Genomic DNA, 54476 nt, shown 5'->3' with positions numbered 1-54476 from the left:
GCCACGACGGCCGCGTTGTTGTTGCGGGCCGTCTGCCGCAGGTAGGCGAAGCGGCCGGTCGTGTTCTGCACGTTCGGCAGCAGCTGCCGCAGCGACAGGACCGGCACGTCCATACGGACCGGCTCCGGGGTGATCGGCACGTTCACCGCCACCGTGCCGTTCGCCAGCAGGCCTTTGTAGCCGGTCGGCCCGGACACCTGGCTGAGCATCGTCTCCGCCCAGTCGGTACCGCCCGACGCCTTCACCCGCGGGTGCACGGTGCTCTTCGTGTCGTGGCCCGCGGGGACGCCTTCGCCCAGGGCCTTCAGCGCGTCGTGCATCGTCTCCGCCGCCTTCGTGCGGTCGGCTTCCTTCTTCAGCTCGTGACCCTTGGCGATGAGCTCGTCCAGCTGCTTCGCCTCGTCCGGGGTGAACTCGCGGTCTTCGGCCTCCGCCTTCTGCTGGATGGCCCGGGCCGCGTCGATCGTCTTCCGCAGCTCGTCGCGCAGCTCGTGGAACTTCATGGGCATGATTCGTCCTTCGGGAAGTCATGGGTGTCTTCCCGGCGGGCTGGAGACTGGCCGCTCGACGACGGGCCCCGAAGGGCGGGCCGGAGCTGGCGGGACTCGACAGCAGGAGCCGGAGGCGCCGAACTCAGCGGGCCTGCGGCTGGCGAGACCCGGCCGGCTGACTCGGGGGAGACGGACGAACGGCTGGCGGCGGAATGAGGAGAAATCCGCGGGCCGGTCGCTGGCCTCTCACGAGCCCTTCACTCACGGCTGGTGTCTCGCGGACCGATGACGGGCCGTCGATCAACCTGCGGACATTTTAGCTGGCAACGGTCACAGTGCGGAAGATCTCCGCTCCGTCCAGAAACGTCGTCAACTCGGCGTGCTGGCACGGACAGGCCAGCGTCACCAGCCGGTCCACGCCGTCCTCGCCGACGAACCAGACGACGCCCTCGCCGTCCACCACGGCCGCCATGCCCAGATCGGCCGTCCACGGGCCCTCAGGGAGCCTAGGAGCGTGCTGGACGACCGCCAACACCAGCTGAAGCCCCGCGGCCTCCGTACCGTCCAGCGTCCTCACCACCATGCCGGCCCCCAGATCCGCTCATCCCAGTGCGACGCCGACTCCAGCGGCGCCTCGACGTAGCCCGGATGCCGGCCCTCGTCACGCACCTCCGCCGGATGCACCGGCACCCGAACCACCGGGCCGCGCACCGGCTCCTCCCGCTGCTCTTCCTGATCCATCGCTCCTCCTATGCGAACGGGTTGTCGTCGTCGCGGGTCTTGTCGTCGCCAGCCTCCGTCAGGCCGATGCGCACCCGGGCATCCGTCGTCAGGCCCAACTCGCGGGCCCAGTAGCGCAGCTGCTGAGAGGCTTCCCGCATGGCCACTAGTGCCGGGTTCTTCACCAGCCGGCCACGGTCCATGTCGGAACGGCCTTCGACGACCGTCCCCCGTTCCGCCACGTCCTTACGGGCCGCCTCGAACGCCGACCAGTAGGCGCAGTAAGCCGTCACTGCGGCACGCTCGCCCTCCCGGAAGCGGGTCGCATCGTGGGCGTACACCTCGGCCAGCCGGTCCCACTCCGCCAGGCCCACCGCGTCCATCCCGGCCGGCCGCACCGACCAGTCCAGGCCCAGACCGCCGATCTCGGCCTCCCGGGCGATCCTCAGCGCAGGCTCGGCCGTCTTGATCTTCAGTCCCTTCGGGATGCGGGGGTCTGCTCGTCGTGCAGGCACGTGATCACTCTCCAAAAGTGGTTCTGAAGCCCGTAGAGATGTCCCTGGTTGACCGCGGCGGCGCCCCAGCGGCGACCTCCAGCGATTTTTCCCCCTATCCCCCCTGCTGCCTGGCCCGGCGGCGCTGGTTGCCGCGTAGGGCCTCGCGCTTGCTCTTGTCGGCGTGGCACGGGTCGGCGTGGATGAGGCCGAGGTTGTCCAGGTCGGTGATGGAGCCGCCTTCGGCGACGGGCACTTTGTGGTCGAGCTGCAGCGTCTCGCCTTCGGCCGGCTCGCCGCCGCAGACGTAGCAGCAGCCGTTGTCCCGGCGGGCGACGCGCCGTTTCAGGGCTCGCCAGGCGCCGCTGCTGACGCCGTAACGCTCGCGCATGGTGCCGCGGTTGGCCCAGGCCTGCGGCTGGTGCTCGTCGCAGCGTCCACGGTTCGTGGCCAGCTCGTGACACTCAGGGTCTGTGCACCTGCTCGGCGGTGAGGTGGGCACGCTGCCTCCTCACGCGGCCGGCGGAACAGGCGAGCGGGTCATGCTGCTGCTCGCCTGTCGTACCGGGCAGTTGGGCAAGTGCTGGTTTCCGCACTGCGGCTTGCTGCGACACACGACGACTCCGCAGCCGAGGGGACAGCGGTAGTACGTGCCTCGTCGTTGCCGCCGTGCGCACGTGGCGCAGTGGAGTCTGCGATTGGTCATGCTGCCTTCCTGCAGTCGGGGCAGCGCGGGTTGCCCTGCGCGCCGTATCGGATGGTCGGCTTCCTGCACTGGATACAGGGACCGATGCTCTGACCGAGGGTGGCGACATTAGAGAGGGGCTGCATTTCAGCGTCCCCAGCGGTCCCAGCGTCCCCCTCGCCGTATCCGTGCAGGTCAGAGGGTGTCTCCTGGGGGGACGCTGCGAAGAGTCCAGCGTCCCCCTCAGCGTTCCCTAGCGTCCCCCCGCTGCCGTGGGGGGTCGCTAGCGTCCCCCCTGCAGCGTCCCCCCTGTTTCCGCTGGTCACAGCGCTACCAGAGCTGTTGGGGGACGCTGGGGACGCTGTTTCGTACCTTCTCTCTGCTTCCGCCTTCTGACGCTCCTCTGCCTGCGCGCTGCGGCGTTCCTCGGTGGCCGTCAGCATGTACAGCCGCTGCTTCTTCGGCTTCGGCCCGCGCTTGCTGTCGTCCACCTCAATCCCGATAGTGCGCAGGGCGGGGGCAAGCCGCTTGAGCTGACCACCTGCGCGCGTCGAATCCTTCGGCCATTTCTTCGGCAGCCGCTCCGGGGTCGGCACCCGCTCCAGAAGCTCCGTAGCCGTGAGGGTGAGTCCTTCTGCGCCGGCCCGGTCGACGAGCTCGACAACGGCCTGAGCGAACGGCTCGCCGTCGAGGACGTCCGCCACCGCATCGCGGGCGCTGGCCTTGTAGCTGTCCAGGGTCTTCCATCCCTTGACCTGGTCGACGGCCGCGAGGACACGGGCGAAGTCGGCCATGCGGGGGCGTTCAGTGAGCCGCACGTCCGGCAGCACCTTGAGCACCTGGGCGAGCAGGTCGAACAGGGACGCCAGGATGGACGCGTGCGCTTCGGCGTAGGCCGCGTCGAGCTCGGCTTCCTCGCGTCGCTTGTGGTCGGGGATCAGGTGCAGCTCGATGGTCAGCAGCCGCTCGGCGAGGTCGCCGGCCAGGGCACCGGCGTCGATGGTCGTCATGGCCAGCACGCGCCGGAACTCCAGGACCACGACGTCGTCGTCGGTGTACAGGGCGCGGTCCACGATGCCGTCGCCGGTCACCGCACGACACAGCGCGTCCGACAGCCAATCGGAGATGACGGACACGTTGTCGAGGCACAGCGCCCACGAGTTGAACGCCTGCGTAGCCCACGCCTTCACGTCCCGCGGAGCGGTGCGCTTCGGTGCCCCGGACGGGTCCACGATGCCGATGACCATCGCGGCGCCCTTGGACTTGCCGGTGCCCTGCTCACCACGGAAGGTGAGGATCGGGTGCGGCAGGTCCGGGATGAACGCGGCGACCAGCCACGCGACGAGCAGGTGGAATCCCTCTTCGCTCATGTTCATGAGGTCGCGCAGCTTGGCCAAGCCATCCCCATCGGACACCGGCTCAGGAAGCGGCTTCATGGCGCCCGACCGGCGGAACAGCACGGGAGAGCGCGCGGCCCGCTCCCAGCCGTCCGGAGTGACGACGACGCAACGTCCCTCGGCCGTCGCCAGGTCGACGACGACGCCGTGCCCGTGCCGTGCGACGCGAACGTGCGGCACGCGGGGGTCGGCCGATGCTGCGACGCCTTCGAGTACCGTCATGGCGTCGGCAAGGGCCGATTGAGACGGGACGGAGCCGCCGTTGGCGTCGGTGTAGATGTGCGCCAGCTGGGAGCGCAGGCCGGCCTTTCCGCGCAGCGGCAGGGCGATGTTGGCCCCGTTCTTTTTGACGCCGTAGGGGCGGCCGTCCTCGGACATGAACAGCTCGTAGCGTTCGCGGGCGAGGGCGACCAGCTGGGAGGCCTGCGACGGCCCCCGCTCCTTCGGGTCGGCGCCGGCATCCTTCACGATCTGCTCGGCGCGCTTCTTGCTGGTCTTCTCGTCGTCGCTCACCGTGCGGCTCCCAGTACATCGCCGCGGGCCGACTTCAGCGTGGCCTCGGCTTCCTTGTCGGGCAGGCCGATTTCGGCGGCGGCCTGCATGAGTGCGTGTTCGGCCTGGTCGGCGTCGAGGCGGCCGGCGGCGGCGTGCTCGAACGCCTTGCAGGCTGCCCAGAACAGGCGGTTGTTGCGCTGCCCTTGGGGGGCGTCGAGGACGCAGCGCACCAGGCCGACCAGGGACCGGCCGCCGCCCATCAGCGACAGGTTCACGGGTGCACCGCCCGTGCGCCGTGGCCGCTCCTTGTCGGCCGTCATGAGCTGCAACAGCTGTTCGGGGATGGGCCGCACGGTGACGTCGCTCGGGTCGGAGGCGAGGGTGTACAGGCCGCGGGCGCCCCGGCTGCCGGGGCCGACCAGGTAGCCACCGAAGCCGCGCACGTCGATGCCGGGTCCGAGCTGTCCGGCTCGGTTGGGCACCTTCACATCGGCCGGTCCGGTCCACCACGCGTGATAGCCGCCGCGGGGGGTGCGGATGATGACCGTGCGAGGGACGGCGATGCCCTGGCGGGCGCAAAGCCTGCGCAGCTCCCAGACGCCGTCGACGTCCTTCTCGGCGTCGCGGTCGAGGTCGAGGCCGATCAGGTGGTGCGGCGGCCGGCCGCAGGCGATGCCGTATCCAGTAGCGTGCCGCGCGGCCTCGAACATCTCGCGGATGCGGGCCGGGTCGCGGGAGGCGTCGTGGATGCCGTGCCCCAGCTGCCCGCACCCTCCCCTGCAGCTGTGCCCCTTGTCGTGGGGCGACTTGAGGGCGGGCAGCTTCGTCAGGGACAGCGGGATCACCTCGAAACCGAACCGTTCCGCGGCCTGCTGGGCGTTGTCGTGGGCGTTCTGCCAGTCGCTCATGCCGCCCCCTTGGCCCGGCGAGACTGCAGCTCGTATTCGGTGCCGCAAGGGCCGGTGACGGTGCCGAGGTGGACGTGCCGGTGCCAGTCGGCGCACTTAGGGCAATGGGCCAGGTACTCGACACGTCCACGGGTGATGAGCACCAGGGGGCGGGCCGTCAGCGGCACGGGGCCGACGGGGAACAGGCCGTCGCTCTGCAGCGCGGCCTGCTGTACGGTGACAGCAGACGAACCGCCCGCCGCGGAGTCTTCGTGAGAACCGCCCGCCAGCCACGGGCGGTTCTCTGCGTTATGGGTCATGCCGCGGATTCCTCCTCCAGTGCCCGCTCCCAGCGCTGCACTTCGGTCTCGTCGTAGAGGGCGCGGCGGCCCACCTTGATGCTCTTGGGTCCGTATCCGATGTGGCGCCAGTACCGGACGGTGCTCTCGGGCGCCCGGAACCGTTCTGCCACTTCAGCGGTCGTGAGGTAGCGCTTGGACATAGCTCACCTTCATTGAGAGAAGCCATCTTCGCTTCACCTGGCGATGGCTTGACGGTAGCAGCGTTGACGCCGTTCGTGAAGCTTCCTATGCTTCACCACGTGAAGACTGATGAGATTGGGGCGACCTTCGGCGCCCAGGTGAAGCAGGCACGGGAGTCCCTGCAGTGGTCTCAGGCCGAGCTGGCGAAGCAGCTCGGGCACGCCCTGGGCAAGGAAGTGAACGCCCTGGTCATTACACGAATCGAGGGTGGGAAGCGTCCCGTCTCGATCGTGGAACTGGTCGCGTTGGCCTCCGTGTTCAAGACGACTCCCGGCAAACTGCTGGAGGGTGTGGAGGTCGACACCGACCACATCGAGGCGGACCGCGCCGTGGGCCGCTGGGTCATGCGGGAGGCTGCAGCCCGGCGAGCCCTCGGCGACCTGGCCGGCTTCCTGCGCGACCACCCGCACACACGGGAGACGATCCGCGCGTCCCTATTCCGAACGGTCGGCGAGGAAGTCGACGAGATCATGCGGCGCCTCGATTCAGCAGAGTTTCCAGAGCCATCAGGAACCTGACTCCGCCCTCAGGGAGGGAGTCAGAGGTAGGACCAGGAAGGGGCGTTACCGGGCTTCCGGGCGCCCCTTCAGTGCTGCCTCCCTTGCCTCCCTGGGCTCCCATCTGCGCAGGTCACCGCCAGGGAGGCCGTCCAGGGAGCCGGGTAGGGAGAACTCCCTCAGATCTCGTCGTCTCCCTGCTCTTCGTCGTCCTCGGCGAGCCGCTCAAGGACGGCGTCCTGGACGCGCTCGCGGGCGACGACCATGCGGCCGTCAGACTTGTACTGCTGGGCACCGAACGGCTCCAGAGCCTTCTTCAGATCCGCCGGCCCCCAGCTGCGGTACACCTCCGGGTTCTTCGCGGCCAGCAGGTGCAGCACCTCCTGCACCAGCACCCGCGGCTCGTCGCCGATGACGGCGGCGACGTCGGCCAGCGGGTCCGGCGGCTCGAACGTCGGCTCGTCGACCGGGCCGGTGCCCTCCCGCAGGCCCATCGCCCGCTCGACGACCGGCGTCACGTTGTCGATGCCCTTCTCGGCGTCCCGCTCGACGTAGTACGCGCGGATCACCTCGAACGGCTTCGCGGTGAAGCCGTAGGTCACGGCGGTGCCGATGTCCTGGCCGGGCACCAGCTCGGTCGCCCGGATGCCGGCCTTGTACTTGCCGGAGCCGAGCAGGCCGTCGTTGGCGACCTGGTCGCCGACCGCGAACGCCACACGGTGCGACGTGTTGCGGGTGACGTCCCGCGGCAGGCTGTCGGCGGTCGGGGACACCGTGGTCCAGATAAGGGTGATGCCCACCTTCCGCGCCTTCTTCATGACGCGAATGGCCAGCTCAGCGGCCTCTTTCCCGTAGTCCTTGTCCATGAACAGCTCGTGGCACTCGTCGAACACGACGACCCGCGGCCGCATCCGAGCGTCCTTCAGCGCCATCTCGCGGGTGAGCTTCGGCGAGTCGCCGCCGAGCTCCTCCAGCAGCTTGCCCCGCTCGGTGACCTCCTGCGTCAGGGTGCGCAGCCGGTCCAGGGCGGCCTTGAGCTGCTCCTTGTCGTCGCCCTTGACCAGCGTCTTCAGCCGGGGCTTGAGCGGGTCGTAGTCGACGTTCGCGGCCATCACGTACACCTCGGCCTCGACCAGCGGGTCCAGGATGGCGCCGAGCAGCAGGGAGACGACGATGGACGTCTTACCGGAGCCCATGATGCCGCCGACGATCCAGTTGGACGCCATCAGCTTGCCGATGATGGGTTCGCCCCGCTGGGATACGGCGACGGGCACGCCCTTGAAGTAGTCGGTGGAGCCCTCCTTCAGCAGCGGCCACGGCGGCACAGGCCCGGACAGGGAGCCCTGGTCAGCCACCCACAGGTCCAGAACGCCCGGCTCCTTCGGCGGCTCGGTCGGCCACACCTCGACCGGCTTCCTGAGCAGGTTGTGGGCCAGCACGTTCTTCTTGACGTTGACCATCTCGACGGTGACGCCCAGCGGCAGCTGCAGCTTGGTGTGCCAGCCGTTCCCGGAGCGGGTCGACGGCTGCACCCAACGCGGCTGCCAGCCTTCCTTGATGGCCTTGTTCAGCGGGGCGATGCCCAGGTTGCCCAGCGCGCGGATGATGGCGCTCTCGTCGGGCACCACGCCCTGTTCCTGCTGCTCGGCGGGCAGCGCCCACACGGGTGCGGTGCGCTGGTGCCGGCCGACCGCCCACACGCTGAGCAGGGCCAGCCACGGCAGCGCGAACAGCAGCGGGCCCCAGATCACACCGGCGACGAACGCGACCAGGCCGACGAAGTCGACGACCGTGTTGATCGGGGCGAGGACGTCGTGGACGTCGTGGCTGTTCCAGGCGAGCAGGATGCCCAGCAGCAGGAGCGCACCCGTCCCGGCCACGGTGCCCGTGAGCAGGGCCTTCGGCGCGTTGATGGCCATCTGCAGCATCTCCATGCGCCGCTTCTGCCGGGCGGCCCGGTAGGAGCTGAGCCGCTGCTCCCACTCACGCACGAGCTCTTCGTTCCCGCCGGCCTCGGCGACGCGCATCATGCGCTGGTAGCGGGCGGCGGTGCGGCCGTCCCAGGCCCGGCGGGCGAGGATGCGGGTTCCGCCCCACACGTAGGCGCCGTGGCGGACGGCGAGCCGGTACCCGGGGTTCTCGCGGGTCTCGACGACGACCCGGCGCAGGTGGTCGATACGGACCCGGCGGCGCCGCGGGGCGGCCGGCTCCTTCACCGGCTCGGCGGCCGGGGCCGGCGGCTGCTCGGGGGCGAACTTCAGCAGGGACACCTGCGGGCTGACGTGCCCGTTTACCCGCTCCGGGACTGTCTCGGTCATGCTGGTCATCTCCGGTTGCTAGATGGCGATCAGGGGACACGGGGCGGCCGACGATCCTTGCCTGGGTGACGGCCGCCCCGTGGCGGATCTACTTCTTCTGGCCCTTGGCGCGGGCGTCCTCGCGCTCCTGCGCCTTCTCCCGGATGCGCTCGGCTCGACGCTCGAGGGCCGCCGTGGGCTTGCCCTGCTCCTGCCGGCGGGCGACGCGGATACCGATCACGACCGTTGCGGCCAGCTCACGCAGGTTGTGCGGGTCATGCTTCGAAGCGGGCATCGGTCAGTCCTCCGTGGTGTCGGCGATGGCGGTGTGGGTGCGGGCGATGTCGGCCCACAGGGCGCCGACGGCGGCGAGCGGTGCGGCCTCGTGCCGGGTGTCCTCGTGCCGGGCGCGCGTCTCGGCGTCCCGGGCGAGGGCGGCGGCCCGCTGCAGGGCGGCGTCCGCCATGGTCAGGCGCTGGGTGCGGGTCATGGTCACTTCCCCTTCAGGTAGTCGGCCCACAGTCCGCGCAGGACCAGGGCGAGGATGGCGACGGACACGGCGCCGATGGCGACCGCGACGGCGAACAGGGAGGCGACCAGGCCGGCGGCGATGCCGAGGCCGCCGAGGGTCACCCACTTGCGGGTGTCGAACGGCTCCTTGGCCGGGGCCGCGGGCGCGGGCGCCTGCTGCTGGGCGGCAGCGACCTTGGCGAGCTCGACGGCGGCGAGCGCCAGCTGCACAGCGACGGTGTCCGTCTGTGCTTCCTCGACGGCGGCCTCCGCCTTCTCCAGGGCGCTCACGGCCGGCCCCCGCCCGGCCCGGCCAGAGCCTTCTCCCGGTCGTACAGGGCGTCGATCGTCTCCCACGAGCCGGTCAGCTGCCGGGCGTTCATCTCGGTACGCATGGCCTCCCGGAACTTCCGCTTCGACGGCGGCGGGTTCGTCGCGTACAGCTGGGCGGCGAGCAGGGCCACCGCCTGGTCGTTGGCGGCCTTCGCCTCCTGTGCCGAGGGCGTGCCGCCGCCCGTGCCGGGCGGGCCGTCACCCCCCGTGCCAAGTGCGGGAACACCGTCCGGCACTCCCCCTGCCAGCAGGGCCTCCAGCTCACGGTCGGAGACCAGGCCGGGCAGCTCGGCGACGGCCTCCGGCAGGGGGTGCTGGTCGATGACGTTCGAGTACGCCTCGAACGCGTCATGGGTGACGGTGACGGCGTCCGCCTCCGCCTCCCGGGTGCCCTTCAGGATCTCCGCCGCGGCCTTCGTCTCGTCGGCCCGGGCGGCGGCCACGGCACGGGACACGGCGATCCGGTCACGGGTCGTGGCACGGGTCCGGTCGATGGCGGCCTGGGCGCGCGGGCTGATCCGGGTGCGGTCCCGGTCGATGGCCATCATCAGCGTCACCTTGGCCAGTACCGGGATGAGCGCGCCGACCACGGCGGCCAGGACGTCACCGGCGAGCAGGCCGCGGGCGCCGAGCACGGCCACGGTCAGCGGCAGGAACACCCAGCCGATGGCCTTCGGCAGGCGGGCGCTGGAGCCCTGCCGGCGGTGCGCGGTCTCCTGCGCCAGGGCGTACAGCCAGACGGCGTCGTAGAGGACGGCGACGCTGTACGCGAACGGGGCGGCGGCCTGGTCGGCGAGGATGCCGCCGATGGCGTCGATGGCCCACGCCACGGCAATGCTGGTCAGGATGGACGGCAGCACCCACGGCGCCACCTTCTTCAGCTGGTTCACTTCATGTCCTTCCAGAACGTGGCGCCCGGGGTGAGCCGGGCGCCACAGGCAGCGGGTGTCAGGCGCGCCACTTCTCCAGGTCGCGGATGGCGTTGGCGGCGTCGAGGTGCTTGTCGACGTCGGCGGTGGCGAGCCTGGCGGCGATGTGGTCGCGGGCGGCTTCCGCTTGGATCTGTGCCTCACGGGCGAGGGCTGCGGACTGCTCGTGGATCTTGATCTGCTCCTGGGGGTTGTTGCTTCGCATGACGGGCTCCTCTCTGGGCTGGGACTGTCCCGGCTCCCCTCACCGCCCGTGCAAGACGGGCGGATCGGGCAGCCGGTCAGTCGGTGGATACGGCCTGCGGGCTTGCGGCGCGCACCACGCGGTGCGACGCGAGACAAGCGCCCTCGAGGTCCCGGCGGTCGACGGCGTCGACCAGGGCGGCCATGAGGGCAGGAACAGAGGGGATCGGCCGGGCCGACCGGCACACCGCGCGCAGGGCGGCATGCTCGGTCGGCCGGCGAATCGGCCAGCGGGAGGTCACGAGATCTCGCCCCGCAGCCGGATCGCCTCGGTGGCCAGGGCCTCGATACGGGATGCGGCCACGCCCAGGGCTCCGGCGATGCGGCGGCCGTCCTCGGCCTGATAGTCGCCCTCGGCGTCCAGCACCAGCGAGATCATGGGGACCATCTCGCGGAACGGCGCCCACGAGATCCAGGCGTTCATCAGCGGCTGCAGGCCGTGCGACTCCGTGTCCACGCCGGCCTTCACCCGCACCGAGCGGTGCGTGATGTCGTTCCGGCCGATCCCGACGCCCATCTGCCAGCCGTGGCCGATGCACCACGGCGGGCAGGTGAAGGTCACCGGGCCGTGATCCATCGTGTCCAGCGTGACCGTGCGGGCCAGGAACCCGGCCACGATCGGGAAGTGCCGGTCCACGAAGCGGCGGGCGCGCTCGTCCTCGTCGCTCATGCGGCCCACCTCCGGCGGCGAGCCTTCGCGGCCAGCCGGCGGGCGTCCCGCTTCGACAGCTCCTCGACGGCGACCCGCTGCCGGGTCGTGTTCACGTTCCCGTTGCGGCGCGGCATCAGAGGGCACCGCCCTCGAGGCGGGTCGTGCTGAGCGGCGCCGGCATCTCCGGCACCGGCACGCCGAGCGCCTGGGCGAGCAGGTAGCGGGCGACGGTGTCGTACTCCAGCTCGCTGCGGTAGCGCGGCATCGTCAGTAGCAGCTCACCAGTCTTCCGCTGCACCACCGCGCCGAAGAACTCGGCGTCGGTGATGTCGGAGTCGATAAGGGTCACGCCCAGCTCGTTGATGAGCAGGGGCAGCGGGGTGTCCATCAGGTGATCGACGGACGGCTTGGCCGGCGCCGACATGTCGGCGGCCGTGGGCTGCTTCGGGATGGCGGGGAGGCTGACGGCGGTCTTCACAGTGCCACCGCCAGTTCGCTCGTCGGGATGCCGCGCTCGGTCACGTACTGCGTGAAGGCGGCCCGAGAGACGCGGATGGTGCCGCGGCCCTGGCCGACGCGGTACGACGCGAGGCGGCCCGCTTTGATCTCGGCGTAGACAGTGGCGTTGTTGACGCGCAGCGCGGCGGCGACGTCCTTCACCCGGAGCGGTTCGCCCGCGGGTGCCTGCGTCTGGGCAGGCAAGATACGCTCAGCGTGCATCTGAGACTCCGACTCTTGGATGCGAGGCCCTGGCGGGCGCGGTGCTGGAACACCGCGGGCATCCCGTCAGGGCTTTTGTCATGCCTGACTCGTCCCGATCGGCATCTGTCGTGCCGATTGGGTACACGCCTAGGATGTTCTAGAAGACCAGCAGAGTCAACAGGCATTGCAGAACGTTCTAGAAGTTAGGAGTTTTCATGGCTCGTGATCTCTCTACGCTGCCGCCCTACGCACGCATCGCGGCGCAGATCATCGCCCGCATCGAGAGCGGCGAACTCCAGCCGGGCGACCGTGTGCCGTCGGTAAGCCAGATCATGGCGACCGAGGGTGTCAGCCGGGCCACGGCCGCACGCGTGCCTGGCGTCCTCCGGGCCGAGGGGTACGCGACGGCCACGCCGGGGGTAGGAACCATCGTCACCAGGCCGAAGAAGCTCACCGCTGGTGCCGACCGCCTGTCCCTGCTCCGGGCCGGCGCATCGGGCATCGGCGACGGGGAGCGCGTGGAGATCGTGGGCGCCGAGCTGGAGCCTGCAACGCAGGAAGTCGCCGACGCCCTCGGCCTCGAAGCAGGAGACCAGGTCATCCGACGCCGACGCCGGTACATCGACGCCGCAGGGGTCGTCACCGTCTCCACTACATGGATCGCCGGACAGCTGGCCGAGCAGGCACCCGAGCTGCTGGAGACGGAGCCGCTGCCGAAGATGACGTTCGGCCTCATCGAGGAACGGACCGGCCGGCGCGCATCGAGGCGCCGGGACACGGTCGCGCTCCGCGAAGTGCCCGAGGACGTCGCCGGCCTGCTCGACGCGGAGCCGGGAACGGTCGTCCTCACCATGACGAACCACTACTGGGACCAGGACGGCGAGCCGACCGAGTACGCCGTCGACTACCTCGGCGTCGGCCGGGACCTGTCCTCGGAATACGCCCTTGACTGACCGCCTGACACGGAGCGTGGCTGCGCCCCCGTCATGCCTCAGGGCACAACGAGGGCACAACGTTTCCGAACACACCCGACACCAGTCAACGTCAGCGAACGCTATTCCCGCAGGTCACGGCGGTATTTGACAGAACCGGGCAGGTCATGCAGTGAAGGGCGGCACCCCTGGTGGGGTGCCGCCCTTCGCGTCGTGCGGCCGCGCGCCACGCGGCCCGCGGTCACTTGCGCATGACCTCCGGCTCGTGCCGCCGCAGGAAGCGGGCGACGAGGAAGCCGCAGATCACACCGAGGACGAGCAGCGCGGCCATGTCCAGGCCCCAGGCCGAGGCCGTGTGGTCCCACAGCGGGTCGGTGCTGGTCGGGTCGTCGGTGTTCGGGGCGATCTTGTTGAAGTCCAGCGTGGTGCCGGCCGCGGCCACCGCCCAGCGGGACGGCATCAGGTACGAGAACTCGTTCACGCCGAGCGTGCCGTGCAGGGTGAAGAGGCAGCCGGTGAAGACGACCTGGATGATCGCGAACATCACCAGCAGCGGCATGGTCTTCTCGGCGGTCTTCACCAGCGAGGAGATCACCAGGCCGAACATCATCGAGGTGAAGCCCAGCGCCATGATCGGCAGGCACAGCTCCAACAGCGTCGAGCCGCCGAGCACAAGACCCTGGCCGGGGATCTCCCGGCTGGAGAAGCCGATCAGGCCGACCATCAGCCCCTGCAGCACCGTGACGGCGCCCAGCACGACCACCTTGGACATCAGGTACGCCGAGCGGGACAGGCCGGTGGCGCGCTCCCGCTCGTAGATGACCCGTTCCTTGATCAGCTCACGCACGGAGTTCGCGGCGCCCGCGAAGCACGCGCCGACGGCGAGGATCAGCAGCACGGTGGTCGCCGTGCCGTTCGGGACGGGCACACCGGTGCGCGGGTTGACCGAGTTGACCAGCAGGCCCTTGTCCGAGTCGATCAGCAGGCTGACCGCGCCCAGCACGGCCGGCAGGATCACCGTGAGCGCCAGGAACCCCTTGTCGGACGCGATGACCGCCACATAGCGCCGGATCAGGGTCAGAAGCTGGGAGCCCCAGCCCTGCGGCTTGGGCGGCTTGATGGCCTGCGGCGGCGGCATGTGTACGGACTGCGGGGCGACCGCGTCGATGTCCGCGGCGTACATCTGGTAGTGCTGCGAGCCCTTCCAGCGGCCCGCCCAGTCGTAGTCGCGGTAGTTCTCGAAGGCGGAGAAGACGTCGGCCCAGCTGTCGTAGCCGAAGAAGTTCAGCGCCTCGTCCGGCGGGCCGAAGTAGGCGACCGCACCGCCCGGCGCCATCACCAGCAGCTTGTCGCAGATCGCCAGCTCGGCGACCGAGTGGGTGACCACCAGGACCGTACGGCCGTCGTCGGCGAGGCCGCGCAGGAGCTGCATCACATCGCGGTCCATGCCCGGGTCGAGGCCGGAGGTCGGCTCGTCCAGGAAGATCAGCGAGGGCTTGGTCAGCAGCTCCAGGGCGACCGAGACGCGCTTGCGCTGGCCGCCGGAGAGGGAGGTGACCTTCTTGTCCTTGTGGATGTCCAGCTTGAGCTCGCGCAGCACCTCGTCGATGCGGGCCTCGCGCTCGGCGGCCGTGGTGTCGGCCGGGAAGCGCAGCTTGGCCGCGTACTTCAGGGCCTTCTTGACGGTCAGCTCCTTGTGCAGGATGTCGTCCTGCGGGACCAGACCGATGCGCTGGCGCAGCTCGGCGAACTGCTTGTACAGGTTGCGGTTGTCGTACAGGACCTCGCCCTGGTTGGCGGGCCGGTAGCCGGTGAGCGCCTTCAGCAGCGTCGACTTGCCGGAGCCGGACGGGCCGATGACCGCGATCAGGGACTTCTCCGGGACGCCGAAGGAGACGTCCTTCAGGATCTGCTTGCCGCCGTCGACCGTGACCGTCAGATGGCGCGCCGAGAAGGACACCTCGCCGGTGTCGACGAACTCCTCGAGCCGGTCGCCGACGATGCGGAAGGTGGAGTGGCCGACGCCGACGATGTCGTTCGGGCCGAGCAGCGCCGAACCGCCCTTGGCGATCGGCTGGCCGTTCACGTAGGTGCCGTTGTGCGAGCCCAGGTCGCGGATCTCGAAGCGGCCGTCGGGCGTCGAGTGGAACTCGGCGTGGTGCCGGGACACCTGGAGGTCGGAGACGACCAGCTCGTTCTCCAGGGCACGGCCGATGCGCATCACGCGGCCGACGGCGAACTGGTGGAACGTGGTCGGGCTGCGGTCGCCGTAGACCGGTGGCGCCCCCGCCGCGCCGCCGGGCGTCTTCTGCACCGGGTTCTCGGCCGGACCGCCCTGCTGCTGCGGGAACGCCGGCCGCTGCTGAGACTGCTGCCAGTCGGCCCGCGGCGCCTGCTGGTGCGCGGCGGCCTGCTGCGGGATCCCCTGCTGGGGGGCCTGCGGCTGCGCCCAGCCGGGTCCCGCGCCCTGAGCCGCGTACGGCGCGGACTGCGCCTGCTGCTGCGGCTGGGCGGCCTCGGCCGGGGCGCCGGAGAGGTTCAGCCGCGGCCCGTCGGTCGCGTTGCCGAGGAACACCGCCGAGCCCGGGCCGAGTTCCACGTGCTGGACCCGCTGACCCTGCACGAACGTGCCGTTGGTGCTGCCGTGGTCCTCGATGACCCAACTGCGGCCGGTGAAGCTGACCGTGGCGTGACGCCAGGAGACCCTGGCGTCGTCGAAGACGATGTCACCCTGCGGATCGCGGCCGAGGGTGTAGGACCTGGACGGCTCGAGCGTCCAGGTCCGTCCGTTTGTTTCCAGTACGAGTTCCGGCACTCCATGCCCCACTGAGTTGTCCCCCGAATTTCCCCCATCACAGGGAGTCTAGGGATGTCGAACATCGTGGGGAACTATTCCAGGCTGGGACCCGTGACCGAAAGCCGGGCCTTGCGCAGCACGCCGGCACACGCTTCAACTCGCCCCGTTGACGGGGTTGAAACCCGGCCGGAGAGTGGTAATCCCCCGCGAGGGGGACAAGCGCGGCAGCGGTGCCGCGCCGCGGATCGGGGGGTCTGCCATGAGCGCTGCCACGGGTGCCGGGACCGAGCGGCCGGGTGCGCCGCTGCCGTGGGCGGACATCCTGCTGTCCGCGGTCGCCGCGGTGAGCTGGGCGTCGGTGGGGATGACGGCCACGGCGGCCTTGGGACTGCACCTGCTCAAGGCGGACGCGGCGGGCTCACTGGGCCCGATGACCGCGGCCGTAGTGGCGCTGGGGGCGGGTGGTTCGGTCTCCCCGTCCGCGGACGTGTCCGCCTTCGGGCTGAAGGGCGGTGAGGCGCACACCGCCGTCGAGATCACGCCACTGGGCGTGAGCCTGGCCGGCGCCCTGCTGCTCGCGTGGTTCTTCCTGCGGTCCCTGCGCGCGGCGGGAGTTGTGATCGCGCCGTCCGAACTCCTCGCGCGCGCGGGCACGGTGGCCGCCCTCTTCCTGGCGATGCTGGCCGGGCTCGCCTGGGCGGGGCACGACGTCGTCACCGTCGACGGCGGCTCGCTCGGCCTCGGCGGGCCGTCCGGCGGGGGCGGCGCCGGCCTTCCCGGCCTCGGTGACCTGGGCGGCCTCGGCGGCCTCCTCCCGGACCGGGTCGGCGACCTGGTCCACGCCAAGGCGGCCGTCGGCTTCTCCGTGGACACCGCGCCCACCCTCCTCGGCGGGCTCGGCTGGTGCGTCGGCGTCCTGCTGATCTCGCTGCTGGCCTCCCGCCGCACTCCCCTGCCGCCCGGCTGGGACGCCGTGCACCGGGTGGTACGGCCGGCCGTCTCGGCGCTCGTCACCGTGCTGCTGGTGGCCGTGGCCGCCGGGCTCGCCGCTGCCGCGTACGCGACGGCCGGCGACGACCACCCCGGGCGGGTCGCCGGCGCCGCCCTGCTCGGCGCGCCCAACGGGGTGTGGCTCGGCGTACCGCTCGGGCTCTTCGTCCCCTGGGACGGCAGGGCCACCGGCGCCCTGGCCGGTGTGCTCCCGCACCCGCTGAACCAGCTGCTGGGCGCGGCGCCGGACCAGCCGGTCACCGTGGGCCGGCTGGCCGGGCTGGACGGCCGGGTGTGGCTGCTCGCGGTGGCGGCCGGCGCGGCGATGCTGCTGGCGGGGGTGCTGACGGCGGTGCGCACACCGGTGCCCGGCGGGACGGGCACGGCGGGCTTCGCGGGGCGGTGCGCCCTGCGGCTCGGGGTCGCGACCGCGCTCGCCCTGCCGTTCCTCGCCTGGCTTACGGACGTCTCGGTGGACGCCTCGCTGTCCGTGCTGGGCTTCGACGCGTTCGGCGCGGGCCTCGAACTGCACGGCCGGCTGGGCACGGCGCTGCTGCTGGGCGCCGTGTGGGGTGCGGGCGCCGGCGCGGCGGGAGCCCTGCTCGCCCGGGCGCTGGGCGCGGCGGGGACCCGGATGGCCCGCCCGGCACGCGCACGGGACCACGGGACGGTCGCGGCGGGCGGCGGCGAGGCGGCGGAGTACGGGGGCGGGTTCGAGGGCGGAGCCCGCGGGGCCGGGTGGCCCCGGGCCGGGGACGGTCCCGGGCGGACCGCGCCCGGTGGCGGGCCCGGGGGCCGGGTGGGCGACGGCTTCGGGGAGGCCGGACCTGGCGGTGGCGCCGGGCCCTACTCGCCGGGCAGGCCGTACCGGCCGCCGAATCCGGGCACGAACCCCTATCTCCGGCTGCCGCGGGAGGTGCGGGCGGAGCCCGAGGACGCGCGGCCGGCCCCGGCCGTGGACGACGTGTACGGCGCGCCGACGATCTCCCGCCGGCTGGCTCCGCCCCCGCCGCGGGGCCGCCCGGCGCGGCCCGCGCGCGACCGCTCGCCGGACACCCCGGACGACGGCCCGCCACCGCCGCCACCACCTCCGCCACCGCGTCCGGGGTCCGGTAGGTGACCCGCGGACGGGTATGAGTGCGGGGACAGCACCGGGCAAGGTGCGGTACACCCACCGGACACCTGTTGTTCCGTGTCCGTCAGGCGGACCGCACGGGCGGAAGGCACTGGGTGCCGGATACGGTGGTGACACCATGAGCGCTTCGCAGACTCCCGAGGTCCCCACTCTCCTCGTCAAGATCTTCGGCAAGGACAGGCCGGGCATCACGGCCGGCCTCTTCGACACCCTTGCCGCCTTCCTCGTCGACGTGGTCGACATCGAGCAGGTCGTCACCCGGGGCCGCCTGGTGCTGTGTGCGCTGGTCACCCAGCCGCCGGCCGGTCTCGAAGGCGATCTGCGGGCCACCGTGCACAGCTGGGCCGAGTCGATGAAGATGCAGGCGGAGATCATCTCCGGGCACGGCGACAACCGGCCCCGCGGGCTCGGGCGCTCCCTGGTGACCGTGCTCGGTCATCCGCTCACGGCGGAGTCGACGGCGGCCATCGCCGCCCGCATCGCGAAGACCGGCGGCAACATCGACCGTATCTTCCGGCTCGCCAAGTACCCCGTGACAGCGGTGGAGTTCGCCGTCTCCGGAGTGGAGACCGAACCGCTGCGCACGGCCCTGGCCCAGGACGCGGCGGCACTGGGTGTCGATGTCGCCGTGGTCTCGGCCGGCCTGCACCGGCGGGCGCAGCGCCTGGTGGTCATGGACGTGGACTCCACCCTCATCCAGGACGAGGTCATCGAGCTGTTCGCCGCGCACGCGGGCTGCGAGGACAAGGTCGCCGAGGTCACGGCGGCGGCGATGCGCGGGGAGCTGGACTTCGAGCAGTCGCTGCACGCGCGGGTGGCGCTGCTGGAGGGGCTGGACGCCTCGGTCGTGGAGAAGGTGCGCGACGAGGTGCGCCTGACGCCCGGCGCCCGCACGCTCATCCGCACCCTGAAGCGGCTCGGCTACCAGGTCGGTGTCGTCTCCGGCGGCTTCACGCAGGTCACGGACGACCTCAAGGAGCGGCTGGGGCTGGACTTCGCCCAGGCCAACACGCTGGAGATCGTCGACGGCAAGCTCACCGGGCGGGTCACCGGGGAGATCGTGGACCGGGCGGGCAAGGCGCGGCTGCTGCGCCGGTTCGCCGCCGAGGCCGGGGTGCCGCTGGCGCAGACGGTGGCGATCGGCGACGGCGCCAACGACCTGGACATGCTGAACGCGGCCGGGCTGGGCGTCGCCTTCAACGCCAAGCCGGTGGTCCGCGAGGCCGCGCACACGGCGGTGAACTTCCCGTTCCTCGACACCGTGCTCTACCTGCTGGGCGTCACCCGCGAAGAGGTCGAGGCGGCCGACACGCACGACGAGGACTGAACCGCCGGCCGGGAACCGCCCGCGGCCGGGACGGCTCGGGCGGGAGGGCGGCCCGGACGCGCGGAGGGCCCGGCGCCGTGGCGGTGCCGGGCCCTGCCGTCGTCCGCCGTCACTCGGAGGGCGCCCAGTAGTCCACCGGCGTGGCCACGCCCGGCTCCAGGCTCTTCCAGCCGCCGTCGAAGGTCAGCACCACGAAGGCGGCGGCCGGGAAGCCGCGCCGCTTCATCCGCTGGCGGGCGTCGCCCCCGGACTCGCCGGCCAGCACCTCGGCCAGGCCGTGCACACCCGGGTTGTGGCCGATCAGGATCACGTTCTGCGCGTCGTCCGGTACCTCGTTCAGCACGGCGATCAACTCGCCGGGAGACGCCTCGTAGACCCGCTCCTCATAGACGGTCTTCGGCCGGTGCGCGAGTTCGTGGACGGCGAGCTTCCAGGTCTCACGGGTCCGGACGGCCGTGGAGCACAGGGCGAGGTCGAACGTGTAACCGGTGTCGGCCAGCTTGCGTCCCGCGACCGCGGCGTCCATGCGACCCCGCTCGGCGAGAGGGCGTTCGTGGTCGGACACCTGCGGCCAGTCGGCTTTCGCATGCCGGAAAATGACGATCCTGCGAGGTTCTGCGACGCTCATGAGATCCAGCTTCGCATGAAACAAGCCACCCGGCGCAGGGAGTTGACATGGGGATTCGCCACGGGCGGAGGCTCCGGGTCAGCGGGCGAGGAGCCGCTGCGCGCGTTCGAGGAGCTGGGCGACCGCCGGGTCGCCGCTCGCCGCGTGGGCCTCGGAGGGGTTGAGTATCAGCGCCAGTAGCACGGCGAAGGCGAGGGCGGGCAGGAGGAGCGCCCACCAGGGCAGCCGGATGTCGACGCCGCCCGCGGGGCCGGTGTGGGTCCGGGTGTGCGTACGGACCGGCATGGTCGCCTCCGTAAGGTCCTCGAGTGTTCCTGGCCGCCTGCCGCGGTCATGTCTCGAAGGTACGGAGTCCCAGGCCGCCGGCCCATCCGGTGACCCACCCATTCGACCCTGACCCTGCCCCCCTAGGGGATGGTGGGGGCAGCCCCACCATCGGGGCGGGCCGGGTCAGGGTGAGGCGATCGTCGCGATGACGCCGATGATCACGAAGATGGCGAGGAACGAGCCGAAGACGAGCAGCAGCTTCTTCTGGCCGTTCTTGGGATTCGGGTCGAGCACAGGCTGCATGCGCCCAGTCTGACACCCTTCGTCCGGGACGGAGCGTCCGGGGTGCCGCCGGGCGTCGCGCGCCGGGCGCCTGGTGGGCTACTGGCGCTGGGCCTCTCCCGCCTCGTCCTCCACCGTGCGGTCGCGGCCCGCGACGAAACCGACCACCATCTGGGGCACCATCAGGCCCGCCATCAGGGCGATCGGCAGTCCCCAGCCGCCGCTGTGCTGGTAGAGCACGCCGACCAGCAGCGGGCCGGGGATGGAGATGAGATAGCCGGTGCTCTGCGCGAACGCGGAGAGCTGGGCCACGCCGGCGCCGGTCCTGGCCCGCATGCCGACCATGGTCAGCGCGAGCGGGAAGGCGCAGTTGGCGATGCCGAGCAGCACGGCCCAGGCCCAGGCGCCGGCGGCCGGCGCCAGGTAGAGGCCGGCGTATCCGGCGAGGCCGCACACGCCCAGGGCCAGCACGATCGGGCCCTGGTGGGGCAGCCGGGTGGCGAGCCGCGGGATCACGAAGGCCAGGGGGACGCCCATCACCATGGTGACGGCGAGGAGCAGGCCGGCGGTGCCAGCCGGGACGCCGGAGTCCCGGAAGATCTGCGCCATCCAGCCCATCGTGATGTACGCGGCGGTGGCCTGGAGCCCGAAGAAGACCGCGAGCGCCCATGCGGTGCGGCTGCGGGTGATGCGCAGCGGGTGCGCCTCCCGGCCGTCCGGCGTCGTGCGCACCGGCTCCTGGACGGGGGGCTCGTCCCGCCGGCGCACCAGCGGCAGCCAGGGCAGTACGGCGGCGGCCGCGAGAGCCGCCCACACGGCGAGGCCGGGCTGCCAGCCGCCGCCCAGCGCGCCGGTCATGGGCACGGTGACCGCGGCGGCGACGGAGGTGCCGAGGGCGAGGGCCATCGAGTACAGCCCGGTCATGGAGCCGACCCGGTCGGGGAACCAGCGCTTGACGATGACCGGCATCAGCACGTTGCTGACGGCGATGCCCATCAGGGCGAGCGCGCTGGCGGCGAGGAAGCCGGCCGTCCCGCCGGCGTACGGGCGTATCAGCAGGCCCGCGGTGATGGCTGCCATGCCGGCGCACACCACGGCGGCCGGCCCGAAGCGGCGGGCCAGCCTGGGCGCGGTGACGCCGAAGACGGCGAAGCAGAGCGGGGGCACGGAGGTGAGCAGTCCGGCCACGCTGCCGCTCATGCCGAGTCCGTCGCGGACCTCCTCCAGCAGCGCGCCGAGGCTGGTGATGGCGGGGCGGAGGTTGAGCGCGGACAGCACGATGCCGGCGACGACGAGACGGGTCGCCCAGGCACGCGCGGGCGGGACCGCCCGGGTGCCCGGCGGTGTGCTCGTGCCGCGTCCGGTCGAAGGCATCTCCGTACGGGTGTCCGCGATCCGCGTTTCCTCACTGGCCATGCCGCACATCATAGAATCATGGGATGATTGGTTGTCCACTCCCCCGGCGGCGCAGTCCCGGGACCACGTGCGAAGGTGTGCCATGCCTCTGAGCCACCCGCGCCGTTCGGCGCTCTCCGAGCAGGTCATCGCGGAGCTGCGGGCGCAGATCGCCTCCGGCGAGTGGCCGGTGGGTTCGCGCATCCCGACCGAGCCCGAACTGGTGGAGCAGCTCGGCGTCGCCCGCAACACCGTCCGCGAGGCCGTGCGGGCGCTCGCGCACAACGGTCTGCTGGACATCCGGCAGGGCTCGGGCACGTATGTCGCGGCGACGAGCGAGCTGGCCGGCGTGATGCACCGCCGTTTCGCAGGGGCCGACCCGCGGCACATCGCGGAGCTGCGCTCGACGCTGGAGTCCGCGGCGGCGCGGCTGGCCGCCGGGCGGCGCACCGAGAAGGACCTCAAGCAGCTCGACGCGCTGCTGGTGCGGCGCGAGGAGGCCTGGGAGTCCGGCGAGGCGGAGGCCTTCGTGGCGGCCGACGCGACGTTCCACCTGGCGGTGGTGGCGGCCTCCCACAACGACGTCATGACGGCGATGTACGCCGACCTCGGCGAGGTGCTGCGGGACTGGCTGCGCGCCGACGTCGGCGGCGGCCTGACCCCCGAGACGCACATGGACCACGCCCGTCTGGTGGACGCGATCCGCGCCGGTGACGCGGCGGCGGCCGCCGAGGAGGCCGCGAGCTATCCGTTCCTGTGCCGCCCGGGCAGGTTCAGCGCGCCTTCTGGTGGCTGATCCACACCGAGCGGACCTCCTTCCAGCAGCGGCCGGTCAGCCGCACCGTCAGGGCCGCGTCGGTGTTCACGGGCGCGCTGTCGGTGTCGATGTCCCACCAGCGGGCGCACTCGATGTGGAGGCGCACGCGGTCGGTGTCGACGTAGGGGTTGTGGCAGTAGGCGACGACGCGCGAGCCGGTGACGGCCGTGCGGCAGGCGGCGCCGAACAGCTCGGGCGCGGGCGGCTTGCCGTCGCTCCCGCGCGCGTGGCAGAGCGTGGCGTACGGCAGACAGAGCACGAGCGCCGCGGCCACGGTCACCGGGGCCAGGCTGCGGGACAGGCGCACAAGGGGACCTCCTCGGCCAGGCTGCGGAGGGATGCGCGGGGTGGTGACGCTGCCTCCAGGGTGCGCCGCCGGCTCCCCGGACCGCCCGGCCGGTTACGCCGCACGAGTGACGCCCCGCTCCCCGCGCGCTGCGGGGAACGGGGCGTCGGGCGTACGGGGCTCACCCGCGCGGTACGCGGGTCACCGTGTGCCGTGCGCGGCTCAGGCGCCGATGGCGTGCAGGCCGCCGTCCACGTGGACGATCTCGCCGGTGGTCTTCGGGAACCAGTCGCTCAGCAGGGCGACGATGCCGCGGCCGGCCGGCTCGGGGTCCTTGAGGTCCCACTCCAGCGGGGAGCGGGTGTCCCACACGGCGGCGAGGTCGCTGAAGCCCGGGATGGACTTGGCGGCCATGGAGCCGAGCGGGCCCGCGGAGATGAGGTTGCAGCGGATGTTCTGCTTGCCCAGGTCGCGGGCGATGTAGCGGCTGGTGGCCTCCAGCGCGGCCTTGGCCGGGCCCATCCAGTCGTACTGCGGCCAGGCGAACTGCGCGTCGAAGGTGAGGCCGACGACCGAGCCGCCGTTCTGCATCAGCGGCAGGCAGGCCATGGTCAGCGCCTTCAGGGAGAACGCCGAGACGTGCATGGCGGTGGAGACCGACTCGAACGGCGTGTTGAGGAAGTTGCCGCCGAGCGCGTCCTGCGGCGCGAAGCCGATGGAGTGCACGACGCCGTCCAGGCCGCCCAGCTCCTCGCCGACGAGGTCGGCCAGCCGCCCGAGGTGCTCGTCGTTGGTGACGTCCAGCTCGATGACCTTCGCGGGCTTCGGCAGCTTCTTCGCGATGCGCTCGGTCAGCGTGGGCCGCGGGAAGGCGGTCAGGATGACCTCGGCGCCCTGCTCCTGGGCCAGCTTCGCTGCGTGGAAGGCGATGGAGGCCTCCGTCAGCACACCCGTGATCAGGATGCGCTTGCCCTCGAGAATTCCGCTCATGTTGATCAGTGACCCATTCCCAGTCCGCCGTCAACGGGGATGACGGCTCCAGTGATGTACGAGGCGTCGTCCGAGGCGAGGAACCGCACCGCCGCGGCGATCTCCTCCGGCTGCGCGTAGCGGCCGAGCGGCACCTGGGACACGATGTCCTTGCGCTGCTCGTCGGTGAGCACCTTGGTCATGTCGGTGTCGACGAAGCCGGGCGCGACGACGTTGAAGGTGGTGTTGCGCGAGCCCAGCTCACGGGCGAGGGAGCGCGCGAAGCCGACGAGGCCGGCCTTGGAGGCGGCGTAGTTCGCCTGCCCCGCCGAGCCGAGCAGGCCGACCACCGAGGAGATCAGCACGACGCGGCCCTTGCGGGCCCGCAGCATGCCGCGGTTGGCGCGCTTGACGACGCGGAAGGTGCCGGTGAGGTTGGTGTCGATGACCGAGGTGAAGTCCTCCTCGGACATGCGCATCAGGAGCTGGTCCCGGGTGACGCCGGCGTTGGCGACGAGGACCTCGACGGGACCGTGCTGCTCCTCGATCTCCTTGTAGGCCTGCTCCACCTGCTCGGGGTCGGTGATGTCGCACTTGACGGCGAGGAAGCCGGCCGGCGGCTCACCCGAGCGGTACGTGATCGCGACCTTGTCGCCGGTGTCGGCGAAAGCGCGGGCGATGGCGAGGCCGATGCCCCGGTTGCCTCCGGTGACGAGAACCGAGCGGCTCAACGGATCACCCTTTCGATAGCGGTCTGATGCGGTACGGCACCCGCCCGAACACCTCGATGACAGGCGGCTTCATCGAAAACCTATCGGTAGCGCCCCTTCCGTGGGCAAGCGGGCACCGACAGTGGCTGAAGTGCGTCACTGTCGGGTCCCTACAGAAAGCGGCCCGGGCGGAGCGAAACCTGTGGTCCGCCGGGCCGCTGTCAGGACATGATCGGACCGACAGGCCACGACAGCAGGGAGACCTCCGTGCCTCATTCCATCGACGAAGCCTTCACGGCGCTGCCGCTGAGGGCCCTGGCCGACGCCGCGCTGGCACGCGCGCGGGCGCTCGGGGCCGAGCATGCGGACTTCCGGTTCGAGCGGGTGCGCAGCGCGTCCTGGCGGCTGCGGGACGCCAGGCCCGCGGGATCGTCGGACACCACCGACCTCGGCTACGCGGTCCGGGTCGTGCACGGCGGCGCCTGGGGCTTCGCGTCCGGGGTGGACCTGAGCCTGGACGCGGCCGCGAAGGTCGCCTCCCAGGCGGTGGCGATGGCGAAGCTCTCCGCGCAGGTCATCAGGGCGGCCGGCGCGGACGTGGGGGCACCTCCCACGCCTTTCGGGCAGTGGGGGAGGGTGGAGCTGGCGGACGAGCCGGTGCACGCGGACCGCACGTGGATCTCGTCGTACGAGATCGACCCCTTCTCGGTGCCCGACGAGGAGAAGGCCGGGCTGCTGGCGCAGTGGAGCGCCCGGCTGCTCGCGGCGAACGGCGTGGACCACGTGGACGCCTCGCTGCTCACCGTGCACGAGAACAAGTTCTACGCGGACACGGCCGGCACCGTGACGACCCAGCAGCGGGTGCGGCTGCACCCGCAGCTCACCGCGGTGTCGGTGGACGACTCGAGCGGCGAGTTCGACTCGATGCGGACCATCGCGCCGCCGGTGGGCCGGGGCTGGGAGTACCTGACGGGCACCGGCTGGGACTGGGACGCCGAGCTGGAGCGGATCCCGGAGCTGCTGGCGGAGAAGATGCGGGCGCCGAGCGTGGAGCCGGGCCTGTACGACCTGGTGGTCGACCCGTCCAACCTGTGGCTGACCATCCACGAGTCCATCGGGCACGCCACCGAGCTGGACCGCGCCCTCGGCTACGAGGCCGCCTACGCCGGCACCTCCTTCGCCACCTTCGACCAGCTCGGCAAGCTCAGGTACGGCTCCGAGCTGATGAACGTCACCGGCGACCGCACCGCCGAGCACGGCCTCGCGACCGTCGGCTACGACGACGAGGGCGTCGAGGCGCAGTCCTGGGACCTGGTGAAGGACGGCACGCTGGTGGGCTACCAGCTCGACCGGCGGATCGCCCGGCTGACCGGGTTCGAGCGGTCCAACGGGTGCGCGTTCGCCGACTCGCCGGGTCATGTGCCGGTGCAGCGCATGGCCAACGTGTCGCTGCGGCCGGACCCCGCGGGGATGTCCACCGAGGACCTGATCGGGGGCGTCGACCGGGGCATCTACGTGGTCGGCGACCGCTCCTGGTCGATCGACATGCAGCGCTACAACTTCCAGTTCACCGGGCAGCGCTTCTTCCGGATCGAGAACGGCCGGATCACCGGGCAGCTCAAGGACGTCGCCTACCAGGCGACGACCACCGACTTCTGGGGCTCGATGGCCGCCGTGGGCGGCCCGCAGACCTATGTCCTGGGCGGCGCCTTCAACTGCGGCAAGGCCCAGCCGGGCCAGGTGGCCGCCGTGTCCCACGGGTGCCCCTCCGCGCTGTTCCGGGGCGTCAACATTCTGAACACCACCCAGGAGGCCGGCCGATGAGCGCCCGTACCAACAAGCCGCACGAGGTCGTCGAGCAGGCGCTCGCGCTGTCCCGGGCCGACGGCTGCGTGGTCATCGCCGACGAGCAGTCGACCGCGAACCTGCGCTGGGCGGGGAACGCGCTCACCACGAACGGCGTGACGCGCGGCCGTACGCTCACGGTGATCGCGACCGTGGACGGCAAGGAGGGCACCGCGTCCGGCGTCGTGTCCCGGTCCGCGGTGACGGCCGCGGAGCTGGAGCCGCTGGTGCGGGCCGCCGAGGCCGCGGCGCGCGGGGCCGGGCCCGCCGAGGACGCGCAGCCGCTGGTCGGCGACGTGCCCCCTTCCCCGGACTTCACCGACGCGCCCGCCGAGAACTCCTCCGCGGTGTTCGCCGACTTCGCCCCGGCGCTCGGCGAGGCCTTCGCCCGCGCCCGGGCCGGCGGCCGTGAGCTGTACGGCTTCGCCAACCACGAGCTGGTGTCGACGTACCTGGGCACCTCCACCGGCTTGCGGCTGCGGCACGACCAGCCCACCGGGACGCTGGAGATGAACGCCAAGTCGCCGGACCGCACCCGTTCGGCGTGGGCGGGGCGGTCGACGCGCGACTTCAAGGACGTCGACCCGGGCGCGCTCGACGCCGAGCTGGCCGTGCGCCTGGGCTGGGCCGAACGGCGCGTGGAGCTGCCCGCGGGCCGGTACGAGACGCTGCTGCCGCCGACCGCGGTCGCCGACCTGCTGATCTACCAGCTCTGGTCGGGCTCGGGCCGGGACGCGGCGGAGGGCCGCACGGTGTTCTCCAGGCCGGGCGGCGGCACCCGGGTCGGCGAGAAGCTGAGCGAGCTGCCGCTGACCCTGCGCAGCGACCCGCACGAGCCGGGCCTGGAGTGCGCGCCGTTCGTGGTCGCCCACTCCTCCGGCGGCGACCAGTCCGTGTTCGACAACGGGCTGCCGGTGCGGGCCACCGACTGGGTCGGCGAGGGCGTGCTGCGGAACCTGACCACGACCCGGCACAGCGCGGGCCTGACCGGGCTGCCGGTCGCCCCGGCGCTCGGGAACCTGATCCTCGACGGCGGTCAGGACCGCTCCCTGGAGGAGATGGTCGCGGACACCGGACGCGGGCTGCTGCTGACCTGCCTGTGGTACATCCGCGAGGTGGACCCGGCGACGCTGCTGCTCACCGGCCTCACCCGGGACGGCGTCTACCTGGTGGAGGACGGGGAGGTCACCGGGCAGGTGAACAACTTCCGGTTCAACGAGTCGCCGGTGGACCTGCTGGGCAGGGCGGCGGAGGCCGGGCGCACCGAGAAGACGCTGCCGCGCGAGTGGAGCGACTGGTTCACCCGGGCCGCGATGCCCGCGCTGCGGATCCCGGACTTCAACATGAGTTCGGTCAGCCAGGGCGTATAACCTCGTAGTCGGCTGTCACCCGACCGCCCGAAGATCTTCAAGGAGACACGAGAACCGTGACGGACATCGTCGACGAGCTGAAGTGGCGTGGGCTGTTCGCCCTGTCCACCGACGAGGACGCCTTGCGCAAGGCGCTCGCGGACGGTCCCGTCACGTTCTATTGCGGTTTCGACCCGACGGCGCCGTCGCTGCACGTGGGGCACCTGGTGCAGGTGCTGACCGTGCGCCGGCTCCAGCAGGCCGGGCACCGGCCGCTGGCGCTGGTCGGCGGCGCGACGGGGCTGATCGGCGACCCGCGCCCGACCGCCGAGCGCACGCTGAACGACCCGGAGACGGTGGCCGGCTGGGTGGGCCGGCTGCGCGGCCAGATCGAGCCGTTCCTGTCCTTCGAGGGCGAGAACGCCGCCGTCATGGTGAACAACCTCGACTGGACGGAAGGCCTGTCCGCGATCGAGTTCCTGCGGGACATCGGCAAGCACTTCCGGGTGAACAAGATGCTCACGAAGGACTCCGTGGCCCGCCGGCTGGAGTCCGACCAGGGCATCAGCTACACCGAGTTCAGCTACCAGATCCTGCAGGGCATGGACTTCCTGCAGCTCTACCGGCGGTACGGCTGCAGGCTCCAGCAGGGCGGCAGCGACCAGTGGGGCAACCTCACGGCCGGCCTGGACCTGATCCACCGGCTGGAGCCGGACGCCGACGTGCACGCCCTGGCCACCCCGCTGATGACCAAGGCGGACGGCACCAAGTTCGGCAAGACCGAGGGCGGGGCCGTCTGGCTCGACCCGGAGATGACCGCGCCGTACGCGTTCTACCAGTTCTGGCTGAACGTGGACGACCGGGACATCTCGCGGTACATGCGGATCCTGTCGTTCAGGTCCCGGGAGGAGCTGGAGGAGCTGGAGCGGCAGACCGAGGAGCGTCCGCAGGCCAGGGCCGCGCAGCGCGCCCTCGCCGAGGAGCTGACGACGCTGGTGCACGGCGCCGGTCAGACGGCCGCCGTGATCGCCGCGTCCAAGGCGCTCTTCGGTCAGGGCGAGCTGGCGGAGCTGGACGACAGGACGCTGTCGGCCGCGCTGTCCGAGGTGCCGCACATCCAGGTCACCGAGCTGGGCCCGGTGACGGACCTGTTCGCCGAGGTCGGTCTGGTGGCCAGCAAGTCGGCCGCCCGCCGGACGGTGAAGGAGGGCGGCGCCTACGTGAACAACGCGAAGGTGACCGCGGAGGACGCGGTGCCCGCCCGGGAGGACCTGCTGCACGGGCGCTGGCTGGTGCTGCGCCGGGGCAAGAAGAACCTGGCCGCGGTCGAGGTCAAGCCGGCCTGAGACATGCCGGAGGCCTGAGACACACCGGAGGGCGGCTTTCCGACGCGGGGGCCGCCCTCCGGTGTGTCCGCCGTCAGACGCGCTGCCGTTTGTGCTTGCCGACCGTCGCCATGTAGAGGGCGTCGATCACGGCGACGATGATGATCGCGGCGACGATCTGGAAGATGTGCCGGCTCCAGTCGATGCCCTTGGTCTGCGCGACGCCGAGGGCGGCCGCGATCGCGTTTCCGGCGATGGCGCCGAGGATGCCGCCGATGGTGGTCAGCCACAGGGGGCTGTGCTGCTTGCCGGGAATGACCGCCTTGGCGATGAGGCCCAGCACGAAGCCCACGATGATCGCCCACAACCAGCCCATGGCTTCCTCCTCGTACCGATTGGCGTGCGTGAGCACTACGGCAAGTCTCGGCGTGCGGGCCGTACGGCGCATGTCGGGTGCGCCCGTACGTGGTCCGGCCCACGGTGGTCGCGCGGACGGGCGGCGACCCGGTCTCGTGGGCGGCCGGGTCGCGGCGTACCGTGGAGATGTTCCGCACGGGCCGGCGCCCACGCGGACGACGGTTCTGCGGGCCATGGGAGCTCGATGCGGGCGGATGGTGGAATGTGATGCGGAAGCAGCACGGCGGCGACGTCCAGGTGTTCCGGATCACCGGCGCCCGGACGGGTCTGGCCGAGGACGTGCGGGGCCGGCAGCGGCGGTATGTCATCTCGATGACGATCCGGACCGCCTCGGTGATCCTCGCGGCGACCCTGTGGAACGTCGAACGGTACGTGGCCATCGTGGCGCTGGTGCTCGGCGCGGTGCTCCCCTACATCGCGGTGGTGATCGCGAACGCCGGCCGGGAGCGGCCGCCCGCCCTTCCGTCGACCTTCGTCACGGCTCCGACGCGGCCGATGATCACTCCGCCGCGCGCGCAGGACGGGAGCGCGCAGGCGGAATCCGTACCGGAGGACCTGTCGGCGGAGCCGGGGACGCGGGGGTCCGGCGAGCGGCAGTGACCGCCGTGCGGGGCCTGAACAAGGCGGACACGGGGCGGTGGACCGGACCCGTCGCCAAGCTCAGGAAAAGCTCAATTCATTCGTGCGGTTCGGTGCCGGACGCAGGGTGACCCATGACATACTGCGTACGCGCTCCGCATCCCCCGTCGGAGCGACGGACCGACGCCGGGCAGCTCCCCCCGTGGCTGCTCGGCGTCGCCTTGTTTACGGGGGCCCGGTGAGACGGAACCAGTGAAGAACCTGTGAGTGACGAGACCCCCATCTGCTCCGCCAAGGGCTGCCGTGCCACCGCCGTGTGGGTACTGGCCTGGAACAACCCGAAGATCCACACTCCGGAGCGGCGCAAGACGTGGCTCGCCTGCGAGGAGCACCGCGAGCACCTCTCGCAGTTCCTCGGGGTCCGGGGGTTCCTGAAGGACGTGGTGAGGTTCGAGGAGTGGCGGGCGGCCGAGGAGTCGTGAGACCCCGTCGCCGGATCACCGTCCGCCGCCCTCGCGACGGGCTCTAGCCGCCGATCGCCGACATCGGCCGGTCCGGCTGGACGAACGACGGGTCGTCGAGGCCCGCGCCGGCCTTCTTGCCCCACATCGCCACGCGCCAGAGGCGGGCGATCTCCTCGTCGGGGGCGCCGGAGCGCAGGGCCGCTCGCAGGTCGGTCTCCTCGGTGGCGAACAGGCAGGTCCGTATCTGGCCGTCGGCCGTGAGCCGGGTGCGGTCGCAGGCGGCGCAGAACGGGCGGGTGACCGACGCGATCACGCCGACGCGGTGCGGGCCGCCGTCCACCAGCCAGCGTTCGGCCGGCGCCGAACCCCGCTCGTCCGCCCCCTCGGGCGTGAGGTCGAAGCGGGTGCGCAGGGAGGCCAGGATGTCCCCGGCGGTCACCATGCCGTCGCGCTTCCAGCCGTGCTGGGCGTCGAGCGGCATCTGCTCGATGAAGCGTAGTTCGTAGTCGTTCTCCACCGCCCAGGCCAGCAGGTCCGGGGCCTCGTCGGCGTTCAGCCCCGGCATCAGGACCGAGTTGACCTTGACCGGGTCGAGGCCCGCCTCGCGGGCGGCCTCCAGGCCTTCCAGGACGTCGCGGTGGCGGTCGCGTCGGGTGAGGGTCTTGAAGACGTCCGGGCGCAGGGTGTCCAGGGACACGTTGACCCGGTCCAGGCCCGCCGCCTTCAGGGCGGAGGCGGTGCGACGCAGACCGATGCCGTTGGTGGTGAGGGACATCTGGGGACGGGGCTCGAGTGCGGCGACCCGCTCGACGATGCCGGCCAGGCCGGGGCGCAGCAGGGGCTCGCCGCCGGTGAAGCGGACCTCCTCGATGCCGAGCCCGCCGACCGCGATGCCGATGAGGCGGACGATCTCGTCGTCGGTGAGCAGGTCGGGCTTGGCCAGCCACTGCAGGCCTTCCTCGGGCATGCAGTAGGTACAGCGCAGATTGCACCGGTCGGTCAGCGAGACCCGAAGGTCGGTGGCGACGCGGCCGTAGGTGTCGATGAGCACGTGGGCCCCCTCCCTCGGTACCGGACAGTCGTTCTCCGTCACCTGCGAGCCTACGTGAGAGGACCGACAACGGAGGCGGCCCGATCCCACGAGGCACGGCGGGGCCGCGTCGTAGGACCGTACGATCCCGCACGACGCGGCCCGTCGCCACTGGTGTCAGTGCGCTCCCGTGCCGGTCAGGGAACGCACCTCCAGTTCCGCGTACTTGCCCGTGTCCGGGACCTCCTTGGAGAGCAGGGTGCCCACCGCGCCCAGCAGGAATCCGACCGGGATCGAGATGATGCCCGGGTTCTCCAGCGGGAACCAGTGGAAGTCGGCGTCCGGGAACATCGAGGTCGGCTTGCCGGACACCACCGGCGAGAACAGCACCAGGCCGACCGCGGTGACCAGGCCGCCGTAGATCGACCACAGGGCGCCGGAGGTGGTGAACCGCTTCCAGAACAGGCTGTAGAGGATGGTCGGCAGGTTGGCGGAGGCGGCGACCGCGAAGGCGAGGGCGACCAGGCCGGCCACGTTGAGGTCGCGGGCCATGGCGCCGAGCACGATGGAGACGGCGCCGATGCCGACGGTCGCCCAGCGGGCCGCGCCGAGTTCCTGCTTCTCGGTGGCCTGCCCCTTCTTGATGACGTTGGCGTAGATGTCGTGGGCGAAGGAGGACGACGAGGCGAGGGTGAGGCCGGCGACCACCGCGAGGATGGTGGCGAAGGCGACGGCGGAGATGCTGGCGAGCAGGATGGCGCCCCAGTCGGAGTCCACTCCGCCGAGGTGCAGGGCGAGGAGCGGCGCGGCGGTGTTGCCCGCCTTGTTGGAGGCGATGATCTCGTCCGGTTTGATCAGCGCGGCGGCGCCGAAGCCGAGGGCGAGGGTCATCAGGTAGAAGGCGCCGATCAGGCCGATCGCCCAGATGACGGACTTGCGGGCGGCCTTGGCGGTCGGGACCGTGTAGAAACGGATCAGGATGTGGGGCAGGCCCGCGGTGCCGAGGACCAGGGCGATGCCGAGGGAGATGAAGTCCAGCTTGGTGGTGCCGGTGGCGCCGTACTTCAGGCCGGGTTCCAGGAAGGCCGAGCCCTTGGCGCTGTTGTCGGCGGCGGTGCCGAGCAGGTCGGAGATGTTGAAGTGGAACTTCAGCAGGACCAGGAAGGTCAGCAGCAGGGCGCCCAGGATCAGCAGCACCGCCTTGACCATCTGGACCCAGGTGGTGCCCTTCATGCCGCCGATGGTGACGTACACGATCATCAGGACGCCGACCAGGGCGACGATGCCGATCTTGCCGCCGTCGCTGGTGATGCCGAGCAGCAGCGAGACGAGCACGCCGGCGCCGGCCATCTGGGCGAGGAGGTAGAAGATCGACACGACGATGGTGGAGGTGCCGGCCGCGGTGCGGACGGGCCGCTGGCGCATCCGGTAGGCCAGGACGTCGCCCATCGTGTAGCGGCCGGAGTTGCGCAGCGGTTCGGCGACCAGGAGCAGGGCGACCAGCCAGGCGACCAGGAAGCCGATGGAGTACAGGAAGCCGTCGTAGCCGAAGAGGGCGATGGCGCCGGCGATGCCGAGGAAGGACGCGGCGGACATGTAGTCGCCGGAGACGGCCAGGCCGTTCTGGAAGCCGGTGAACTGCCGTCCGCCGGCGTAGAAGTCGGCGGCGTCCCTGGTCTGCCGGCCGGCCCAGACGGTGATCACGAGGGTCGCGGCGACGAACACCGCGAACAGGGTGATGATCAGCGTCCGGTGCTCGCCGGCCTCGCCGGCGGCGAGCAGGGTGTGCTGTGCGGGGCTCATGCTCCGCCCTCCATCCGGGACTTGATGGCCTCGGCCCGCGGGTCGAGCTTGACGGCGGCGCGCCGTGCGTACCACCAGGCGATGAGGAACGTGGTGAGGAACTGTGCGAGGCCCAGGACGAGGGCCACGTTGACGTTGCCGGCCACCTTGGTGCCCATGAAGCCGCCCGCGTAGCAGGACAGCAGCACGTACAGCAGGTACCAGGTGATGAAGGCGATGGTCAGGGGGAACGCGAAGGAGCGGTTGGCGCGGCGCAACTCACCGAACTCCGCGCTCTGCTGGACCTCGACGAACTCCTCGGTGGAGGGAAGGTGGGCTTGCGGTTTCGCGGGTGGCGGTGTCTCGGTGGCCACGGGCTCTCCTCGCGTCGGACCTGCGCTGCGTCGACCTCACGGACGGGAAATCACGTTACCGGCAGTCGCCGGACGACTGCGGTGAGTGTTTCCGGCGGAGGGCCGGCGGTCGTTGCGGGCCCTCCGTCCACGGTCACGGCGCCGGGCGCGGACCGGTTCAAGTCGGCCTGCCCCTTTCGGAGATCAGATCGGCGGGATAGCTTCGGCCTGCACCACCCGTCATGTACGCGCCCGGGCACCACCTGTGTCTCGGGCGGTTCCGTATCCGGATGATGTGGAGATCCCATGGTTCATTCGCGCTCCAGACGCCGCCTGGCGCTCGCCGTGCCGGTCGTGCTGTCACTGACCGCCTCGCTCGGTTTCCTGCCGACGGCGGCCTCGGCGTCGACCGAGGCGGCCACCACGGCACGGGCCGCGGACGGCCCGGGCCTGGCGTACGTGGTCAACACCAGGACGGACCACCGCACGATCGAGTCGGTGGAGCGGGCGGTCTCCCGCAACGGCGGCACCATCGTGGCGAGTTACGACCGGATCGGGGTGATCGTCGCGCACTCCGCGCAGGCGGACTTCGGGGCGCGGATGCGCGCGGTGCGCGGCGTCGAGTCCGCGGGCGCCACCCGTACCGCCCCGCTGAGCGCGGCGGGCACGACGGACGAGGGCGCGGTCCAGGTCCTGTCGAAGGCGGAGGCCGCGAAGGTGGCCCGGGGCGCGGCGGCGGGCGAGGAACCCCTCGAGGCCGACCAGTGGGACCTGCGGTCGATCGGCGCCGACCAGGCCGCGACGATCAACCCGGGCAGCAGGAACGTGACCGTCGGCGTGATCGACACCGGTGTGGACGACACCCACCCGGACATCGCCCCGAACTTCTCCGCGTCGCAGTCGGCGAACTGCGTGAGCGGCAAGGCCGACACGACGTACGGCGCCTGGCGGCCCGCGGACGCCGACCACTACCACGGCACGCACGTCGCGGGCGAGATAGCCGCGGCCCGCAACGGCATAGGCGTGGCCGGCGTGGCGCCCGGGGTGAAGGTCGCCAGCATCACGGTGGCCCAGCCGGACTCGACCTCGCTGTTCTACCCGGAGAGCGTGGTCTGCGCCTTCGTGTTCGCGGCGGACCACGGCATCGAGATCACCAACAACAGCTACTACGTCGACCCTTGGCTGTACAACTGCATGGACGACCCCGATCAGCGGGCCATCGTCGACGCGGTCAACCGCGCCCAGCTGTACGCACAGCGCAAGGGCACGCTCAACGTAGCCTCGGCGGGCAACTCCAACGACGACCTCGACTCCGACGCGATCGTGGACGACTCCAGCCCGGACGACTCGACCGCCACCACCCGCACGGTCGACCCGCACAAGTGCTTCGACATCCCGACCCAGCTGCCGGGCGTGGTCACCGTGAGCGCGGTGGGCGTCAAGGGCGCCAAGTCGTACTACTCCAGCTACGGCAAGGGCGTGGTCGACGTGGCGGGGCCGGGCGGCGACCGGTACCAGATCCCGGACACGCCGTCGAAGAACGGCCGCATCCTGTCCACACTGCCGAACAACCAGTACGGCTTCCTGCAGGGCACGTCGATGGCGTCGCCGCACGTGGCCGCCGTGGCCGCGCTGCTGAAGTCGGCGCACCCGCACGCCACCCCGGCCCAGTTGCAGGCCCTGCTCAAGGCCCAGGCGGACAACCCGGGCTGCCCGGCCGGACCCTACGACGGGAACGGTGACGGGGTCGTGGACGCGACCTGCGTCGGCGGCAAGCGCGTCAACGGGTTCTACGGGCACGGCATCGTCAACGCGCTGCGCGCGGTGCGCTGACCGGTCCCGGAGCACGGGTGCCGCCGGAAGGCCTCCGGCGGCACCCGCCCGGCCGCACGCCGGGCCCACCCCCTCCATATTGATCCAGTCAATACTGCATAGTGCAGTCATGACGGATGTCGAGTACGCCTGGAGCGCGCTGGGCGGCGATCCCGCCCTACTGTCGCGTGTGTCGGTCGTCGAGCGCGAGGGCGCGCTGCCCGCCCGGCTGCCGGTGCTGCGGCTCGCGCGCGCGTGCGTCGGCGTGTGCGCGCTGGCCGCCGCCGAACTGGGGGCCCGGCGGGCCGGACTCGCCCGGGTGCCGCGGGCCGAAGTGGACGACGGCGCGGTCGCCGCCGCGTTCCACAGCGAGCGGCTGCTGCGGGTGGACGGCCGGGCGCCGGTCTCCTTCGCCCCGCTGTCCCGGTTCTGGCGGACCGCCGACGGCTGGGTGCGCACCCACGCCAACTACCCGCACCACCGCACCCGGCTGCTCCGCGCGCTAGGCCTGCCCGAGGACCCGGCGGTGGCGGCGGCCGAGGCGCGGATCGCCGAGCGGTCCGCCCTGGACGTGGAGGACACGGTCCACCGCGCCGGCGGGCTCGCCGTGGCCCTGCGCACCCCGCGCGAGTGGGCGGCGCACGGACAGGCCGCCGAGGTGGCCGCACGGCCACTGGTCGAACGCGAGCGGCTGAACGCCTCCCCCGCGCGCGTGCCGCGCCCGCTCGACCCGGCCGCGGCCCGGCTGCTGCCCGCCGACGGGCTGCGCGTCCTGGACCTGACCCGGGTGCTGGCCGGCCCGGTCGCCACCCGCACGCTGGCGCTGCTCGGCGCGGACGTACTGCGCCTGGACCACCCGCGGTCGCCCGAACTCCCCGACCTGCACGCCGACACGGGCTTCGGCAAGCGTTCGGCCACCCTGGACCTCACCACCGGCCGGGACACCCTGGAGGAACTGCTGGCCGCGGCGGACGTCGTGGTCACCGGCTACCGGCCCGGCGCCCTCGACCGGTTCGGCCTCTCCCCCGAGGCGCTGGCCGAGCGGCACCCCGGGCTGGTGGTGGCGCAGGTGTCGGCGTGGGGCGCGTACGGGCCCTGGGCGGGGCGGCGCGGCTTCGACAGCCTGGTGCAGGCCGCGGCCGGCATCGCGGCCACCGAGGGCTCGGCGGGGCGGCCCGGCGCGCTGCCCGCGCAGGCGCTGGACCACGGCACCGGGTACCTGCTGGCGGCCGGCGTGCTGCGGGCGCTGACCGAGCGGTCGTACGACGGGGGCGGCCGGCTGGTCCGGACGGCGCTCGCCCGGACCGCGTACTGGCTCACGGAGGAGATCCCGCCGGCCGCCGCCGCGTGCGGCGGCCCCGCGTACGGGGGCCCGGACGCCTGGCTGGCCGAGACCGCGGGCCGGCTCGGGCGACTGCGGCACGCCCTGCCGCCGCTGTCCTTCACCGGCGGCCCGACCGGCTGGACGCGACCCCCGACGCCGTGGGGTTCGGACCCGGCACGCTGGGAGTGAGCAGACGGGCAGCCGGGATCCCGCACGCCGACGGCACGGCGCGGCGCGGTCGTCCGGTCGTCCGTCCGCTCGCCCCGGCCGTCTCCCGGCCGTCTCCCGGCCGGGAGACGTGGGCGGGTGCTAGCCGTTGGTGACGAGCACCTTGAGGGCGGTGCGCTCGTCCATGGCCTTGTAGCCGTCCGGGACGCCCTCGATGCCGACGGTCAGGTCGAACACCGGCGAGGGGTCGACGGTGCCGTCGAGGACGTCGGGCAGCAGTTCGGGGATGTAGGCGCGGACCGGCGCGACACCGCCGCGCAGGGCGATGTTCCGGTCGAACATGACGCCGAGGTCCAGGCCGGTGCCGCTGCCGTGCGGCACGCCCACGAAGCCGATGGCGCCGCCGTCGCGGGTGATGTTCACGGCCGTCCGCATGGACTGCTCGGTGCCGACCGCTTCGACGACGGCGTGCGCGCCCTGCCCGCGGGTCAGCTCGCGGACGGCCTCGACCGCGGCGTCCCCGCGCTCGGCGACGACGTCGGTGGCGCCGAAGCGGCGGGCGATGCCGGTGCGGACCTCGTGCCGGCCCAGCGCGATGATCCGCTCGGCGCCGAGCCGCTTGGCGGCGAGCACGGCGCACAGGCCCACGGCGCCGTCGCCGACCACGGCGACCGTGGCGCCCGGGCGGGCGCCCGCGCCGAGGGCCGCGTGGTGACCGGTGCCGAGCACGTCGGAGAGGGTCAGCAGGGCGGACAGCAGGCGGTCGTCGGAGGCGGCGTCCTTGGGCAGCCGGACGAGGGTGCCGTCGGCGAACGGCACGCGCACCGCCTCGCCCTGGCCGCCGTCGTAGCCGACGGAGCCCCAGAAGCCGCCGTGCTCGCAGGAGGTCGTCAGGCCCTCGCGGCAGTAGTCGCAGACGCCGTCGGACCACATGAAGGGGGCGACCACCAGGTCGCCGCGCCGGACGGCGGACACCTCGGAGCCGGTCTCCTCGACGACGCCGAGGAACTCGTGCCCGATGCGCTGTCCCGGCTGCCGGGCCGCCTCGCCCCGGTAGGCCCACAGGTCGCTGCCGCAGATGCAGGCGCGCAGCACCCGCACCACGGCGTCGGTGGGCAACTGCACCACGGGCTCGGGGACGTCCTCCACGCGCATGTCGTACGGGGCGTGGATGGTGGTGGCGCGCATGGCGAGGGTCCTTCTCGTGCGGTGACGTGCGATGCGCCCGGGGGGTGGTCGGGCGCACCTCACCGTACGTCCTGGTGGCGGCGGGCCGCGCGGGCGGGGCCCGGACCCGCCGTCCGGCCGGCTACACCCCCGCCGCGCCCAGCAGCGTCCCGGCCAGGTACGTCACCCCCATCGCGAGGGCGCCGCCCACCGCGTTGCGCAGCACCGCGCGGCCGGGCGCGGCGGCGCCGAGCCGGGCGCTGCTCCAGCCGGTGAGCACGAGCGCCGCCAGTACGGAGAGCACGGTGACCGGGAGCCGCAGGCCGGCCGGCGGCAGGACGATCGCCAGCAGCGGCAGCAGAGCGCCCACCGTGAAGGCCGAGAAGCTCGCCCAGGCCGCGTGCCAGGGGTTGGTGAGTTCGTCCGGGTCGATGCCCAGCTCCACGCGCGCGTGCGCCCTCAGCGCGTCCCGCTCGGTGAGCTGCTCGGCGGCCTCCCGGGCGATCTCCCGCGACAGGCCCCGCTCCTCGAGCATCTGGGTCAGCTCCTCCAGTTCCGCGGCCGGCTGCTCGCGCAGCTCCCGCCGCTCTTGGGCCAGCGCCGCCTTCTCCGAGTCCCGCTGGGTGGACACCGACACGTACTCCCCGGCCGCCATCGACATGGAACCGGCGAGCAGGCCGGCCAGGCCCGCGGTGAGCAGGGCGGCGCGGGAGTCGGTCGCGCCGGCCACGCCGACGACCAGTCCCGCGGTGGACACGATGCCGTCGTTCGCGCCGAGGACGGCCGCCCGCAGCCAGTTCAGCCGGGAGCCCAGCGCGCCGTGCGTCTCGTCATGGGTTGGTTCCGTCACAGCACGGAGAATCGCACAGTCGCGCCCGCGCAGGGGGCCCGGACCAGTGCCGGCCGCGGGCGCCGGCGGACTCCGCCGCCGACGGCCCGAGTTCGGGCGCGGCCGCGGGAACTGCCGTCCGCGCCAGATGCGTTCGCGCACGCACGCGTGTGCGGCCGCCGAGCGGGCTGACGGGCCCGGGCGCCGCCGCCGGACCTGGCGGACGGCGCTGTCGGTGGTGGCCCGTATCCTCAGTGACCATGCTCGAAGACCTTGCGACCGCAGTGTCCTCCGCCACCCGGTGGCCGGCCGCGTATCCGAAGGGATACGCGGTCGTTGACGTGGAGACCACCGGGCTGGCCCGCGACGACCGGATCATCTCCGCGGCCGTCTACCGGCTGGACGCGCAGGGCGAGGTCGAGGACCACTGGTACACGCTGGTCAACCCGGAGCGCGATCCGGGGCCGGTGTGGATACACGGTCTGACGAGCGAGGTGCTCGAAGGGGCGCCGCTGTTCGGGGAGGTGGCGGAGGAGTTCGCGGCCCGTCTCGACGGCCGGGTGCTCGTCGCGCACAACGCGGTCTTCGACTGGCAGATGATCGCCCGCGAGTACGCGCGCGCGCGACGCGAGGCGCCGGTGCGGCAGCGGCTGTGCACCATCGCCCTGTCGAAGGAGCTGGGGCTGCCGCTGCCCAACTTCAAGCTGGAGTCGCTGGCCGCGCACTTCGGGGTGGTCCAGCAGCGGGCGCACCACGCGCTGGACGACGCGCGAGTGCTCGCCGAGGCGTTCCGGCCCAGCCTGCGGGCCGCGGCGGCGGGCGGTGTACGGCTTCCGCTGCTGGAGTGCCGGCCGCTGACCGAGTGGTCGGACACGCCCCGGATCGGCCGGCAGGCGACCGGCGGCTACGGCGGCTCACCCCAGGGCAGTTGGCGCCCGTCCCGGAAGCGGCCCGCCTGCCCCTACCCCAACCCCGGCCGCTACGAAGCGGGCAAACGACTCAAACAGGGCATGCGGGTGGCCTTTTCGGGGGACACCTCCACCGAGCGCGAACTGCTGGAGGACCGGGCGACCGAGGCGGGGCTGCACGTGGCGACCAGCCTGTCCCGGCTGACCAGCCTGCTGGTCACCAACGACCCGGGATCGGGCACCTCGAAGGTGGTCAAGGCGCGGCAGTTCGGGACGCCGGTGGTCGACGAGGCGGCGTTCGGTCAACTGCTGCGGGACGTGGAGCCCGCCGACGGGTGACCGTACGGACGGGTGATTGACGGGCGACTCGCCCCGCGACCGCTCGCCCGGGGGTCGGCCACGGCTCACGCTGTGCCCCATGGCGACATGTGAGGTATGCGGCAACAACTACGGAATGACCTTCGAGGTGCACGCGCAGGGCGCCGTGCACGTCTTCGACTGCTTCTCCTGTGCGATCCATCGCATGGCCCCGATCTGCGAGCACTGCCGGGTGCAGATCATCGGGCAGGGCGTGGAGGTGGAGGGGCACTGGTTCTGCGGCGCCCACTGCGCCCGGGCGGAGGGGAAGACGGGGGTGGTGGACCGGGTGTGACCCGGTACCCGACCGAATGCACCCCACGGCCCGGATGTACCGTCGTGGGGTGCACCGCTACCGCTTCCTGCTGACCCGCCAGTGGGTGATCCTCACCGTCATCGCGATCGCACTGATCCCGACGATGATAAAGCTGGGCTTCTGGCAGAAGCACCGGTACGAGGAGCGCACCGCGCGCAACGACCTGGTCTCGCGGGCGCTGCACGCCGAGCCGGTCCCGGTGGAACGGCTCACCTCCCCCGGCCACTCGGTGACCCGCACCGAGAAGTACCGGACGGTCACCGCGACCGGTACCTTCGACGCCGCCCGTGAGGTGGTGGTCCGGCGCCGGACCAACGCCGACGGCGAGGTCGGCTTCCACGTCCTGACCCCCTTCGTGCTCACCGACGGCCGGGTGCTGCTGGTCAACCGGGGCTGGGTCCCGGCGAACGGCGTGCAGACCGACTTCCCCCAGGTGCCCGCGCCGCCCGCCGGCCGGCTGACCCTCACCGGGCGGCTGAAGGCCGACGAGACGACCTCGGCGAGCGGCATCAAGAACGTCAAGGGCCTGCCGGACCGGCAGATCATGCTGATCAACAGCGCCGAGGAGGCGCGGCGGCTCGGCGCGAAGGTGCTCGGCGGCTACGTCGAGCAGACGGCGCCCGGGGCCCGGGGCGGCAGCCCGGAGCAGATCTCCGACCCGGGCAGCGAGGACGCCCCGCTGAACTACGCGTACATGATCCAGTGGTGGCTGTTCGCGGCCGGCGTCCCGGTGGGCTGGTGGTTCCTGGTCCGGCGCGAGATCCGGGACCGGGAGGAGGCGGCCGCCGAGACGGCCTCCGAGGAGAGCGAACCGGCCACCGTGTGACGGCCCCGGCCGGCGGATGACCGCCCGGACCCCGGCGCGCCGGTCACTCCCCCGGCGCACCGCCTGGTTGGCTCCCGGGGCCCCCGGGAAACCGCATGCTGTGAACGAGCGCATCGAGGACTACGCCGTCATCGGGGACGAGCAGACCGCGGCCCTGGTCGGCCGGGACGGCTCGATCGACTGGCTGTGCCTGCCCCGCTTCGACTCCGGCGCCTGCTTCGCGAGGCTCCTGGGCGACGAGGACAACGGCCACTGGCGGATCGCGCCGAAGGGCGCGGGCGCCTGCACCCGCCGCGCCTACCGGCCCGACACGCTGGTCCTCGACACCGAGTGGGACACCGCCGAGGGCACCGTGCGGGTGACCGACCTGATGCCGCAGCGCGACCGCGCGCCCGACGTCGTACGCATCGTGGAGGGCGTCAGCGGGCGGGTCACCGTCCGCAGCGAGCTGCGCCTGCGCTTCGACTACGGCTCGATCGTCCCGTGGATGCGCCGCTCCGACGGTCACCGGGTGGCGGTCGCCGGGCCGGACTCGGTGTGGCTGCGCGCCGAGCCCCATGTGCGCACCTGGGGCGAGGACTTCTGCACCCGCTCCGAGTTCACCCTCGCCGAGGGCGAGCGGGTCGCGTTCGTGCTGACCTGGCATCCCTCGCACGAGCCGCGTCCCGCGCTGGTCGACCCCTACGCGGCGCTGAGCGCCAGCGAGCGGGACTGGCGGCGCTGGGCGGCCCGCTGCCGCTACACCGGGCCGCACCGGGACGCCGTCGTCCGGTCCCTGATCACCCTCAAGGCGCTCACCTACGCCCCGACCGGCGGGATCGTCGCCGCGGCCACCACCTCCCTCCCGGAGGAGCCGGGCGGTGTGCGCAACTGGGACTACCGGTTCTGCTGGCTGCGCGACTCCACCCTCACGCTGGGCGCCCTGCTGGCCGCCGGCTACCACGGCGAGGCCGAGGCCTGGCGCGACTGGCTGCTGCGGGCGGTGGCCGGCGATCCGGCAGACCTGCAGATCATGTACGGCGTGGCGGGCGAACGGCGGCTGCCGGAGTGGGAGCTGCCCTGGCTGCCCGGTTTCGCCGACTCGGCGCCGGTGCGGGTCGGCAACGGGGCTGTCGACCAGCTCCAGCTCGACGTGTACGGCGAGGTCATGGACTCGCTGTTCCTGGCCCGCGCCTCCGGCCTGTCCGCCAAGCCGCACATGTGGTCGCTGCAGTGCGAGCTGATGACGTTCCTGCGATCGGCCTGGCGGCAGCCCGACGAGGGCCTGTGGGAGGTGCGCGGCGGCCGGCGGCATTTCGTGCACTCCAAGGTGATGGTGTGGGTCGCCGCCGACCGGGCCGTACGGACCCTGGAGCGGTACCCGGAGCTGCCCGGCGACATCGACGGCTGGCGGGCGATGCGCGACGAGGTGCACCGCGAGGTGTGCGAGAAGGGGTACGACCCCGAGCGGAACACCTTCACGCAGTACTACGGCTCGCGCGAACTGGACGCCGCGCTGCTGCTGATCCCCTACTACGGCTTCCTGCCGCCCGACGACCCGCGGGTGATCGGCACGGTAGACGCGATCCGGGAGGACCTGGACCACGGCGGGCTGGTGCGCCGTTACGACACCGACGCGGTCGGCGTCGACGGCATGCCGGGCGGTGAGGGCGCCTTCCTCGCCTGCTCCTTCTGGCTCGCGCAGGCCCTGCACATGACGGGCCGCACGGCGGAGGCCCGGGAGCTGTTCGAGCGGCTGGTCGGCCTCGTCAACGACGTGGGGCTGCTCGCGGAGGAGTACGACCACGAGCTGGGCCGCCAGCTCGGCAACTTCCCACAGGCGTTCAGCCACATCGCGCTGGTGAACACCGCCCTCGCCCTGTTCGGCGGCGAGGGGGCAGGATAGATGTCATGGATCTTGGACTGAAGGACCGGGTGTACGTCGTCACCGGCGCGACGCGGGGGCTGGGCAACGCCGCCGCGCGGGAGCTGATCGCCGACGGGGCGAAGGTGGTCGTCACCGGCCGCGACGAGAAGCGGGTCGCCGACGCGGCGGCCGAACTGGGCCCGAACGCGGTGGGCGTGGCCGTCGGCAACGCCGACCCGGAGGCGGCCGAGCGGCTGATCGCGGCCGCCCGGGAGCACTTCGGCGGCTTCCACGGCGTGCTGGTCAGCGTCGGCGGCCCGGCGCCGGGGTTCGTCTCCGACAACACCGACGAGCAGTGGCGGGACGCCTTCGAGTCGGTGTTCCTCGGCGCGGTGCGGTTCGCCCGCACGGCGGGGGCCGAGCTGGAGCCGGGCGGTGTCATCGGCTTCGTGCTGTCCGGCTCGGTGTACGAGCCCATCCCGGGGCTGACCATCTCCAACGGGCTTCGGCCGGGGCTCGCCGGGTTCGCGAAGTCGGTCGCCGACGAGCTGGGGCCGCGGGGCGTCCGGGTCGTGGGCCTGCTGCCGGGCCGCATCGACACGGACCGGGTGCGCGAGCTGGACTCGCTGTCGGCCGATCCGGAGGCGACCCGGGCGGCGAGCGAGTCCCGGATCCCGCTGCGCCGGTACGGGGCGCCGGAGGAGTTCGGCAGGGTCGCGGCGTTCCTGCTGTCCCCGGCGGCCTCCTACCTCACCGGGATCATGGTGCCGGTGGACGGCGGCATGCGGCACGGCTTCTGAGGTCCGCGCGAGCGGGCGGCCGGGCATCTCGTCCGGGGCCGCGCGAGACGGCGGTCAGGAGACCCGTTCCGCGCGGTGCCTGACCGCCCGCAGCCGCACCTCCGCCGGGAGCGAGGCCAGGCCCGCCGACTCGCGCGCGCGGGTCAGGGGCCCGGCGGTGAACTCGCTCAGCGCCCCGGCCGGGTCGGCGGCCGGCTCCAGACGCAGCCCGGCCCTGACCGCGGGCCTGGTGCGGCGGCCGGTCAGCACGGCCTCGGCGTGGGCGACGCCCGGCTGCCGGCCCGCGTCCTCGGTGACCGCCGACGCCAGGGCCGGTCCGCGCAGCAGGGCGCCCTCGCCGTCCCCGGTGTCGACCAGGACCTCGGCCGGGCGGCGCCGGCGCAGGTTCGCGGCGAGCCACCACAGGGCGAGCAGGACGAGGACGGCCAGGCCCCCGATGACCGCCGGCCACCACCAGCCGGCGTCCCGCCACCGGGTGCGCTCGGCGGCGCTGAGCAGGACGTCGTGCGGGCCGGCGTGCAGCCAGCGGCGCGGCGTCCGGACGCCGAGGCCCACGGCGAGCACCGAGCCGCCCCCGGCGAGCAGCAGGAGCCCCAGGAGGAAGAGCAGTACGCGGTTCACGCGTCCGGTGCGCACCGTCGTCACCCCTTCCGTCCGGGCCGCCGGACGGAGACCGACAGCGCCGGCGGCCGGCTGAGGCCGAGCCCGCCGACCGCGTCGCCGAGCACGGTGTCAAGGTCGGCCCGCACGTCGTCCAGTTCGCGGAAGTGGGCGAGCGCCCGGACGCGGGCCCGGCGGCGCCGCATCCGCACCCGCGCCTCGCGTACGCCGGAGACCGTGAGGGCGCGGTCGCGCAGCACCAGGGCGGCCGCGTCGCGGCGCAGGCCGGCGCGGACGTCGGCGTGCGGACGCCGCATCGGCAGCAGGGCGCGCAGGCCGGGGGTCAGGGCGAGCACGACCAGCCACAGGCCGAGGGCGGCGGCGACGCCCGCGCCGGTCAGCACCCACACGTCGTCCAGGGGGCGCTCGGCGAGCTGCCGGGCCAGTACGCGGCGCCAGTGCATCGCGGGGCGGTGGACGCGTACGGCGACCACGTCGTACAGCAGGACGCCCGCGCCGGCCAGCAGGAGCAGGGCGACGACGCACGCGGGGACCCGGCGCGGCGACCAGAAGCGGCCGCTGCCCCGGTCGAGCAGGGGCGCTGGTCCGCCGGCGGCCTCGTCGGGGTAGGGCACGGGCGCTCGCCCGGTGTCCTCGGACGGGTGGGGCTCGCTCATCGCGCCCTCCCGTGGAGGGTGCCGGGCCGCGGCGCCAGATGCAGCCGCTCGACCCGTACGGCGACCTCCAGCACCTCCATGCACGCCAGTTCGCCCACCCGCTCGGTGACCCGCCTGCGCACGGCGGCGCAGCGGGAGCCGATGTCGGCGGGGTGGGCGAGTTCGACCTGCACGCGCACGCGGGCCGTGCCGACGGGGCTTCCCACCCCGGAGCCGGCCCGGGGGTGGGAGTGGACGGCCACCGCGGCGTGCGGGGCGGCGGCGTCCGCGGGCAGCGGGCCGAGCGCCTCGCGGGCGGCCCGCGAGGCGATCTTCGCCACGACCCGGTCCGCGATCCGCAAGGCGCCGCGTTCACCGGGCGGCACGGGGGTCAGCGGCGGGCGCGCCGTGCCGGTCCCGGTGCTCACGGCGGTCATCTCCGCCGCTCGCGCCGGACGCCCCGGCCCCGGAAGAGGTCTCCGGGCTCCAGGTCGCCCTCCAGGTACCGGCCGGCGACGAACCCGACGGCGCCCAGCGCCGCCACCAGCAGGAAGGCCCCGAAGCCGCCGAAGTACCCGGCGAATCCCAGCGCCATTCCGGCGATCATGCCGACCATGGCCATGCTCATGCAGCACTCCTTCAGTCCGTCGGCGGGGCGGTCCCGGGGGCGCGGCCCCGGGCGGCCGGGGCGTCACTGGATGCGGGGCGGCTCGGGCTCCTCCTCCTCTTCCTCGGGCAGCTTGACGTCGCTCACCGCGATGTTGACCTCGACGACCTCGAGTCCCGCCATCCGCTCGACGGCGTCGACCACGTTCTCCCGCACCGAGCGGGCGACGTCGGAGATGGACACGCCGTACTCCACGACGATCTCCAGGTCGAGCGCGGCCTGCACCTCGCCGACCTCCGCCTTCACTCCCCGGGTCACGGACTTCGAGCCGCCCGGCACCCGGTCGCGCACCGCGCCGAAGGTCCGGGCCAGTCCGCTGCCCAGGGCGTACACGCCGAGCACGTCGCGGGCGGCCATCCCGGCGATCTTCTCCACGACACCGTCGGAAATGGTGGTACGCCCGCGGGTCGCCGGGTCTCCGCCACCGCGCCGGGTGGGCTTGCGGGTCGTCAGCTGTGGCTCGTTGTCACCGTCTGGGGTCGTCGTCATCTCGGTCATCGCCGCACGTCCCTTTCGGTCGTCGTTCTCCGACCACCGTAAGCAAGGTTGCGCGATTGCGCGCCGTGGATGCGGCAGGCTGGAGGAATGACGGCAGAAGACCGGTGGACACGGGTGGCGGGGCAGCGGCCGGGCCTGGGCAGACTGCTGCCGCTCGGCGGCCCGCGCGACGGCGCGTGGATCGTCCAGCGGGCGGTCGAGGCGGTGCTGGGGCGTGCCGCGGGCGGGGTGCCGGGCGTGCGCCTCGGCACGGCGCGGATCACGCTCGCCGATCCGGACGACGTCCACGACCCCGTCGTACCGCGGCCGCCGGGCGCGCTGCCCGCGGGCGGCCTGCGGATCGCGGCGGACTTCGCGGCCCCGGCCGCCGAGCCGCTGCCGGCGACGGCGTCCCGCCTGCGGCTGGCCCTGTTGACGGCGGCGACGGACGTCCTGGGCCTGGCGGTGACGGAGGTGGACCTGCGGGTGACGGAACTGCTGGAGGCGGCGGACGAGCCGGGCCCGCCGGTGGACGCCCCGCGGCCGCCGGCCGCCCGGGAGCCCGCGGCCGGCGACGAGGCCCGCGCGGCGGCGGCGGCGCTGTCCGTCCCCGGGGTCACCCGGCTGACCGGGTCGCTCGGCGGTCTCGGCCGGGCCGTCCACATCGAGCGGCGCGCCGGGGCCGCCGCGCTGCCGCACCGGCACGTCCGCGTGGAACTGGCGACGGACGGCACCCACCGGGCTCTGGACGTGTCCCGACGGGTCCGCGAGGCGGTGCGGGACGCCCTGGACGACCACCCGACGGTAGCCGTCCTGATCACCGGCGTGGCTTGACGAGAGACGGCCCGGCGGGACCGTGAAGCGGTGCCGGACGCCCTGGGCGACCACCCGGCGGCGGCCGTCCTGATCACCGGCGTGGCATGACCGACGGCACGCATCGCGCCGCGTGCCGCGGGCTTACTCTCCGATGCCGGCCAGGTCCCGCAGTCGCCGGGCCTGGGCGGCCCGTTCGGCGGCCCGCTGGGTGTCGTAGTCCCGTTCCGGGGCGCCCCGCAGCAGCGCCTTGGTCTCCACGACCGCGTCGCGCGGAGCGGCCAGCAACGCCGCGGCCAGGTCCCGGGCCGCGCCGTCGAGTTCGGCCGCGGGCACCGCGAGGTTGGCCAGCCCGGAGGCCACCGCCTCGTCGGCTCCGACGAACCTGCCCGTCGCGCAGATCTCCAGCGCGCGGGCGTACCCGACCAGCCCGACCAGCGGATGCGTGCCGGTCAGGTCGGGAACGAGGCCGAGCGAGGTCTCGCGCATGGCGAACTGCACGTCGTCCGCGACGACCCGCAGATCGCAGGCGAGCGCGAGCTGGAACCCGGCACCGATCGCATGCCCCTGTACGGCGGCGACGGACACGATGTCGTTGCGCCGCCACCAGGTGAACGCCTCCTGGTATTCGGCGATGGTCGCGTCGAGCCCGGCGTCGTCACGACGCGCGAGTTCGATGAAGGTCGGCTCGCCCGGGATACCGTCCGGGGTGAACATCATGCGGTCCAGCCCGGCGGAGAAGGACTGGCCCTCGCCCCGCAGCACCACGACGCGGACGGAGCCCGGCAGCAGCCGGCCGGCCTCGGTGAGCGCCCGCCACATGGCGGGGCTCTGCGCGTTGCGCTTGGCCGGGTTGGCCAGCGTCACCGTGGCGAGCGCGTCGTCGACGGTGAGCCGTACGCCGTCCTTGTCGAGTACAGGAGCGAGGTCCTGGTCGGGCGAAGCCATGGGGCGCCTCCGATGGGTGCGGTCATCACACATTGCCGTACGGCATGCTAAGTGACTGCACAGTAACCACCCGGCCGTTCAGACTGCTGGCCGGGTGGCCACCATCGAAGCCGATGGCCGCCCGGAGTCAGGACGTTGCGGCCTTCTTGCCCCGGGTCGCTCCGCCACGCCCACGGAGCGTGACGCCCGACTCGCTGAGCATCCGGTGCACGAAGCCATACGAGCGGCCGGTCTCCTCGGCCAGCGCCCGGATGCTCGCACCGGAGTCGTACTTCTTCTTCAGGTCTGCCGCGAGCTTGTCGCGCGCGGCGCCGGTCACCCGGCTGCCCTTCTTCAGAGTCTCGGCCACCCGTGCCTCCTCATGGGAAGTGCGCTCTGGTCTCCTCATGATCACCCCTCCGGGGCGGGATGGCCACCCATTCGGCAAGGTCCGTGAGACATCGCCGTGACGACAGGAGCGCATCCCCACATACGGAATCCCGGATTCCATGACCTTGGGGACACACGGCCGAACGGGTGGTTCCGCGAACTGCCAGGTCAGGGACGCGAGGCGGCCGATCCCTTGGTACCGGGGGGATCGGCCGCGAAATCGGTGTACGACACACGTCGGTACGAGGAGATCTCACACAGATGATGGATCACGGCTCGGCCGAATGATCCATACGCCGTGGATCAGACTTTCGATCAAGCCAGGGCGACGAGATCGGCGTAGTCGGAGCCCCACAGGTCCTCGACGCCGTCCGGCAGCAGGATGATCCGCTCCGGCTGCAGCGCCTCGACCGCGCCCTCGTCGTGGGTGACCAGGACGACCGCGCCCTTGTAGGTGCGCAGGGCGCCGAGGATCTCCTCGCGGCTGGCCGGGTCCAGGTTGTTGGTCGGCTCGTCCAGCAGCAGGACGTTGGCGGAGGAGACGACCAGCGTGGCGAGGGCCAGCCGGGTCTTCTCGCCGCCGGAGAGCACCCCGGCCGGCTTGTCGACGTCGTCGCCGGAGAACAGGAACGAGCCGAGCACCTTGCGGACCTCGACCAGGTCCATGTCGGGCGCCGCCGAGCGCATGTTCTCCAGGACCGTGCGCTCGGGGTCCAGGGTCTCGTGCTCCTGGGCGTAGTAGCCGAGCTTGAGGCCGTGACCGGGGACGACCTCGCCGGTGTCGGGCTGCTCGACGCCGCCGAGGAGGCGCAGCAGCGTGGTCTTGCCGGCGCCGTTGAGGCCGAGGATGACGACCCGCGAGCCCTTGTCGATGGCCAGGTCGACGTCGGTGAAGATCTCCAGCGAGCCGTACGACTTGGACAGGCCCTCGGCCATCAGCGGGGTCTTGCCGCAGGGCGCGGGGTCCGGGAAGCGGAGCTTGGCGACCTTGTCGGACTGCCGGACCGCCTCCAGACCGGAGAGCAGCTTGTCGGCGCGGCGGGCCATGTTCTGCGCGGCGACCGTCTTGGTGGCCTTGGCGCGCATCTTGTCGGCCTGCGAGTGCAGGGCGGCGGCCTTCTTCTCGGCGTTGGCGCGCTCGCGCTTGCGGCGCTTCTCGTCGGCCTCGCGCTGCTGCTGGTAGAGCTTCCAGCCCATGTTGTAGACGTCGATCTGCGCGCGGTTGGCGTCCAGGTAGAACACCTTGTTGACGACCGTCTCGACCAGGTCGACGTCGTGGGAGATCACGATGAAGCCGCCGCGGTAGGTCTTCAGGTAGTCGCGCAGCCAGATGATCGAGTCGGCGTCGAGGTGGTTGGTCGGCTCGTCCAGCAGCAGGGTGTCCGCGTCGGAGAACAGGATGCGGGCCAGCTCGATGCGCCGACGCTGTCCGCCGGAGAGCGTGTGGAGCGGCTGGCCGAGGACCCGGTCGGGCAGGTTGAGCGCCGCGGCGATGGTAGCGGCCTCGGCCTCGGCCGCGTAGCCGCCCTTGGTGAGGAACTCGGTCTCCTGGCGCTCGTACTGCTTGAGCGCCTTCTCCCGGGTGGCGCCCTGGCCGTTGGCGATGCGCTGCTCGTTCTCGCGCATCTTGCGCAGCAGCACGTCGAGGCCGCGCGCGGAGAGGATGCGGTCGCGGGCGAGGACGTCGAGGTCGCCGGTGCGGGGGTCCTGCGGGAGGTAGCCGACCTCGCCGGAGCGGGCGATCTGGCCGCCGGCCGGGATGCCCTCGCCGGCCAGGCACTTGGTGAGGGTGGTCTTTCCCGCGCCGTTGCGGCCGACGAGGCCGATGCGGTCGCCCTTGGCGACACGGAAGGTGGCGTTCTCGATGAGGACGCGCGCACCGGCGCGCAGCTCGATACCGGAAGCGGAGATCACGGACAGACTCCAGGGCGTACTGAGGATTGGCGGTGGGCGGCTGAGGACGTTCCCGCCGTCTAATGCGCGAGGAGAATGGCCATGGGCCAAGTCTAACGGGACCGTGCAAGCGGTTTTCCTGGGTCCGTCCCCCGCGCCTGCCGGTGGATGCCGGCGGCGGCTGCGGGGCTCGGGACGGCGGGCGGCACGGTGGCGCACGCCGTGCCGGTTCAGGGCCAGGGCAAGGGGGAGGTCGCGGTGACGGTCGGCTCCGGGGGCCGCGGCACTCCGGCGGACCGGGAGCACGGTTCGCGCCCGGGACCGGCGGCTGACCGGCCGGGAAGCGCCGGCGCGCCCGCCGGGACGCGGCGGCCGACGGCGCTTCCCGGCCGGTCGGGCGCTCCGGTTCAGCCGCCGGTGTGCACCTGGAAGGCGGCCCGCCGGACGGCCTTGGCGAGGGCCGGGTCGGGGTGGGCGGCGGCGAGGGCGACCAGGACCTGCACGGTGCGCGGGTGGCCGACGGCGCGGACCTCGTCCAGCAGCGTGGGGACGGTGGGCTGCACCGCGGCCTCCAGGTGCCGTATCAGCATCGACGTCTCGCCGTGGTCGGCCACGGCCGCGGCGGTGTCGACCCACAGCCAGGTGGCCTCCTCGCGGGTGAGGACCTCGTGGGCGTCCTCCGGGTCGACGCCGTCGTGCTCGGCGAGCCACAGCAGCGCGTACGGCCTGAGGGCGGGGTCGTCCAGGACCGCGTGCACCTCGGGTTCGGCGGGGGCGCCGACGACGCGCAGCGCCTCGAAGGCGAGGCCGCGCAGCAGGGCGTCGTCGCCGCGGGCGGCGGCGAGCAGCTCGGTGACGGCGCTGCCGACGGGGCGGGCGGCGAGCCAGGCGCGGTACTCGGCGCGGGCGGCGTTGGGGCGGAGCTGGGCACAGCCGCGGAGCATGTCCTCGGCGGACTGCTCGATGTTGCCGGCCGGGCTCTGCGCGGCCACGCAGATCTGCTCCAGCTTGACCCAGACCGCCCAGCTGCCCAGCGGGGTGAGCGTGGCCTGGCCGTCGCCGTAGGTCAGGGCGCCGACCGCGGCGAGGGCGGTCAGGGCCCAGTCCAGGAGCGGGGCGAGCGGGGTGTCCGCGGTGGGCCGGGGCTCCGCGGGGCCCGACGCGCCGGCGGCGCCGGGCTCGTAGGAGACCTCGCAGCGCTCGGTGCGCAGTTCGGTGACCCGCTGCTGGAGCAGGTCGAGCAGTTGCTCCACGGGCACGGGGCCGGCGGACAGCTGCAGGAAGGACAGCACCTGGGGCATGGCGGAGACGACCTCGGCGACGGCGGCCGGCTCGAACTCCGCGGGCTCCGGGCTGGCCAGCGACCAGGCGTCGAACAGGGCGACCCAGCCGCGCAGCACGGCGCTGTCGTCGCGGTCCCAGGCGCGCAGCCGCCAGCCGGGGCGCGCGTTGTCCCCGTGCACCTCGATGAGTCCGGCGAGGCGGGCGGTGTCCCAGTCGGCCCGGACCCGGTCGGCGTCCAGGCCGAGGCCGGCGGCGGCCCGTTCGGCGGTCGCGTCGGAGAGGGTGGCCTTGCCGTCGGCGGTGGCGGCGTCGCTGCCGGGGCCGAGGGCGGAGTCGGCCCAGCGGGCCACCCGGACCGCACCGGCCAGACCGGTGCGCGCCATTCGGGCCAGCTCGGCCGGGGCGGGGGTGCCCTCCGGCGGCCGGGGTGCGGGGCGGCGCGGGCGTCGCTGGTTCACAGCTCTGGGGGCGGCGGCCAGGGGTCGCGGTCGGACGAGTCGAAGCCTGGAGTCGCGCGGGATACGGGACGTCACGGGTGCAGTCTTCCGGTTGACGGTGCGAAAACCCAAACGGAATGCCCCAGGGGGCGACGGGGCCGGCCTGCGCGCCCGGTCGGCGGGCGGCCGCAGGCGGGATCAGGCCAGGGGTGCGGCCCTTGGCGGAACGGCCGGCGGCGGGCGGACCGGCGCCGTACCGGAGTCCGCCGCCGGCCGTCACATCAGCGGGGTCAGGAACCGGCGCAGCCGCTCCTCGTACTCGTCCGGGTCGGCGTTCCACATGGCCGCGTGCGGGGCCTGGGCGACGGTGTGCAGCGCGATGAGGTCGGGGCGGCGGGCGGCGAGGCGGCGGGAGTACTCCCACGGGGCCACCACGTCGTCGGGGCCGTGGATGATCAGGGTGGGCACGCCGAGCCGGCCGGGGTCGGCGGCGTGGGCGCCGCGGTCGGCGTGCAGTCCGGCCCGGCCCTGCGCGGCCCGCACCGCGAGCGGCAGCAGGGCGTCGGGGGTGTGCCGGGCCTGGGCGAGGGCGCGCAGCGTGGCCTGCCAGTTCAGTACCGGCGAGTCCAGGACCAGCCCGGCGACGCGGTCGCGCACGGCGGAGTGCTCGGCGGCGCGCAGGGCCATGGTGGCGCCGGTGGACCAGCCGAGGAGGACGACCCGGTCGGCGCCGCAGCGGACGGCGTGCCGGATCGCCGCGTCCACGTCGCGCCACTCCGTCTGGCCGAGGTGGTTGAGGCCGTCCGGCGGGCGCGGGGCGCCGAGGTCGCCGCGGTAGGCGAGGGCGAGGACCGGGACGCGGCGGCGGTGGAGGTACGTCATGACGTTCAGGGCGTGCTCGCGGGTGGTGCCGAGGCCGTGCACCGCGATCACCCAGGCGTCCCGGTGTCCGGGCACGAACCAGGCGGGCAGCGTACCGAGTTCCCCGGGCACGTCGAGGTCGGCGTGTTCGAGGCCGAGTGCGGTGCCCGGGTCGCCGACGTGGACGTTCGGGGTGAGCCACACCGGGTCGCCGGGGGCGAAGGTGCCGTGGGTGACGCGTATCAGGCGCCTGACGACGCTGTCGGCGGTGTGCTCGGCCGAGTCCAGCAGCGGCCCGACGACCGCGTGTGAGCCGTCGCCGGCCAGGCCGTAGGTGCCGGGGCGCAGCGACGCCAGGTCGCGGGTGAGGGCGATCCGCCCAGCGGAGGTGCCGTGCACGGTGAGCCGGGGTTCGGTGGGCAGCGGCCGGCCCGGTGCCGCCTTCAGTGCGGCGTCGCTGGCCAGCCGGCCGGCGGCGACGGAGGCCGCGCCGGCGGCCAGGACGGCGCCGAGGGCGGCGGCGGTGGCTCTGACGGTGCGCACGGCTCCAGTGTCACGGGGGGCGCCGGAACCGGCCAGCCGGAGGGCCGGGCCGGACGGCAGGGGCCGGCGGCCGGGGGTCAGCCGGGCCAGGGGCAGCCGGGCGGCCGGGGGACGGGGCGGATGGCTGTGCGACGACAAGGGGTCACCTCCGTTGTCCGTATCCCTTCAAGCGTGCCCCGGCCTCGGCGATGTGTGCCTCCGTCAGCAGAGCGGGCGTCAGTCCCGGCACGGAGGAGGCCGTCAGCCACAGCCGGCACATCCACTCGAGCTGGGCGGTGCGGTCGTAGGCCTGGTCGAGGGTGGCGCCGTGGGTGACCATGCCGTGGTTGCGCAGCAGGCAGCCGGAGCGGCCGGCCAGCGCCGTGAGCATGTTCCCGGCCAGTTCGTCGGTGCCGTAGGCCGCGTAGGGGGCGACCCGGACCGGGCCGCCGAGGGCGGCGGTCATGTAGTGGATCGGGGGCAGCTCATCGACGAGGGTGGAGACGGCGGTGGCGTGCACGGCGTGGGTGTGGACGACGGCCCGGGCGCCGGTGGAGCGGTACACGGCGAGGTGCATCGGCAGCTCGCTGGTCGGCACGAGCGTGCCGAGCACCTGCCGGCCGTCGAGGTCTACGGCGGTGACGTCGGCCGGGGTGAGCCGGTCGTAGGGCACGCCCGTGGGGGTGACCAGCACGAGGTCCCCCACGCGTGCGGAGAGGTTGCCCGAGGTGCCGACGACCAGCCCGTCGGTCACGGTCCGGCGGGCCGTGGCGACCAGTTCCGCCCAGACCCGCTGCCGCTCTTCCGTGTCGCGCCGCTGTTCAGCCATGCCGTGATCCTGCCAGCCCGCCGGGCGCGGGGCGGGCCACCCGCTGTGGATCGCCCGTCACAGCACGTCAGGGGCCGGTTCACCGCCCGGCGGGCGGTCGTCGTGGACGTCCCGGCGGCACGGCGGGAGGCGGGCCGGCGGGAGTGACCGGAATCTCTTTCCCGGGCCGCGGGGGCCGCCGCGGGGCCTCGCGCGCGGCCAGGGGCCAAGGGGC

Annotated in this window: 61 protein-coding genes (1 of these 61 only partly in view); 18 read left to right on the top strand and 43 right to left on the bottom strand. The window is 72.8% G+C overall.

From position 1 onward, the window contains the following. The 9 genes from TNCT1_RS28960 to TNCT1_RS28925 form a co-directional block, all read right to left on the bottom strand. Positions 1 to 509: the beginning of a phage major capsid protein gene (locus TNCT1_RS28960; protein WP_143637910.1), read on the bottom strand. 697 nt of this gene lie to the left of the window's left edge; only the first 509 of its 1206 coding nucleotides appear in the window; it begins with the start codon at positions 507 to 509; its stop codon lies off the left edge, out of view. A gap of 298 nt (positions 510 to 807) precedes the next feature. Further along, positions 808 to 1074, bottom strand: a complete 267-nt coding sequence (locus tag TNCT1_RS28955; protein ID WP_143637908.1) for a hypothetical protein — start codon at positions 1072 to 1074, stop codon at positions 808 to 810. Then, the gene (locus tag TNCT1_RS35625) at positions 1065 to 1232 is read right to left on the bottom strand and encodes a hypothetical protein (RefSeq protein ID WP_160160436.1); all 168 of its coding nucleotides are present in this window, start codon (positions 1230 to 1232) and stop codon (positions 1065 to 1067) included. Before TNCT1_RS35625 ends, TNCT1_RS28955 begins: the two co-directional genes overlap by 10 nt. Before the next feature lie 8 nt (positions 1233 to 1240). Next, positions 1241 to 1726, bottom strand: coding sequence for a phage terminase small subunit P27 family (locus TNCT1_RS28950; protein ID WP_143637906.1), 486 nt, complete (start codon positions 1724 to 1726; stop codon positions 1241 to 1243). 94 nt (positions 1727 to 1820) lie between these two features. After that, positions 1821 to 2096: an HNH endonuclease gene (locus TNCT1_RS28945; RefSeq protein WP_235902947.1), complete on the bottom strand. Its 276-nt coding sequence runs from the start codon at positions 2094 to 2096 to the stop codon at positions 1821 to 1823. Positions 2097 to 2407: 311 nt separating this feature from the next. Next, the gene (locus TNCT1_RS28940) at positions 2408 to 4300 is read right to left on the bottom strand and encodes an ATP-binding protein (protein WP_143637902.1); all 1893 of its coding nucleotides are present in this window, start codon (positions 4298 to 4300) and stop codon (positions 2408 to 2410) included. Continuing rightward, positions 4297 to 5190 (bottom strand): bifunctional DNA primase/polymerase, encoded by an 894-nt coding sequence (locus TNCT1_RS28935; protein WP_143637900.1) that lies wholly within the window; start codon positions 5188 to 5190, stop codon positions 4297 to 4299. Before TNCT1_RS28935 ends, TNCT1_RS28940 begins: the two co-directional genes overlap by 4 nt. Beyond that, on the bottom strand, positions 5187 to 5489 hold the full coding sequence (locus TNCT1_RS28930) for a hypothetical protein (protein ID WP_143637898.1): 303 nt from the start codon (positions 5487 to 5489) through the stop codon (positions 5187 to 5189). The genes TNCT1_RS28935 and TNCT1_RS28930 overlap by 4 nt, the downstream gene beginning before the upstream one ends. After that, the gene (locus TNCT1_RS28925; protein WP_143637896.1) at positions 5486 to 5671 is read right to left on the bottom strand and encodes an AlpA family transcriptional regulator; all 186 of its coding nucleotides are present in this window, start codon (positions 5669 to 5671) and stop codon (positions 5486 to 5488) included. Before TNCT1_RS28925 ends, TNCT1_RS28930 begins: the two co-directional genes overlap by 4 nt. A gap of 99 nt (positions 5672 to 5770) precedes the next feature. Here TNCT1_RS28925 and TNCT1_RS28920 point away from each other — a divergent pair, with 99 nt between their 5' ends. Then, on the top strand, positions 5771 to 6229 hold the full coding sequence (locus TNCT1_RS28920; RefSeq protein ID WP_160160435.1) for a helix-turn-helix domain-containing protein: 459 nt from the start codon (positions 5771 to 5773) through the stop codon (positions 6227 to 6229). A gap of 158 nt (positions 6230 to 6387) precedes the next feature. Here TNCT1_RS28920 and TNCT1_RS28915 read toward each other — a convergent pair whose 3' ends face one another. From TNCT1_RS28915 to TNCT1_RS28870, 9 genes are all read right to left on the bottom strand, one after another. After that, a complete protein-coding gene (locus TNCT1_RS28915) occupies positions 6388 to 8526 on the bottom strand; it encodes a zonular occludens toxin domain-containing protein (protein ID WP_143637892.1) in 2139 nt (712 codons plus the stop codon). 88 nt (positions 8527 to 8614) lie between these two features. Then, entirely contained in the window at positions 8615 to 8800 is a 186-nt protein-coding gene (locus TNCT1_RS28910; RefSeq protein ID WP_143637889.1) for a hypothetical protein, read from the bottom strand. A gap of 3 nt (positions 8801 to 8803) precedes the next feature. Continuing rightward, positions 8804 to 8995, bottom strand: coding sequence for a hypothetical protein (locus TNCT1_RS28905; RefSeq protein ID WP_143637887.1), 192 nt, complete (start codon positions 8993 to 8995; stop codon positions 8804 to 8806). 2 nt (positions 8996 to 8997) lie between these two features. Next, a complete protein-coding gene (locus TNCT1_RS28900; protein WP_143637885.1) occupies positions 8998 to 9306 on the bottom strand; it encodes a hypothetical protein in 309 nt (102 codons plus the stop codon). Next, positions 9303 to 10238 (bottom strand): hypothetical protein, encoded by a 936-nt coding sequence (locus TNCT1_RS28895; RefSeq protein ID WP_143637883.1) that lies wholly within the window; start codon positions 10236 to 10238, stop codon positions 9303 to 9305. Before TNCT1_RS28895 ends, TNCT1_RS28900 begins: the two co-directional genes overlap by 4 nt. A 58-nt stretch (positions 10239 to 10296) precedes the next feature. After that, on the bottom strand, positions 10297 to 10482 hold the full coding sequence (locus TNCT1_RS28890) for a hypothetical protein (protein ID WP_143637881.1): 186 nt from the start codon (positions 10480 to 10482) through the stop codon (positions 10297 to 10299). 276 nt (positions 10483 to 10758) lie between these two features. Then, positions 10759 to 11190, bottom strand: a complete 432-nt coding sequence (locus TNCT1_RS28880; RefSeq protein ID WP_143637878.1) for a hypothetical protein — start codon at positions 11188 to 11190, stop codon at positions 10759 to 10761. Between the two features lie 115 nt (positions 11191 to 11305). Then, positions 11306 to 11650, bottom strand: coding sequence for a hypothetical protein (locus tag TNCT1_RS28875; RefSeq protein WP_143637876.1), 345 nt, complete (start codon positions 11648 to 11650; stop codon positions 11306 to 11308). Next, the gene (locus tag TNCT1_RS28870) at positions 11647 to 11874 is read right to left on the bottom strand and encodes a helix-turn-helix domain-containing protein (protein WP_160160434.1); all 228 of its coding nucleotides are present in this window, start codon (positions 11872 to 11874) and stop codon (positions 11647 to 11649) included. Before TNCT1_RS28870 ends, TNCT1_RS28875 begins: the two co-directional genes overlap by 4 nt. 215 nt (positions 11875 to 12089) lie before the next feature. Between TNCT1_RS28870 and TNCT1_RS28865 the strand changes: the two genes are divergently transcribed. Next, positions 12090 to 12827, top strand: a complete 738-nt coding sequence (locus TNCT1_RS28865) for a GntR family transcriptional regulator (protein WP_143637872.1) — start codon at positions 12090 to 12092, stop codon at positions 12825 to 12827. 220 nt (positions 12828 to 13047) lie between these two features. On the opposite strand, the gene TNCT1_RS28860 is transcribed toward TNCT1_RS28865, so the two are convergent. Further along, entirely contained in the window at positions 13048 to 15621 is a 2574-nt protein-coding gene (locus TNCT1_RS28860) for an FHA domain-containing protein (protein WP_143637870.1), read from the bottom strand. A 241-nt stretch (positions 15622 to 15862) separates the two neighbouring features. Between TNCT1_RS28860 and TNCT1_RS28855 the strand changes: the two genes are divergently transcribed. Continuing rightward, positions 15863 to 17713 carry a streptophobe family protein gene (locus tag TNCT1_RS28855; RefSeq protein WP_143637868.1) on the top strand — a complete coding sequence of 617 codons (1851 nt, stop codon included), beginning with the start codon at positions 15863 to 15865 and terminating at the stop codon, positions 17711 to 17713. Between the two features lie 133 nt (positions 17714 to 17846). Next, positions 17847 to 19055 (top strand): phosphoserine phosphatase SerB, encoded by a 1209-nt coding sequence (serB, locus tag TNCT1_RS28850; protein ID WP_143637866.1) that lies wholly within the window; start codon positions 17847 to 17849, stop codon positions 19053 to 19055. Between the two features lie 109 nt (positions 19056 to 19164). On the opposite strand, the gene TNCT1_RS28845 is transcribed toward serB, so the two are convergent. From TNCT1_RS28845 to TNCT1_RS28830, 4 genes are all read right to left on the bottom strand, one after another. Next, entirely contained in the window at positions 19165 to 19683 is a 519-nt protein-coding gene (locus TNCT1_RS28845) for a histidine phosphatase family protein (protein WP_143637864.1), read from the bottom strand. A gap of 78 nt (positions 19684 to 19761) precedes the next feature. After that, complete coding sequence (locus tag TNCT1_RS28840; protein ID WP_143637862.1) at positions 19762 to 19968, bottom strand: hypothetical protein; 207 nt, start codon at positions 19966 to 19968, stop codon at positions 19762 to 19764. Between the two features lie 165 nt (positions 19969 to 20133). Beyond that, positions 20134 to 20253 carry an SGM_5486 family transporter-associated protein gene (locus tag TNCT1_RS36730; RefSeq protein ID WP_143637860.1) on the bottom strand — a complete coding sequence of 40 codons (120 nt, stop codon included), beginning with the start codon at positions 20251 to 20253 and terminating at the stop codon, positions 20134 to 20136. A 78-nt stretch (positions 20254 to 20331) separates the two neighbouring features. Next, on the bottom strand, positions 20332 to 21606 hold the full coding sequence (locus TNCT1_RS28830; protein ID WP_143637954.1) for a CynX/NimT family MFS transporter: 1275 nt from the start codon (positions 21604 to 21606) through the stop codon (positions 20332 to 20334). A gap of 124 nt (positions 21607 to 21730) precedes the next feature. Here TNCT1_RS28830 and TNCT1_RS28825 point away from each other — a divergent pair, with 124 nt between their 5' ends. Beyond that, positions 21731 to 22423, top strand: a complete 693-nt coding sequence (locus TNCT1_RS28825) for a FadR/GntR family transcriptional regulator (protein WP_143637858.1) — start codon at positions 21731 to 21733, stop codon at positions 22421 to 22423. Here TNCT1_RS28825 and TNCT1_RS28820 read toward each other — a convergent pair. The 3 genes from TNCT1_RS28820 to fabG form a co-directional block, all read right to left on the bottom strand. Then, complete coding sequence (locus tag TNCT1_RS28820) at positions 22401 to 22751, bottom strand: hypothetical protein (protein ID WP_143637856.1); 351 nt, start codon at positions 22749 to 22751, stop codon at positions 22401 to 22403. The genes TNCT1_RS28825 and TNCT1_RS28820 overlap by 23 nt on opposite strands. A gap of 201 nt (positions 22752 to 22952) precedes the next feature. Further along, a complete protein-coding gene (gene fabI, locus TNCT1_RS28815; protein ID WP_143637854.1) occupies positions 22953 to 23720 on the bottom strand; it encodes an enoyl-ACP reductase FabI in 768 nt (255 codons plus the stop codon). Between the two features lie 5 nt (positions 23721 to 23725). Beyond that, positions 23726 to 24430 carry a 3-oxoacyl-[acyl-carrier-protein] reductase gene (fabG, locus tag TNCT1_RS28810; RefSeq protein ID WP_143637852.1) on the bottom strand — a complete coding sequence of 235 codons (705 nt, stop codon included), beginning with the start codon at positions 24428 to 24430 and terminating at the stop codon, positions 23726 to 23728. A 246-nt stretch (positions 24431 to 24676) separates the two neighbouring features. Here fabG and TNCT1_RS28805 point away from each other — a divergent pair, with 246 nt between their 5' ends. The 3 genes from TNCT1_RS28805 to tyrS are packed head-to-tail and all read left to right on the top strand — an operon-like array spanning position 24677 to position 28949. Next, the gene (locus TNCT1_RS28805) at positions 24677 to 26233 is read left to right on the top strand and encodes a TldD/PmbA family protein (RefSeq protein WP_143637850.1); all 1557 of its coding nucleotides are present in this window, start codon (positions 24677 to 24679) and stop codon (positions 26231 to 26233) included. Then, positions 26230 to 27624, top strand: coding sequence for a TldD/PmbA family protein (locus tag TNCT1_RS28800; RefSeq protein ID WP_143637848.1), 1395 nt, complete (start codon positions 26230 to 26232; stop codon positions 27622 to 27624). Before TNCT1_RS28805 ends, TNCT1_RS28800 begins: the two co-directional genes overlap by 4 nt. A gap of 56 nt (positions 27625 to 27680) precedes the next feature. Next, entirely contained in the window at positions 27681 to 28949 is a 1269-nt protein-coding gene (gene tyrS, locus TNCT1_RS28795) for a tyrosine--tRNA ligase (RefSeq protein WP_143637846.1), read from the top strand. 73 nt (positions 28950 to 29022) lie between these two features. Here the strand turns inward: tyrS and TNCT1_RS28790 are convergent, their stop codons facing one another. Next, positions 29023 to 29304 carry a GlsB/YeaQ/YmgE family stress response membrane protein gene (locus TNCT1_RS28790; RefSeq protein WP_143637952.1) on the bottom strand — a complete coding sequence of 94 codons (282 nt, stop codon included), beginning with the start codon at positions 29302 to 29304 and terminating at the stop codon, positions 29023 to 29025. A gap of 248 nt (positions 29305 to 29552) precedes the next feature. Here TNCT1_RS28790 and TNCT1_RS28785 point away from each other — a divergent pair, with 248 nt between their 5' ends. Beyond that, entirely contained in the window at positions 29553 to 29945 is a 393-nt protein-coding gene (locus TNCT1_RS28785; protein ID WP_143637844.1) for a DUF3099 domain-containing protein, read from the top strand. A 242-nt stretch (positions 29946 to 30187) separates the two neighbouring features. Beyond that, positions 30188 to 30406: a hypothetical protein gene (locus TNCT1_RS28780; protein ID WP_143637842.1), complete on the top strand. Its 219-nt coding sequence runs from the start codon at positions 30188 to 30190 to the stop codon at positions 30404 to 30406. Between the two features lie 43 nt (positions 30407 to 30449). Here TNCT1_RS28780 and moaA read toward each other — a convergent pair whose 3' ends face one another. The 3 genes from moaA to TNCT1_RS28765 form a co-directional block, all read right to left on the bottom strand. Next, complete coding sequence (gene moaA / locus TNCT1_RS28775) at positions 30450 to 31439, bottom strand: GTP 3',8-cyclase MoaA (protein ID WP_216856685.1); 990 nt, start codon at positions 31437 to 31439, stop codon at positions 30450 to 30452. Between the two features lie 156 nt (positions 31440 to 31595). Further along, positions 31596 to 33221 (bottom strand): cation acetate symporter, encoded by a 1626-nt coding sequence (locus TNCT1_RS28770; protein WP_143637838.1) that lies wholly within the window; start codon positions 33219 to 33221, stop codon positions 31596 to 31598. Beyond that, a complete protein-coding gene (locus TNCT1_RS28765) occupies positions 33218 to 33574 on the bottom strand; it encodes a DUF485 domain-containing protein (RefSeq protein WP_143637836.1) in 357 nt (118 codons plus the stop codon). Before TNCT1_RS28765 ends, TNCT1_RS28770 begins: the two co-directional genes overlap by 4 nt. A 285-nt stretch (positions 33575 to 33859) precedes the next feature. Between TNCT1_RS28765 and TNCT1_RS28760 the strand changes: the two genes are divergently transcribed. Then, on the top strand, positions 33860 to 35386 hold the full coding sequence (locus TNCT1_RS28760) for a S8 family serine peptidase (RefSeq protein ID WP_143637834.1): 1527 nt from the start codon (positions 33860 to 33862) through the stop codon (positions 35384 to 35386). Positions 35387 to 35495: 109 nt separating this feature from the next. Next, a complete protein-coding gene (locus TNCT1_RS28755; RefSeq protein WP_143637832.1) occupies positions 35496 to 36878 on the top strand; it encodes a CoA transferase in 1383 nt (460 codons plus the stop codon). Between the two features lie 120 nt (positions 36879 to 36998). On the opposite strand, the gene TNCT1_RS28750 is transcribed toward TNCT1_RS28755, so the two are convergent. Beyond that, positions 36999 to 38045, bottom strand: a complete 1047-nt coding sequence (locus TNCT1_RS28750; RefSeq protein ID WP_143637830.1) for a zinc-dependent alcohol dehydrogenase family protein — start codon at positions 38043 to 38045, stop codon at positions 36999 to 37001. A 121-nt stretch (positions 38046 to 38166) separates the two neighbouring features. Further along, positions 38167 to 38874, bottom strand: a complete 708-nt coding sequence (locus tag TNCT1_RS28745; RefSeq protein ID WP_143637828.1) for a VIT family protein — start codon at positions 38872 to 38874, stop codon at positions 38167 to 38169. Between the two features lie 239 nt (positions 38875 to 39113). Between TNCT1_RS28745 and TNCT1_RS28740 the strand changes: the two genes are divergently transcribed. The 5 genes from TNCT1_RS28740 to TNCT1_RS28720 all read left to right on the top strand — a co-directional run bounded on the left by TNCT1_RS28740 (position 39114) and on the right by TNCT1_RS28720 (position 43906). Next, positions 39114 to 40100, top strand: a complete 987-nt coding sequence (locus TNCT1_RS28740; RefSeq protein ID WP_143637826.1) for a DEDDh family exonuclease — start codon at positions 39114 to 39116, stop codon at positions 40098 to 40100. 79 nt (positions 40101 to 40179) lie between these two features. Continuing rightward, a complete protein-coding gene (locus TNCT1_RS28735; protein ID WP_143637825.1) occupies positions 40180 to 40413 on the top strand; it encodes a hypothetical protein in 234 nt (77 codons plus the stop codon). Between the two features lie 34 nt (positions 40414 to 40447). Then, positions 40448 to 41260 carry an SURF1 family protein gene (locus TNCT1_RS28730; RefSeq protein WP_281294558.1) on the top strand — a complete coding sequence of 271 codons (813 nt, stop codon included), beginning with the start codon at positions 40448 to 40450 and terminating at the stop codon, positions 41258 to 41260. Positions 41261 to 41360: 100 nt separating this feature from the next. Next, complete coding sequence (locus TNCT1_RS28725) at positions 41361 to 43145, top strand: glycoside hydrolase family 15 protein (protein ID WP_143637821.1); 1785 nt, start codon at positions 41361 to 41363, stop codon at positions 43143 to 43145. A 5-nt stretch (positions 43146 to 43150) separates the two neighbouring features. Beyond that, entirely contained in the window at positions 43151 to 43906 is a 756-nt protein-coding gene (locus TNCT1_RS28720) for an SDR family oxidoreductase (RefSeq protein ID WP_143637819.1), read from the top strand. A 54-nt stretch (positions 43907 to 43960) separates the two neighbouring features. Here the strand turns inward: TNCT1_RS28720 and amaP are convergent, their stop codons facing one another. The 5 genes from amaP to TNCT1_RS28695 all read right to left on the bottom strand — a co-directional run bounded on the left by amaP (position 43961) and on the right by TNCT1_RS28695 (position 46327). Next, the gene (gene amaP, locus TNCT1_RS28715; RefSeq protein ID WP_143637817.1) at positions 43961 to 44551 is read right to left on the bottom strand and encodes an alkaline shock response membrane anchor protein AmaP; all 591 of its coding nucleotides are present in this window, start codon (positions 44549 to 44551) and stop codon (positions 43961 to 43963) included. After that, positions 44548 to 45183: a DUF6286 domain-containing protein gene (locus tag TNCT1_RS28710; RefSeq protein ID WP_143637815.1), complete on the bottom strand. Its 636-nt coding sequence runs from the start codon at positions 45181 to 45183 to the stop codon at positions 44548 to 44550. Before TNCT1_RS28710 ends, amaP begins: the two co-directional genes overlap by 4 nt. Then, a complete protein-coding gene (locus TNCT1_RS28705; protein ID WP_143637813.1) occupies positions 45180 to 45599 on the bottom strand; it encodes an Asp23/Gls24 family envelope stress response protein in 420 nt (139 codons plus the stop codon). The genes TNCT1_RS28710 and TNCT1_RS28705 overlap by 4 nt, the downstream gene beginning before the upstream one ends. Continuing rightward, positions 45596 to 45790 carry a hypothetical protein gene (locus TNCT1_RS28700; protein WP_143637811.1) on the bottom strand — a complete coding sequence of 65 codons (195 nt, stop codon included), beginning with the start codon at positions 45788 to 45790 and terminating at the stop codon, positions 45596 to 45598. Before TNCT1_RS28700 ends, TNCT1_RS28705 begins: the two co-directional genes overlap by 4 nt. Before the next feature lie 63 nt (positions 45791 to 45853). Continuing rightward, positions 45854 to 46327, bottom strand: a complete 474-nt coding sequence (locus tag TNCT1_RS28695; protein ID WP_143637810.1) for an Asp23/Gls24 family envelope stress response protein — start codon at positions 46325 to 46327, stop codon at positions 45854 to 45856. Positions 46328 to 46414: 87 nt separating this feature from the next. On the opposite strand from TNCT1_RS28695, the gene TNCT1_RS28690 reads away from it, so the two are divergent. Next, on the top strand, positions 46415 to 47140 hold the full coding sequence (locus tag TNCT1_RS28690; RefSeq protein WP_143637809.1) for a nucleopolyhedrovirus P10 family protein: 726 nt from the start codon (positions 46415 to 46417) through the stop codon (positions 47138 to 47140). A gap of 123 nt (positions 47141 to 47263) precedes the next feature. On the opposite strand, the gene TNCT1_RS28685 is transcribed toward TNCT1_RS28690, so the two are convergent. From TNCT1_RS28685 to TNCT1_RS28660, 6 genes are all read right to left on the bottom strand, one after another. Beyond that, positions 47264 to 48067 (bottom strand): enoyl-CoA hydratase/isomerase family protein, encoded by an 804-nt coding sequence (locus tag TNCT1_RS28685; RefSeq protein ID WP_143637808.1) that lies wholly within the window; start codon positions 48065 to 48067, stop codon positions 47264 to 47266. A 127-nt stretch (positions 48068 to 48194) separates the two neighbouring features. After that, the gene (locus TNCT1_RS28680; protein WP_010355597.1) at positions 48195 to 48416 is read right to left on the bottom strand and encodes a helix-turn-helix domain-containing protein; all 222 of its coding nucleotides are present in this window, start codon (positions 48414 to 48416) and stop codon (positions 48195 to 48197) included. Positions 48417 to 48751: 335 nt separating this feature from the next. Further along, a complete protein-coding gene (locus TNCT1_RS28675; protein WP_143637807.1) occupies positions 48752 to 50350 on the bottom strand; it encodes an ABC-F family ATP-binding cassette domain-containing protein in 1599 nt (532 codons plus the stop codon). 386 nt (positions 50351 to 50736) lie between these two features. Next, a complete protein-coding gene (locus TNCT1_RS28670; protein ID WP_174266489.1) occupies positions 50737 to 52146 on the bottom strand; it encodes a hypothetical protein in 1410 nt (469 codons plus the stop codon). Positions 52147 to 52326: 180 nt separating this feature from the next. After that, positions 52327 to 53454, bottom strand: a complete 1128-nt coding sequence (locus TNCT1_RS28665; RefSeq protein ID WP_143637805.1) for an alpha/beta hydrolase — start codon at positions 53452 to 53454, stop codon at positions 52327 to 52329. 142 nt (positions 53455 to 53596) lie between these two features. After that, positions 53597 to 54262 carry a class II aldolase/adducin family protein gene (locus TNCT1_RS28660; RefSeq protein ID WP_143637804.1) on the bottom strand — a complete coding sequence of 222 codons (666 nt, stop codon included), beginning with the start codon at positions 54260 to 54262 and terminating at the stop codon, positions 53597 to 53599. Between the last annotated feature and the right edge of the window lie 214 nt (positions 54263 to 54476).

It is taken from the genome of Streptomyces sp. 1-11 (assembly GCF_007176755.1).
Classification (GTDB): domain Bacteria; phylum Actinomycetota; class Actinomycetes; order Streptomycetales; family Streptomycetaceae; genus Streptomyces.
Note: the sequence above shows the minus strand (reverse complement) of the source record. Positions and strands in the feature narration are given on the sequence as shown.

Excerpts from the sequence above, each read along its gene's own strand:
- TNCT1_RS28955 (WP_143637908.1), bottom strand. The coding sequence starts at position 1,074 with ATGGTGGTGAGGACGCTGGACGGTACGGAGGCCGCGGGGCTTCAGCTG.
- TNCT1_RS35625 (WP_160160436.1), bottom strand. The coding sequence starts at position 1,232 with ATGGATCAGGAAGAGCAGCGGGAGGAGCCGGTGCGCGGCCCGGTGGTT.
- TNCT1_RS28945 (WP_235902947.1), bottom strand. The coding sequence starts at position 2,096 with ATGCGCGAGCGTTACGGCGTCAGCAGCGGCGCCTGGCGAGCCCTGAAA.
- TNCT1_RS28935 (WP_143637900.1), bottom strand. The coding sequence starts at position 5,190 with ATGAGCGACTGGCAGAACGCCCACGACAACGCCCAGCAGGCCGCGGAA.
- TNCT1_RS28930 (WP_143637898.1), bottom strand. The coding sequence starts at position 5,489 with ATGACCCATAACGCAGAGAACCGCCCGTGGCTGGCGGGCGGTTCTCAC.
- TNCT1_RS28925 (WP_143637896.1), bottom strand. The coding sequence starts at position 5,671 with ATGTCCAAGCGCTACCTCACGACCGCTGAAGTGGCAGAACGGTTCCGG.
- TNCT1_RS28915 (WP_143637892.1), bottom strand. The coding sequence starts at position 8,526 with ATGACCGAGACAGTCCCGGAGCGGGTAAACGGGCACGTCAGCCCGCAG.
- TNCT1_RS28910 (WP_143637889.1), bottom strand. The coding sequence starts at position 8,800 with ATGCCCGCTTCGAAGCATGACCCGCACAACCTGCGTGAGCTGGCCGCA.
- TNCT1_RS28905 (WP_143637887.1), bottom strand. The coding sequence starts at position 8,995 with ATGACCCGCACCCAGCGCCTGACCATGGCGGACGCCGCCCTGCAGCGG.
- TNCT1_RS28890 (WP_143637881.1), bottom strand. The coding sequence starts at position 10,482 with ATGCGAAGCAACAACCCCCAGGAGCAGATCAAGATCCACGAGCAGTCC.
- TNCT1_RS28880 (WP_143637878.1), bottom strand. The coding sequence starts at position 11,190 with ATGAGCGACGAGGACGAGCGCGCCCGCCGCTTCGTGGACCGGCACTTC.
- TNCT1_RS28865 (WP_143637872.1), top strand. The coding sequence starts at position 12,090 with ATGGCTCGTGATCTCTCTACGCTGCCGCCCTACGCACGCATCGCGGCG.
- TNCT1_RS28855 (WP_143637868.1), top strand. The coding sequence starts at position 15,863 with ATGAGCGCTGCCACGGGTGCCGGGACCGAGCGGCCGGGTGCGCCGCTG.
- serB (WP_143637866.1), top strand. The coding sequence starts at position 17,847 with ATGAGCGCTTCGCAGACTCCCGAGGTCCCCACTCTCCTCGTCAAGATC.
- TNCT1_RS28845 (WP_143637864.1), bottom strand. The coding sequence starts at position 19,683 with ATGAGCGTCGCAGAACCTCGCAGGATCGTCATTTTCCGGCATGCGAAA.
- TNCT1_RS28840 (WP_143637862.1), bottom strand. The coding sequence starts at position 19,968 with ATGCCGGTCCGTACGCACACCCGGACCCACACCGGCCCCGCGGGCGGC.
- TNCT1_RS36730 (WP_143637860.1), bottom strand. The coding sequence starts at position 20,253 with ATGCAGCCTGTGCTCGACCCGAATCCCAAGAACGGCCAGAAGAAGCTG.
- TNCT1_RS28830 (WP_143637954.1), bottom strand. The coding sequence starts at position 21,606 with ATGCCTTCGACCGGACGCGGCACGAGCACACCGCCGGGCACCCGGGCG.
- TNCT1_RS28825 (WP_143637858.1), top strand. The coding sequence starts at position 21,731 with ATGCCTCTGAGCCACCCGCGCCGTTCGGCGCTCTCCGAGCAGGTCATC.
- fabI (WP_143637854.1), bottom strand. The coding sequence starts at position 23,720 with ATGAGCGGAATTCTCGAGGGCAAGCGCATCCTGATCACGGGTGTGCTG.
- TNCT1_RS28800 (WP_143637848.1), top strand. The coding sequence starts at position 26,230 with ATGAGCGCCCGTACCAACAAGCCGCACGAGGTCGTCGAGCAGGCGCTC.
- TNCT1_RS28790 (WP_143637952.1), bottom strand. The coding sequence starts at position 29,304 with ATGGGCTGGTTGTGGGCGATCATCGTGGGCTTCGTGCTGGGCCTCATC.
- TNCT1_RS28785 (WP_143637844.1), top strand. The coding sequence starts at position 29,553 with ATGCGGAAGCAGCACGGCGGCGACGTCCAGGTGTTCCGGATCACCGGC.
- TNCT1_RS28770 (WP_143637838.1), bottom strand. The coding sequence starts at position 33,221 with ATGAGCCCCGCACAGCACACCCTGCTCGCCGCCGGCGAGGCCGGCGAG.
- TNCT1_RS28760 (WP_143637834.1), top strand. The coding sequence starts at position 33,860 with ATGGTTCATTCGCGCTCCAGACGCCGCCTGGCGCTCGCCGTGCCGGTC.
- TNCT1_RS28755 (WP_143637832.1), top strand. The coding sequence starts at position 35,496 with ATGACGGATGTCGAGTACGCCTGGAGCGCGCTGGGCGGCGATCCCGCC.
- TNCT1_RS28750 (WP_143637830.1), bottom strand. The coding sequence starts at position 38,045 with ATGCGCGCCACCACCATCCACGCCCCGTACGACATGCGCGTGGAGGAC.
- TNCT1_RS28740 (WP_143637826.1), top strand. The coding sequence starts at position 39,114 with ATGCTCGAAGACCTTGCGACCGCAGTGTCCTCCGCCACCCGGTGGCCG.
- TNCT1_RS28735 (WP_143637825.1), top strand. The coding sequence starts at position 40,180 with ATGGCGACATGTGAGGTATGCGGCAACAACTACGGAATGACCTTCGAG.
- TNCT1_RS28730 (WP_281294558.1), top strand. The coding sequence starts at position 40,448 with ATGTACCGTCGTGGGGTGCACCGCTACCGCTTCCTGCTGACCCGCCAG.
- TNCT1_RS28720 (WP_143637819.1), top strand. The coding sequence starts at position 43,151 with ATGGATCTTGGACTGAAGGACCGGGTGTACGTCGTCACCGGCGCGACG.
- TNCT1_RS28710 (WP_143637815.1), bottom strand. The coding sequence starts at position 45,183 with ATGAGCGAGCCCCACCCGTCCGAGGACACCGGGCGAGCGCCCGTGCCC.
- TNCT1_RS28705 (WP_143637813.1), bottom strand. The coding sequence starts at position 45,599 with ATGACCGCCGTGAGCACCGGGACCGGCACGGCGCGCCCGCCGCTGACC.
- TNCT1_RS28700 (WP_143637811.1), bottom strand. The coding sequence starts at position 45,790 with ATGAGCATGGCCATGGTCGGCATGATCGCCGGAATGGCGCTGGGATTC.
- TNCT1_RS28695 (WP_143637810.1), bottom strand. The coding sequence starts at position 46,327 with ATGACCGAGATGACGACGACCCCAGACGGTGACAACGAGCCACAGCTG.
- TNCT1_RS28690 (WP_143637809.1), top strand. The coding sequence starts at position 46,415 with ATGACGGCAGAAGACCGGTGGACACGGGTGGCGGGGCAGCGGCCGGGC.
- TNCT1_RS28685 (WP_143637808.1), bottom strand. The coding sequence starts at position 48,067 with ATGGCTTCGCCCGACCAGGACCTCGCTCCTGTACTCGACAAGGACGGC.
- TNCT1_RS28660 (WP_143637804.1), bottom strand. The coding sequence starts at position 54,262 with ATGGCTGAACAGCGGCGCGACACGGAAGAGCGGCAGCGGGTCTGGGCG.